The following is a 57,671-nucleotide window of genomic DNA, read 5'->3' as shown; positions in this document are numbered from 1 at the left end:
AAAGCCAATGCTTACTAATGGATTATTTGAGCAAGGTCATTTAGCTAAATTAATAGCAGATTATAAACTTCCTGATATTAAACTCCCCGATGAAAATATTTGGCTAATAGAAGACGATAAAGGCCAACCTATTAATGATGCTAAATCTGAAATAGAACAAACTTACATGGCCGACTTTATTACCCGTAAAGTGTTTGAACTTACCAATAAAAACGATATTAGTATTCATGCATCTATTGCTGGTGGACGTAAAACAATGGCGTTTTATTTAGGCTATGCCATGTCATTATTAGGCCGTGAGCAAGATTCGCTCAGTCATGTATTTGTGAATAACGAATTTGAATTTGTCAGAGACTTTTACTACCCAACACCTTATGACCATATTATTGATGGTAAAAACGGCACGCAGGTCAATTGTATTAATGCAAAGGTAACCCTTGCCGAAATACCCTTTGTACGAATGCGCCAATCTATAGACGAAACTCTAATTGCTTCAATGCAAAGTGCATCGTTTAGCCAAACAGTAGCAAGCTTAAACTCAGCTCATAAAAAAGATTTAACCCTTGAAGTAAACGCAAAAGCAAAAACGCTCACCTTTGCAGGTATCGAAATTAAACTTACCGCAAAAGAAACCGCCTTTTATTTATGGTTAAACCAATACAGCCAAAGTGAACATAAAAAGCTAGTTGTGGGTCGTGATTTTGAAGAGTCTTTGCGTTACAGCAAAGAATATCTCATGCTTTTACAGCAAAATAGTAGTGATTTACGTATATTCCGCGATACGTTTGGCATAGAGCCCGAAGATTTCAGAGATGGTTTATACAATGATTTGAAAGTAATGGAAAAAACCTTTGTGCAACAAACGCGCAGCCGCATAAACAATAAAATAAATAAGGTGTTACCAAACGAGCTTGCTAAAAAAGTAGCGATTGACTCTAATAACCAAAGCTTTGAAACAAGCTATTGGTTAAGTGCAGCAACAAGTAACATAAAAATAAATATAACAGCTTAATATTCTCAAGCTTGCAAACGCATAAAAATAATAACGCATGGTAAATTAGTTGATAAGGAAGTAATCAGGAATGAAGCAGTCAATGAACTTTGAACATATTCAATCTAAGTGGCCAGAGCTACACCAGTTAGCCGCTTTTGCAGAAGACTATGCGATTACCGATCCGCAAAGCTCATTGGTTAAGCTGCGTTGCTTTGCCGAAAAAGTAGTAGGCTACTTATACAAAGAGCTTAGCTTACCTGTTTTACCAACGTCTAACATTTTCGATAAACTCACCGCCGACGACTTTACCAGTGCCGTGCCGCGTTTAATAACCGATAAGCTCCATGCCATACGTAAAAGCGGCAACCAAGCCGCGCATGAAGGCAAAGTAGATCAACAACAAGCTATTTGGATATTAAAAGAAAGCTACTTTGTAGCCTCTTATTTGTTTATGGCTTATGCCAATGGCACGCAACAAGAATGCCCAGAGTTTAAAGCGCCTGAGCAAACACAACCTAGCAATCAAAGCGATGCCCAGTTTGCTAAAAAGAACAAGCAACTCACTCAACAATTAGCCGAAAATCAAGCCCGTTTAAAACGCGCGCTTGACGAACTAGAAGCCGCAGAGCTTGCACAAAAACAAGCCCAGCAGCAAACAGCAAAACTAAAACAAACTATTGATGCAGAAAAGCTTAACCAGGTTAAAACCCGCAATGAGCAAATTGTTAACTCAAGTTTTAACTTTAACGAAGATGAAACCCGTAAACGCATTATCGACTTAGACCTGCGTAATGCAGGTTGGAATGTAGCACTTGACGACAAATCAACAGAAGACGTTGGCAAAGAAGTAAAAGTAACAGATCAACCTACAACAACAGGTATAGGCTATGTTGATTACGTATTATGGGATGACGACGGAAAGCCACTTGCTGTAATAGAAGCCAAACGCACCCGCGAAAATATCGAAAAAGGCCGCCAGCAAGCAACGCTTTATGCCAACGCGCTCGAAAAGCAATTTGGGCAACGGCCCGTTATTTTTTACTCGAACGGTTGGGATATAAAAATTCTAGACGACGCGCAAGGTTATAACAGCCGTGGTTTATACGGTTACTACTCAAAAGATTCCCTGCAGTACTTAATAAAGCAACGCACGCTTAAAAAAGAGCTAAACACCACGCCAATAGACACCGCAGTAGCAGGGCGTTTGTATCAAATGGAAACCATAACTCGTGTGTGTGAGCGTTTTAGTGATAAACACCGCAAAGCGCTTATTGTGCAAGCAACCGGCACAGGTAAAACACGCGTATCTATTGCCCTTGCAAAACGGCTGCTCGATGCAGGTTGGGCTAAGCGCGTATTATTTTTATGTGACCGAAAAGAGCTACGTAAACAAGCAGGTAATGCCTTTACCGAGCATACCAAAGAGCCAGTACACATTGTAGGCAAAAGCGCTAAAAACACCGCAGCGAGTGCGCGTGTATTTATAGCAACCTACCCAGGCATGCTGCGTATAATGAACAAGTACGACGTAGGTCACTTTGACCTAATAGTGGCTGATGAATCGCACCGTTCAATTTACAATATTTATGGCGATATTTTTAAATACTTTGACGCGCTAGAAGTGGGCTTAACCGCCACGCCGGTAGAAATGGTATCGCGCTCAACCTGTGATTTATTTAGCTGTGATTACAAAATGCCAACAGCCAATTACCCGCTTGAAGACGCCATAGAACAAGGCAACTTAGTCCCCTACAAAATTGTAAGTTACACCACACAGTTTTTGCGCGAAGGCATTAAAAAAGACAACCTAACCGATGAGCAAATAGCCCAATTAGAAGAGCAAGGCATTGATCCGAACGAGCTCGACTTTGATGCAAAACAAATAGACGAAGCCATTAAAAATAAAGACACCAACAGGCTAATACTACGTAACCTAATGGAAAAAGGCCTGCGCGATAAAGACGGCCAACTGCCAGGTAAAACAATAGTATTTGCCCGTAACATAGCCCACGCCGAATTAATGGCGCAGCTGTTTAGCGAGCTTTACCCGCAGCATGGTGCTAATTTTTGCCGCGTTATTCACTCAAAGTACGAACGCGCTGAAGAGCTAATAGACGACTTTAAATCAAGCGACGAAAACAGCGTACGCATAGCCGTATCGGTCGATATGCTCGACACCGGCATAGACGTACCAGAATGTGTAAACCTTGTATTTGCCAAACCCATAAAATCAAAAGTAAAATTTTGGCAAATGATTGGCCGTGGCACACGCTTATGCGAAAACCTATATGGCCCAGGTAAGCACAAAACTCACTTTTTAATATTCGACCACTGGGCAAATTTTGAATACTTTGATGAAAACCCAGAAGAAGAAGACGTAAAACAAGCTAAATCGTTACTGCAAAAGCTATTTGAAGCGCGGGTAACCCTTGCACAAACCGCCCTCAAAAAAGCCAATATGGATGTGTTTGATCAAACAATAAAATTAATTCACGACGATATTTGCTTACTGCCAATGGAATCAATATCGGTGCGCGACAACTGGCAAGTGGTCGAAACCTTTAAAGACCTAAAACGCCTTAATCAGTTTATCCCTGATGATGTACAAACGTTGCTAGAAGAAGTAGCGCCGCTTATGCAATGGCGTAACATTATGGGGCAAAGTGAAGCGTATAAATTTGATTCTGAGCTAACCACCATTCAAACGCTGTTAATTACCGATGAAAGCCAAATTGATTTAGCTAAACAAAATGTAATGAACAAAGTTGAATCGCTACAAATGCACTTAAACGAAGTACGTAGCAAAGCACCTGCAATAGCAGAAATACAAACCGAGCAATATTGGCAGTATTTAACCCATGCAGCGCTTGAGCAAAGCCGCATTAATTTACGCAGTATTATACACCTGCGTAATAAAGACATAACACCGCCAAAAAGTGACTTTGTGCTTGATATAAAAGAAGACGCAAACCAAATACACGAAGCTGATAGGCTTGCAAAAATAGTCTCTATTGATTATCAAATATACCGACAAGAGGTTGAAAAAACACTCACCCCGTTATTTGAAACAGACAGCGTTCTGCAAAAAATTCGCAATGGCGAACAAGTAACCGAAGCCGACTTAGCGCAATTAAGCTCGTTAGTGCATACGCAAAACCCAAGTGTTGATTTAAATACATTAAAAGAGTTTTTTCCCGAATCAACCGCTAGCTTAGACAAAATATTGCGTACCATAGTCGGTATGGACAAAAACGCCATAGAGCAGAGCTTTACAACCTTTGTGCAGCAAATACACACCCATGTTAATGCCAAGCAACAGCGCTTTATTGGTATGTTAAAAAACCACCTAATTCGCCACGGCTCTATTGAAATAGCCCAGCTTTACGACGCACCTTTTACACAAATACACGACATGGGGCTCGATGGCGTATTTAGCCAGCAACAAGCCGACGTAATAGAGCAATTTATTAAGCAGTTTGATGTACAATTGGGTGATAAAAACCAATCTGTTGAAAAAGAGGTGAGATTGTAAATGGCTAATCAAGGTGTTGTTATATACCAAACTCCGGATGGTTCGTTATCTTTTGATATTCAATTTAAAGATGAATCGCTTTGGATGTCTCAAGCGCAAATGGCTGATTTATTTGGAACGAAGCGACCCGCTATTACAAAGCACTTGTCTAATATTTTTAAGACTGGTGAACTGGAGCAAGAAGTGGTTAGTTCCATTTTGGAACAAACCACTGAACACGGTGCAATAGCTGGGAAAACACAAAAATCAAAAACTAAATTTTACAATCTTGATGCTATTATTTCCGTGGGCTACCGCGTTAACTCAACCCAAGCAACGCGCTTTCGCCAATGGGCGACTAAAACATTAAAGCAGCATTTATTAAAAGGCTACACTTTAAACCAAGAGCGATTAGCACAAAATGCAACAGAGCTAGATAACGCATTACAACTCGTTAAACGTATTGCTGTTTTGCCACAAAACAGTGAGTTTGGTGCAGGGCTTGTAGATATAATTGCCAGTTACACGCAAACCTTCTTATGGCTACAACAGTATGATGAAGGACTGCTTAATTCACCAAAAGGGGAGTTAGGCGGCGCAGTGACACCACTTAATGATGCAAAAATCGCGATTGATCAGCTTAAGCAAAACCTTATAAACAAAGGCGAAGCCACCAAGTTATTTGCACAAGAGCGTAACAACGGCCTAAATGCAATTTGGGGCGCGTTAGATCAAAGTGTATTTGGCGAGCCTGCCTACCCAAGCATAGAAAGTAAAGCGGCTCATTTATTATATTTTGTTGTAAAAAACCACCCATTTAGTGATGGCAATAAACGCACCGCAGCATTTTTATTTGTCGATTTTCTAAATCGTAATCAACGCCTGTTAAATGAAAATTACCAACCAGTAATAAACGACACAGGCTTAGCGGCTATTACTTTATTAGTGGCTGAGTCAAACCCTAAAGAAAAAGACACCATTATTCGCTTAATCGAAAATTTATTAAGCCAAAATTAAATAGCACAAAACGTAGGTCGGATAAGGCAAAGCGCCATCCGACGATGTTGGATAAGGCAAAGCGCCATCCGACTATGTTGGATAAGGCAAAGCGCCATCCGACGATGTTGAATAGCCAAAGCGCCATCCGACGATGTTGGATAAGCCAAAGCACCATCCGACACCATGATATAAAATTTAACCAATACAACGAGCGCAATAAACAGCTCACACTAGGAAAACTATGATAACCGGACCTTTAAAAAGTAAAATAGACAAACTATGGGAAGAATTTTGGACAGGCGGTATCACTAACCCGCTAACCGTAGTAGAGCAAATTACTTTTTTAATGTACGCCCGTATGCTCGACATGAACGAGCAAGCCGACGAAAAACGCAGCGCACGTACTAAGCAGCCGTTTAACCGCCGCTTTAGCGACGCCGAGCAACATATTCGCTGGCAAAACCTGCGCCATTTAGGCGCAGAAGAGTTATACAAATTAGTTAAAGATGAGTTATTTCCGTTTTTTTCAAAAACCTCAGACGACGTATCGCCAGAAGGCGCGGTATTTAATGAGTTTATGAAAGACGCGCAATTAATGATTCAAAAGCAAAGCTTATTGGTAAAAGCCGTTGAAATGGTAAACGACCTACCGCTTGAAAACTCAGACACCAAAGGCGATTTGTACGAATACTTGCTTAGCAAACTTACTACCGCAGGCATTAACGGCCAATTTAGAACCCCGCGCCATATTATACGCGCCATGGTCGAAATGATGGACCCAAGCACCACCAGCCAAATATGCGACCCATCAACCGGCACTGGTGGCTTTTTATCGGTAAGTTACGAATACCTATTACAAAAATACACATCAGCCGAGGGCATAGAGCGCGAGCCAGTGCTTGACGTAAATGGCAACGTACAATGTGATGACAGCGGTAAACCGCTTGAAAACTTACTCTATTCAGGCGATTTAATAACCCCAGAGCAGCGCAGCCACATTGATACAAACATGTTCAACGGCTTTGACTTTGACGCCACCATGCTACGCGTAGCCGCCATGAACCTAGTAATGCACGGCATTAAACAACCGGGCATTCATTATCAAGATACCCTAAGCCAAAACTTTAAAGAGCACTACCCGCAAAAAGCAAAAGAAGGCTTTGACATAATACTCGCCAACCCGCCATTCAAAGGCAGCCTAGACGAAGAAGACGTATGCCCCGAGTTATTACGTAAAGTAAAAACTAAAAAAACCGAGCTGCTATTTGTTGCCCTTATTGAGCGCATGTTAAAAGTAGGCGGGCAATCTGCGACTATCGTGCCCGACGGCGTATTATTTGGCTCATCAAAAGCGCACGTACAACTGCGCCAAATGCTGGTGGATAACAACCAGCTAGAAGCGGTAATTTCACTACCAAGTGGCGTGTTTAAACCCTACGCCGGTGTATCAACCGCTATATTAATTTTTACCAAAGGTGGCAGCACCGACCATGTATGGTTTTACGACGTACAAGCCGACGGTTTTAGCTTGGATGACAAGCGCACGCCAATAAAAGCAAACGATTTACCAAGCTTAATCAGCGAATTTAAAGCGCGCGATAAAGCCATAGCGACAAGTGATAAAAATGATAAAACCCAGAAAGCCTTTTGGGTAAGTAAAGATGACATAGCCAGCAATAAATACGACCTTTCAATCAACCGTTACAAAGAAGTGGTCTACGAAGAAGAAACATACGATCCGCCAAAAGAAATTTTAGGTAAATTAGTGAGCTTAGAAAACGAAATACTCGCTGATTTGAAAGAGCTGGAGAGGATGCTGTGAGTTGGCCTTTAGTGAAACTAGGTGAATTGGTCACGATAAAAGGTGGTGGGACACCAAGTAAAAAAATAGAGGAATATTGGAATGGTAATATTCCGTGGGCCTCTGTAAAAGACTTAAAAAGTAACGAAATATCTAAAACTGTAGATACTATTACTGAGTTGGGTGTAAATAACTCAGCTACCAATGTTATACCTGCAGGAACTATTCTCACAGCAACAAGAATGGCTTTGGGGAAATTTGCTATAAATACTATTGATATGGCGATAAACCAAGATCTGAAGGCATTATTTATTAATGATAACAAGATAGTTGATCGTGACTTTTTAATTCGCTTCTTAGAGTCAAAGACTCAATTTATTGATTCAGAAGGTAAAGGAGCAACTGTAAAAGGAATCACATTAGATTTTTTGAAAAGTTTAGAAATCCCATTACCACCACTGGATGAGCAAAAACGAATCGCCGCGATTTTAGATAAAGCCGACGCCATCCGCCGCAAACGCCAACAAGCCATCGAACTCGCCGACGACTTCCTTCGCAGCGTATTCCTAGACATGTTCGGCGATCCTGTAACCAACCCGAAAGGTTGGGAAGTTAAAAAGTTTGGTGAAGTTATTGACGTTTTAACTGATTATCACGCAAATGGTAGCTACAAAACACTAGTTAAAAACGTTACTTTATTTGATGAGCCTAATTTTGCATACATGGTTAGGACTACAGATTTAGAGAAGAAGAATTATACAGAATCAGTTAAATATATTGACCAGCATGCTTACGAGCATTTATCCAAATCTAAGGTGTTTGGCGGTGAAATAATAATGAATAAAATAGGGAGTGCAGGCGCGGTCTATCTAATGCCAAATTTAAATAAACCTGTTTCTCTAGCAATGAATCAATTTATGATCCGTTGTAATGAGTTAAGTACTAATGAATTTATGTATTATCAGTTAAAAACAGATGCAGGTGCTAGAGAAATAGCAAAAAGAGTACAAGGAGCCGTTACTAAAACGATTACGAAGGATGCAGTAAGAGATGTGTCAGTAATAGTTCCTCCTATTGAACTACAGAACAAATTTATTGAAATTGTAGGTAAAATAAAAAAATTAAAAATCGGTATAAATGACTCATATGAATTAACTAGAAGTGAGTTCAATTCACTAAGCCAAAAAGCTTTTGCAGGCGATCTATAACTCTATTTATAACAATAAGAACAAGGATGTTAAATGACAGAACGTGAATTAAAGAACAACTTAATCAACGCACAGTTTGCACAAAAAGCTGCTTACGTTGCGCTTAAGGATAACTAAAAAATGCAGGGACGAATAAACCGCATGAACGAAGTGGGTAATACCGTGTTTTTAACACCCACGCCATTACTCAGCTACGAGGAGTTGGTTTTAAAAAGCTTAGGCTCAAATACCTACCGTGGCTTTCATCGTAAAAATAATAATTGCTTAGGCGCATCACATACCTTTAGAGATGTGTTAACTAAAAAGAAAAATTATTTAATACACGCACTCAATAATCTAACCTCTGAAATAGAGTTAAACAAGCTTGCCAACGAGTTATGTAGTGAACTAAAAAGTGAGCTGAGTAAAAACATTAAACCTTTGCAGTTGATATCGTTTAATAAAGTACGAAAGCCCGTTGATATTGTATTTGAGCACTTTATAGCAATGGGGGAGGACTTTGCACCAGCAAGAAAAACCGCCACACCATGGTTATTTTTACCCCTTGATAGCCAAATATTTCAATCAGAATTTATATTCACCGCCCAAGAAGCGAAGGCTTTAGGTATCAAGCGCCGTTTTACATATAAAGACATTGAGACAGCCCAGCACTACGCAGATATACAAAACTTTTTAAAAGATAAAGCGACAAATATAGGCTTAAACCACCGTATTTATTTTGATTTGGTTTGGAATAAGCGCTTTGAAAGCAACGGCACCAACTTATTTTTAACCAACCCAAGCCGAAATCGCTAAAGAGCTAAGTGTTCATATATTAAAACTAATAGCTGATAGATATTTGTTTATTAATGACTTTAATTATTAAGTAAAAAATAAGCTATTAACCACTTATTAAGTAATTACTACCCGTAAACTAAGGGATTAGGAGTAAGGCATGTTTGAAGGATTGTTATTAAACGCTGATTTATTATGGCCAAATGCATGGTTAGGGCGTTCATTTATAATTATTATGGTACTACTTTTTGTATTTGCTGTTGGTTGGGTACTTTTACTAAAGCATAACAGTAAAAAAACAATTAAAAAGGTTGAAGAAATTGTAGCAAAACAAACTACAGAGTCTCTTTACGATAATATTGCTGATATTAGAGATAAAGCTAAATCATCAAACGATGACGTAGTTAAAAACCTTTGGCGTGAGTTTGATGAAAGCTTAGTACTCGATCACCGTGAAAAGGGTGTGTATAACACCTTAGATGCAGAGCACTTTTTTAACCCAAGAACACTTGCCTCGGGTATCACTTCAAATAGATTACTAGCAGCAGCTCCTTCATTTTTAACTGCAATTGGTGTACTCGGTACTTTTTTAGGCTTAACTATGGGCTTAAAAGGGCTACATATGGAAAGCAACGAAATAGAGGCGCTTAAGGGGGGTATTGCAAGCATGATTAACGGTGCCGCAATGGCATTTGTTACCTCTGTTTGGGGTGTGGGGCTTAGCTTATTACTTAATATTTATGAAAAAAACACAGAACGCCGAATAATTAAGAAAGTGGTTAAGATTCAACAGAAGATTGACTTTTTATTCCCTCGTTTACCTGCTGAAAAGTCACTTGTTGATATTTCTAAAAACACTAGTGAAAGTAGTGAAGCGCTGCAAGAATTACATGAGCGTATTGGCGACCGCCTGCAAGAAACTATTTCAGGCATGAACAAAGACATGCAAGAGGCCTTTACCAATGCACTTAACAATGTAATGGCACCTGCTATGCAGTCGTTAGTGAGTAATGCCAGCCAACAAACCAGCGGCGTGCTGGAGCATTTAATTAGTAACTTTACCGAAAGCATGCAAGCGGCAGGCAGAGGTCAAGGCGAGCTTATACAAAAGTCGACTGAGCAAATGCACGAGGCCGTAAGTAGTCTGAGCGGGCAAATGAGCGCAGTGCTTGAGCAAAGTAGTAATCAAGCTGAGCTAATGGCCCAGCAACAAGCGGGGGCATCATCGCAATTTAACCAGCAACTCGAAGCAATGCTGAGCAAAAGCGAAGAACGCCAACAGCTTATGGAGCAAAAGTTATTTACGGCTATTGAATCGCAACAGCAATCGCAAGCAACACGTGAAGCAAACCATGTAGATAATTTACAGTCGGTATTAGGTGGTTGGTTAACCGAGCAATCGCAAACACTTAATAAGCTTTCTGACTCTATGGCCGAAGTACAAAGCGCGATGGGCGAATCGAACCGTGGATTTGTTAATGAGCTTTCTAGCCAAAACGAAAAAACAACGGCGCAGCAACAGGCGTTTACCAGTGGCCTTGAAACAAGTTTACAAAGCTTTATGCAAAGCTCTGAGCAGCGCCAAAAGACGCTTGAAGAAACGTTTGGCTCATTGATTAACAGCCAACAGCTTGAAGCCTCTAAGCGTGACTCAGAGTATCGTGAGCAATTACAATCGCAGTTAGGTCAGTGGCTAGCACAACAAGACCAAATGCTTACCTCGATGACTGATGCTGTAAAACGTACGCAAACACATATGGATTCGGTTATTGCACAGCATAAAGACGTTATTGGAGAGCTTAAAACGGTTGCGGAGTCATCTGCTACAAGTAGCCAAAACCTAAGTAATAGCGCAAACCAAATTGGGGTGTTATCGGGCAATTTATTAAAAGCAACAGAGCTGTTTGATACGCGCTTAGCTGATATGACCGACACTATTAAAGGTATTTCAGCTCAAAATGATGGATTAGCGAATCACGTAATTGAACAAGCTAAAGTGCTAAGAGGGCTCGAAACCTCACTTGTTGCTACAACAGAGCAATTTGGTAATACAGCTAAATTAGCTCAAAGTGGCTTTAGCGAAATGAAAACACACCAAAGTGAGTTTATACGTGGTGTTGAGGCATCGTTTGAAGGGCTAAGTAATACTTTAGCTAAGCAAGTGTCTGATATTGAAAAGCAAACAAATGAGTGGCTACGCAGCTATTCATCAGAAGTAAATACGCAAGTTAAAGAGCGTATGGAAACCTGGAATACCACAACCCTTGAGTTTGGTGACCAGATGCGCCGTACAGTAAGTTCTATTTCTGATTTAGTGGATGAATTGGAGCGTAGCTAATGCGAGTATTTAAAAGCAACCAAGTAAGTGTTGATGAAGAAAACCCTTACTGGATGTCGTTTTCGGATATTTTGTCGGGCTTACTTATTTTATTTGTTTTAGCATCTGTTGTGTTAATGGTTGAGCTTATGGAGGCCAAAGAAGAGCTTGAAAATAAACAACAAGCATTTACCCAAGAGCTAGAAATGCTGCACATGGCTGAGGGTGTTCGCAAAACGATATTACATGAAGCTGCTGAGTTACTGCGTAAGCGAAACATACAAGTTACGGTTAGCGAAAATGAAACGGTATTAAGTATTCCTAACGATATTTTAGGGTTTGATAGCGCTGCATTTAATATAAGTCCGCAGTTTGAAGGCACTGCACTTGAAATTGGTGAGGTGCTAGCTGAGGTTATAAATAAAGATAACCGTGAGCAATTCCTCGATACTATTTTTATTGAAGGGCACACCGATAGTAAAAACTTTAACGGTATGCTGGGTAAAGGTAATTGGGGCTTATCGACCTTTAGGGCGATTTCGTTATGGGAGCTTTGGAGTAAGTTACTGCCAAGCCAACACGATTTAGCTAGTATTACTAACAAAGAAGGCAACCCACTTTTTTCGGTGAGTGGCTATGCGGCAACAAGGCGCATGGTTGTTGAAGAGCTAACAGAGAGTGATTTTAGATCAAACAGACGCATTGATATACGTTTTACAATTCGTAGACCCACCAGCGCTGAATACGAAACAGTAAGAAGCCGTTTGGAGATGCCTTAATTATGTTGCTTTTACCTCCTATTCCTCAGCTTTCAGAATTTAGCTGGGAGCGATTTTCACAGCAGTGGAATAGCCTGACTTCACAAACAAAGAAAATTGCCGACGGTGCAGGGCAAGGTGAAGAATATAAAGCCCTTGAGCAACAGATTAATCGCTACGTTATGTACGATCAAAAAGAAAAGCTTAAACAAATTTTAATTAAGCGAAAAGGTGTACGTGTTTTAACTCAGTTATGGATTGATAAAGAAGAAGTAAGAAAAAACTCATTAAACGAAGAAACAATAGATTACATTCAAGCTAAACATCCCAAACTTGGTATGTCGTCGTTAATGAATTTAATTTCGTTAGTTTATCGTTATTTTGATGCACTGGTTGATGGCAATATTTTTAATCGATTAACGCAGTGGCTTAAACAGCAAATAGAGCAACGCTTAAAAGATCGCAAAAATACAAGTGACACAATTTTGTCTGTGCTTAATCAGGCTAAATGGCTGCTTGATTTAACAGCTCCTAAGGCTTTGGTTAACCTTGCCAAACAAAACCACTTAGACTTAAACGAACAATTAAAAAAACTACGCTTAAACGAGCTGCCGCAAGGACGTTTTTTAGATATTTGCCACGCGCAATATTACCTGGACACACTGAAAGAAATTCCCGTTGGTGAGCAACATGATGTACTGCATGAGCTACTAAAACAAGATGTTGCCACAATGCCTTTTGAAGAAGGTAAACGAATAGGGCACATAGCGCTTGAAATTATTATTGACCGCTCTGCTGGTGCACCAAGTGAAATATGGCAAAACTTTGTACTGAATTTAGCTGGCGATCCGCGTATTGCTAATACAGCTACAAATTACCGCCAGTGGTGGAAGCCCATTGGTGAGAGTAGAGTAAAAGCAGTAACAAGCTGGCTTGCCAAAGAAGACTTGCGGTTATTTTTAGGCGCTATTGAAGAGTACGCAAATTACACCGGCGATGAAGCGTTAAATAGAATGTTCCCCGCACGTAAGCGTTTTTTAGAAGGGCTTTATGAACATGGATTTGTGCGTAATGCACGGCTAATGCTTGGAAACCAAGCAGAGCATACAGTTAAGCGAGTGCTAGGAAAGAGTTTAACAACCAGTTATATAAACCTTAGAGGAATGACTCAAACTTCCATTATTTATTTAGATTGCGGTGATTTTCATATCATTGAAGGATCGCATAACTTTAAGCTATGGATTTATATGGGTTTACCTAGTGAGAAGCTTAACGATTACTCTTTGAGTGAGTTAAACCATTCTTCTTTAACACACAGCTTTCCACAGGAATTTAAAAAGAACTATCCAAAAGGCGAGTTAATGCCAATTCAACACTCGCCGACTTCTTGGCAAAAAAATGCTATTGATTTTTTAACTCAAAATGGCATTGAACTCGATTTAGAAAAACTATTTTATAAAGACGAATACAGAAGATATATAAGTCGGTATGGATTACCTGTTTTAGGAAGTAAAGAAAAAGTAGAGATAGAAGTAGAAGCAAAAACGGAAGCCACTCAATCGCTGGAGTCTTTAATTTTGCATGTACTAGATGTACATCAACCTATAAATAGTAACTCAATTACTAATATCTTAGCGCAGGAGTTTGAGCTTCGCAAAAGTGTTCACCAGGTAAATTTTGCACTTTACTCTTTACGTACAAAAGGCAGGGTCACCTTAAACTCTGAAGAGTTATGGAGCCGTTCGCTGTAGCCCACTTCAGAGAAAAGCATGAACTTTAGGAATATTAAAAAGGGATTTAAAAATACATGTCACTTGTTAGTTTGATAAAAGGGCTTTTGCCTAATAATAAAAATAGTCATTTAGCGGACGATAAATACTCCTTAGTATATGACTCGTATGGCGTTAATTTTGCCACTAATGAAGCTACATTTCATTGCCTTAACAAAGGTGAGGGCGGAGGTAGCCAGCTTATTCAGCATGTTGTACTTAAAATGCTACAAGAGCGAGATATTGCACAGCCTATACCTAATGGCTTTAGATTAGACAGTGAGCAAGCATGTTTATTAGACCCCGAAGATGCAGACGTTTTAGGGCTACCGCCGTTTTTTAACAACGACTTTGACGTTGATATTCAAGGTAGAACAACTAAAAGTAGTTTTACGCTGCAGTTATTTGCAAAATTTGAGCAGCAAAAATATCCAGTAAAAAGAAAAGGACCGATACTTTTTTTTAGTGAGCAAACACAATATTTAATGACGCCTGAGCAGCTTAATGCTGTTTTAGCCGTAGAAAAACATTCGTCGCTTACGCCCGATGACCGGACTGAGCTAAATAATGTGTTGGCAGTTGCTAAGTTACAGCAAGCAGTTAAAGATGGGTTAAAACTAGATTTAAAACATTTTGATAAATTTGATTTAGTACAACCAGAACAAATTACAGTAACAGCAAATCAACAGGTTGATGGTAGCCTAGAGCTTAGCCCAAGCTTTGGTGATGGTTCATCACCTGAAGACTTACAAAATCGCTTAGCTCAGTTACAGGGCGACGGGCAAGTAATGCGAATAAAAGATCGCATTGTTTTACTTACTGACGATAAAAAACAAGCTGTTAAAGAAGTACTGCAAAATAGAACCATTCCTGCACACAAAGTCGCAGAATTTATTAAAACCCCTTCAGCTTTTTTAGATGCGTCTATTTTAAACCTCGATCTTGGATTTTCTCTGAGAGTTGCTGGTATTGGCAAAATGGTACACATTCCTTTTGGTCAAAACAGCGATGGCAGTAATGGCTGGTTTTCGACAAATACAGACAGTGAGCCACCAGAGCGCTTAGTTAAGTTGCTTGAATGCGAGGAAGATGTTGTATCGTTTGAGCAAAGTTACCAGCAAGCTAAAGGGCAAAATGCAGATAGTGTTGTTGTTGATGATGAGTTAATTGACATACGCGATGAGCAGCGAGTTAGTGAAACACTCGCAGAGGTAAGAGAAAATTTAGCAAACCCTTCTAATGACTCAGATACAGCAGAAGTTGAAGATACTTTGGTCCGTAAAGAGCAAGTTTCTTTGTTACTAAAAGATGCGGAAGAACATAATCAAGACATTGTAAATAAAGTTGCGCAGTTAGACCGATCTATTACTTTTGACAGAACTAATTTAGCGCGAACACCTTTCCCTCATCAAGAGTCTGGTATTAGCTGGATGATGTCGTTACTTAAGTCAGCGCAATTAGATAACCATGATGATATGTATAGAGTACAGGGGGCTTTACTAGCCGATGATATGGGGCTTGGTAAAACCTATATGACGTTAGTTATGCTGGCTGAGTACTTGGCAATGCAAAGGCAAAATAATAAATCCGAAAAGCCCATATTAATAGTCGCTCCACTTAGTTTATTGGAAAATTGGGAGCAAGAGGTTGAAGCTACATTTAAAAATTCCCCATTTAGAGATATTAAAGTCCTGCAGTCATCAAGGGATTTGAAAGAGTTCAAAGTTCAAGGGGCTGAACGAGAATCTATGCAGCTTGCGACGGTAATGAATGATTCGCATGCAGATCATGAATCTATTCGTTACGCTTTACACGTTGGGGCTGATGCAGCTACAAAACGCTTGGATATGGATAGACGTGTTGTTATTACTACCTACCAAACACTTCGAGACTATCAGTTTTCACTATGCGTAATTGATTGGGGGGTTGTGGTGTTTGATGAAGCTCAAAATATTAAAAACCCTAATACACAAGCAACCCGTGCAGCTAAAGGTTTAAAAGCTGATTTTAAGTTATTGGCAACAGGCACCCCTGTTGAAAATAGTTTAAGTGAGTTTTGGTGTTTAATGGATACAGCACAACCAGGGCTATTAGGCGATTGGAGCTATTTTAGAGAGCGCTGGATTAAGCCAATAAGTAGTGCTAATGAGGAAGAAAAAGCAGAGGTACGTTTAGACGTTGGTAACGAGTTACGTAATGCTGCAGGCCAGTTTATGTTACGCCGAACCAAGGAAGACGAGCTAACCGGAATGCCCACTAAAACAATAAAAACTGGTATTCACAAAGACTTGGCTGACAATATGGTATTTGCACCTGAACTCGCTCGCACTATGACAGGCGGACAATTGCTAGGTTACAACCAAATTGTTGAAGATTATAGAGCTGAAAAAGCAAAAGAGCAGGGCGGCGGCCATGCTTTAACAGTATTACAGCAATTAAGGGCTGTTAGTTTGCATCCAAGGCTTGATGAGGTTTTTAAACAGCCACCTAATAATGCCAAAGAGGCACAGCGTAATTTACAAGAGTCTGAAAAGTTACGCATGTTGTTAGATATATTGTCAGATATAAAAAACAAACAAGAGAAGGTAATTATTTTTGCGACAACTAAAAAGCTCCAGGCTGTTCTTAAAATATGCTTAGATAAAATTTATGAGCTAAACATTCATGTTATTAACGGAGACAGCAAAGCGATTGCTACAAAAAAAGATCAGCTGTCTCGTAAAGGGATGATCACTGACTTTGAAGCAGAAGAAGGCTTTAACGTTATAATTATGTCGCCTGTAGCGGCAGGCGTTGGCTTAACGGTTGTTGGTGCAAACCATGTAGTTCATTTAGAACGCCACTGGAACCCCGCAAAAGAGGCTCAAGCTACAGACCGCGTTTATCGTATTGGTCAAGAAAAACCTGTGTTTATTCACTTACCCTGCCTTTTACACCCAGAATATGATTCGTTTGATGTGAATCTAGACAAACTACTCGCAAAGAAAACCATGCTAAAAGATGCGGTAGTAACGCCTGAAGTGGTGAGTGAACATGAACTGATGTCGTCAATGGGGTTATGAGATTAAGTGGCATTAAGGATGAGCTTACTACTTTGCAAGCTTGTGAAATTAATTTCGAAAGATAAAAGCATAATATTTAGATGTGTATGAAATATTAAGCCTACAAGGTATTTAAATTATTTATACAGGTTTTAGCAGTAAAAGCAGAATAAGACTTATACATAAAAAATATAGGAAGAATAATGGATACAAAAAGAATTACGCAATGGATGCTATCTAATAAAGATGCGCAACAAATAGGTGTTGATGCTTCATTTGAAAAAATGGTTATGCATTTAGAAGAAACGATTCAAAAAGAAATTATTGCTTTTGTAAATAATGTAACCGTCACAAATGAAGGTGAGCCATTAGCTAATGCATTAAATAGTTGTTTTGCGGAAGTAGAAAATGAGTTTAATAGTGATCGTTGGATATCACTAAGCGATGAAATTTATTTTGATAAAAAAGCAAACGGTTGTTGGGTCATCAGAAAAAAAGACGAAAATAATCCTTATCAGCTTTTTGATAGAGGGACTCCTGCAGTTCAAGTTAATGATTATGTTAATAAAATATTGAGAGACCCAATTAATAAATGGGAGGTCCCAAGTAAAGAAACTCTGTTGAAAATGTTAAATTTAGATAGTAATACCCCATTTGAAATATATGGGGGATATGGTTGTATTAACTCTAGTTATATTGGTTCTTGGGACCAGCTTTATGTTATTGAAGGTAAAGTGTGTGCTAATCACATGCCCCATAAGAGTGATAGTCCACAATCATCTGGCGTTTGCGTTCCTTTTTTAGATTTTAAAGCTCCAATGCCTAATTTAAAAGTATTGTTTTTAGAGTTTTTAAACAAAGGTTTAACACCATTACCTTTAAAAAATAGCAAGTTATATAAGTTATTGTTATCGATTGTGCATCGTAAACAGCAAACACTATTTCCAGAATATAAACTGAAAGATAAGCAGATAGTAAATGAATTAATCACAAAAAAAATAACTAATAGCTTACTACTAGAAGACCACATTCGCGCCGATATAGCGCCGTACCACTTAAAAATGGTAGAAGATACCGAGCTCGGCCATTGGTCTTTATGGACTGATGAGCTAGAAAACACGGATGAACAAAGTATTAACTTACCTATTCCGCTGGTTGCGCGCGACCCAAAATCGAGTATTAACGATGGGGTGGTCGCAATTGATTTTGGTACAAAAAGCACCGTGGTGGTGTATCAAAAAGATAATGTGAATATTCATCCTATGCGAGTTGGTACTGGGGATTTACGTACAGATATACAAGCTCATCATTATGAAAACCCAACAATTATGGAATTTAGAGACCTTGACGCGTTTATTAGTGCTTATGGTGCAAAAGCCAATAAACCGTATACTCGCTGGCAAGATTTAACTATTTCCCATACGGCAAAAAATGCAATGGAAGGCACAGAGTCTAGCCAATTTAATACTTTTTTGGATGAAATAAAGCAATGGGCAGGCGATAAAAACAGAAAGCTAAAAGTAGTTGGACAAAAAGGCAGAGTGATTGACCTACCGCCATTTTTAGAACTTGGCACTGACGACTTTAACCCTATTGAAATTTATGCATATTATTTAGGTTTATATATTAATAACTTAAATAATGGCATTTTTATGGAGTATATACTGTCTTTTCCTGTGACTTACGAAATGCCTGTACGCGATAAAATAATAGAAAGCTTTGAAAAAGGGCTTAAAAAGTCACTTCCTACTGAATTAGGGGTTGATACTATTGAGCAATTAACCGTTATAAAAGGCGCGAGTGAGCCTGCTGCTTATGCCCTAACGGCCTTTAAATCTCATGACTTTGACCCAGAAGGTGACGAACGTATTTTTTATGGCGTTTTTGATTTTGGCGGCGGAACAACCGATTTTGATTTTGGTATTTTTAGAGAAGCAAAAAGTGGAAAAGAGCGCCGTTTTGACTATGTAATAGAGCACTTTGGTGCTGGTGGCGATCAATTTCTTGGTGGTGAAAACCTTTTAGAATTATTAGCGTTTGAAGTATTTAAGAAAAACAAAGTAGCACTTTTAAAAGCAGGAATACAATTTGAAAAACACCCTGAAAAAGATGTATTTGCAGGCAGCGAACAGTTACTTAGCCATTCACAAGAAGCAAGAAACAACACAAAAAAATTATGTATTGCTTTACGTCCATTTTGGGAAGAACACGAAGGTTTTGCGATAGATGCTTCTGGAGAGCTGAGTATAACGCTCACAGATATTAATGGTATTCAGCATTCTGCTTTTGCGCTTGATGTTGATGAGGATGAACTAACACAGTTACTATCTGATCGTATTGAGCGAGGCGTTGAAAACTTTTTTAATGCACTGCGTTTGGCTTTTAGCAATATTCAAGAATCATTAAACGATATTGATGATGTAAAAATATTTTTAGCAGGAAATTCAAGCCAGTCTAGCTTTGTTAACGCATTATTTGAAAAGCATATTAACTTACAAGATGAAGCTATTGGCAATATTAGTGGTAATAGCCATTTTAAATTATTTGCGCCACTGGGTGCCGATAAAGCTGACCTTGAAAAACCAACAGGTAAAACAGGCGTTGCTTTTGGCTTAATTGAGTCGCGAGAAGGCGGCAATATAATGGTGATTGATCGTAATGTTGGCGATGATGATATTCGTTTTAAATATTACCTAGGCGAAAGCCGTAAAGGTAAATTTAAACCAATAATAGACCGTGAAAGTAATTTTAATCAATGGTTTGAATTTATTGATGCGGGCTATCAAAAATTTGAATTGTTTTACACTGAACAACCAACGTCAAGCACTGGGAATGTATCTATTTCTGACAGCGGTATTAAAAAGAAAGCTATTAAGCTTGATATGACCGATGACGATGCGTTGGTTTATATCCGAATTGTGTCACCAACGAAAATTGAATACGTTATTGCAAATGAGAATGACATTAGTCACAACGTTTTTCTTAGTGATATTCAATGTTTAGATCTTTAATAGGTTAAGGAAAAGTTATGTTAGTACCAACCATTATTCCAGCAATTATTAGCGCTATTAGTAAAGTTGCTGTAGCAGTAGGTCCGATGATAGCTAGGTATACCCCAATTGCGATGAAAGTAATTGGTGAGAACTTACCAAAAGTGATAAAGATGGTTGAAGGGATAGGCACTGCCACTGATTTACTTAAGCCGAGTGAAAAAATTGATGAATTTGGTGCAAAAGCAATAAGTGCGAATAAAACACCAGAAGATTTTGAGCACATGAATGATTATATCGATTATTTAAGAAATAACGTAAAAGTAGACGAGTCTCAATTAAGTCACAATCCAATTGATGTTTCAGTTCGTCAATTAGTAGGTATTGCTATTGTGCTTAAAGGTTTAAATAAAGAGCTAGGGACAGAAATCTCATTACCACTTTTAAATAAAGTGAGTGAGCTTGGTGTGGAGTCGAAAGTAGTATTAGAGATTATTAAGGCATATTCAGGTAGCGAGCTTAATCCGGATGAGATAGAAGCATATATTGATGGTGAATTAACACTCGATAAAACAAAGCAACATAGCGATAATTTGTTAACTGCATACCAAACTACCTATCCGTCAATGACTGCGCAAGAAGCTGAGCAAGCTGTAATGAAGGATTTTTAAGATGCCAAAAACAAAAAAATCGTTGATTGAATTATTAAAGAGTAATGATGTTGATGCTGGTATTTCATTACCCGCGATAGAAAAGCCATTTTTACTAGCTGACCATGAGTTTTCACTTTATCACATTAAAGAAGTGACATTTGATGAGGAATTGCCAAGGAAAGAGGCGTTTGAGAACGTATTAAACGCATTGAATATTGATGGCATTATTTTTCTCTACTTACTAATCGGTGACGGGGAAAGCGTTAAATTTTTATTTGGCATCGCAAAAGACAAGCGTTATGAAGGGACTTTATCGCTTGATGTTGATGACATAGGTGAAAGTATTTTAAAGCCTTCTTTACAAGGTAACTTTAGAGGAAGCGTGGTTGAGAAGCTAACTAAAGCTGAACGAAAGAGGGTTAAGGAAGAAGTTGGTTGTTTTTCTAAAGTGTCTAAACTCGAAGGTGTACCGAGTGTTCATGAAGATAACGAACAGTTTCAAGGGGTTGATCGCTTAGTTGATATTATGAGTGGCGATCAGTTTTGCCTTGCTGTATTAGCTGATCCTCTTTCTTTATCTGAAGTGAATGAGCTTGAAGGTCAACTACATGATATTTACGATAAGTTACTTCCTTTGTCTAAAAAAAGCATTCAAAGTGGTGAAAATAATGCAAAAACGAAAGGGACATCAGAAGGGGCGAGCACAACAAAAACTACAGGTCTTAGTGATGGAACCAGTATTAGCACCAATACGGGTAAGTCAGTAAGTATTACTAATGGGACATCTGACTCGGGTAGTAGTAAACAGACTTCAAAAGGCTCTTCTGAGACAGATCATACGACCCACATTAGTGGTAATGAATCTAAAACAAAGGGCACGTCAGAATCTAAGTCGACAGCAAAAAACACAGGAACTAATTCGTCGGAACAAATAGGAACATCATCTAGTGAATCTCGTGAGTTTTCAGATAAAGCGGTACAAGATTGGGTAAACTATATTGATGATGTGTTATTAAAACGGATTCAAATAGGTAAAAATAAGGGGTTATACCTTTCTAATATTTACTTATTATCTAATTCTGAAGCCAGTGTCTTAAAGCTAGGTAATACAGCAAAGTCAATTTTTTCAGGTGAAGATGCGAATAAATCTCCATTAGTGATTAAAAAGTTAGCAGGAAATCATGAGATTACTACGTTAAAGAACTTTCAATTTCATGAAATTACTACGTTAAGGAACTTTCAATTACCAGCATTAAAAGCTGACAACAAAGGAGAAAATAAACAAGACAAGAACATACATCAATTTAATCTTTTGTTGTCTAGAAACCCGTTTAATAAATATTCGTGTAATTGGTTGTCGACTAATGAACTTAGTGTTGTGGCTGGCTTACCACAAAAAGAAGTGGTTGGGTTAACGCTTAAAGAAGAAGTTGAATTTGGTTTAAACATGACTAAAACGGTTACCGATGAGAATAAACTATTTTTAGGTAACTTGATAAAAAGTGGATTACAGCAGCAAACTGAGGTGAGCATTGATAAACGAGATCTTGATAAACATATATTTATTGCAGGTGTAACTGGCAGCGGCAAAACAACTACTTGTCATCGTTTATTAAACTCAGCAAAAATGCCTTTTTTGGTGATTGAACCAGCTAAAACAGAATATCGTGTACTTACTAAAAAACATAAAGACATTCTTATTTTTACGTTAGGTAACGATAATGTTGCACCATTTAGATTGAATCCGTTTGAATTTTTTCCTCATGAAAATATTACTTCAAGAGTGGATATGATTAAGGCGAGCATAGAGTCGGCTTTTGATATGGAAGCGGCTATTCCACAACTTATTGAAGCAGCTATTTATCGCTGTTATGAAGTAAAAGGTTGGAATATAGCTAACTCTAAAAATAGTTATTATGAAGACCCATTTGCTCCAGGTGTTTATGCCTTTCCTACATTGGGAGAGTTAATTGCAATGACTGAAGTAATTGTCAAAGAACAGGGCTTTGACGATAGATTAAAGCAAGATTATATAGGTTCAATTAAAGCACGTTTGCAAGGTTTGCTAATTGGTTCTAAAGGACAAATGCTAAATACGCCGCGCTCTATTAATTTTAAAGATTTAGCGCAGTGTAATGTTATTTTAGAGCTCGAAGAAATTCGTAATCCAAGTGAAAAATCCCTGATAATGGGGTTCGTTTTAGCTAATTTAAATGAAGCTGTGCGGGCAAATCATGAAGAGTATAGAAGTCGCGGTGAAAAATTTAGACATATTACATTAATTGAAGAAGCACACAGGTTGTTGTCTAAATTTGAAGCCGGGGATAGCTCAAATAAAAAACAAGGAGTGGAAACTTTTTCTGATATGTTGGCTGAAGTACGTAAATATGGTGAGTCGCTGATTATTGTTGATCAAATTCCGAATAAACTAACGCCAGAAGTATTAAAAAATACGAGTACTAAAATTATTCATAAACTTTTTGCACAAGATGATAAAGAGGCCGTTGGAAATACAATGGCACTATCTGATGAGCAAAAAGACTTTTTATCAAATCTTGAACCTGGTCGTGTCATTTTATCTACTTCGGGGACGACAAAACCTCTTCAAGTACAAATTAAAGAGTTTGTTAGTACAACACAAGAAGCTGATGTTGACCCTAAAAAAATTAGAGAAATAGCGCTTCAATACTATGCTGATAATTACAAGTTAGGTTTAATTCAGGGGTTAGAGCTTTTGGAAAATAAACCTTCAGTAGATGTTATTCAGGATATATTACAAGGGAGTCCAGTGCTTGCTTGGATTAAGACTGTAAAAAATTATAAATCAAACATTGAGTTACATAATTATATCAAAGTTTATGGTATTGATTTTATGCACCAATATATTCTTACCACTTGTTATAAAACGCTTGCAGAAACAGATGAGAATGAAAAACAGCTAAATAGTCGAAGCGACTGTTTAGGACTTTACCTATATGCAGTGCTCGAAAACTCTGAAGTTGCATTTACTATGGAACAAAGAAATGCTCTTTGTACTAATAAAAAATTAAATTTTAATTAAGGGGATAGCTATGGGTTTTTGGAGTGGTTTGTGTAGTGCTGTGAGCAGTGCATGTAGCGCTATAAGTAGTGCGGTATCAAGTATTGGTAGTAGCATTGCAAGTGCTGCTACAAGCATTGCCAGCTTAGGAATAAGCCTTGCGGCAAAAGTTTCTGATGCCATTAAGTCGGTTGGCATTTCTTTAGGCATTATTAGCCCAGAAGATACAATGGAAGAGCTAGGCGAGCGGGCTATGTTAAGTGATAAAAAGCCAGAAGATTTCGATTCAATTAATGATTATATTGATCACCTGAGAAATAACGTCGTCTTTGATAAAGAAAAATTTGATAGCCTTGATGAAAAAGATCTTTTAGCGCGTTCTTCTATTGGTGCCTCTATTACTTTAAAAGGAATTAATGAAAAATTAGATGCTACAGTAACACCTTCATTTATGGCGAAAGTGGCTTCTCAAGAGCTAGAAACTGATGAAATTATTGGGACTATAAAGGCCTATAAAGAGAAGGAATTAAAGCTAGATAACTACGAGCTTTACCTTAATGATGAGCTCTCTCTTGATGAAACAACGAAGCATAGTAATGCCTTAGTTGATGCTTACCAAAAACTAGAGCCTGAATTATCTATTGAACAGATTGAAAGCAAGGTTATGGGGTTAAGTAAGTAAATGGCTGATTTTTATATTCAAGTAAAAAATAACATGGCTAAAACGAGTCGCATTATAGATGGTGACTTAGAGATTATTCGCTTTGCCGGAGAAGAGTGGATTTCGGTTAATTTATACTGGCAACAATTTAAAAATAAAATTGAATATACTACGACTGAAAAGCTGGCCTTTGTTATTGATACAGATGATAGCTCTTTTAATATTGATACGAGTATTTCAATCGCTGACAAGTTTATTACTAGTGAACAAGATCTTCAGTGGGTTATTAATGGTATTGACATTGCTTGTTCTCAAGCTTTTCTTTATCCAAATATTTCAACAAGGCTTAATGTAAGCAGTGCGGTTAAAAATGATCAACTTGGTGTTGATAAAAAAACCGTTAAGCCAGCTGTTGAAGAAGTAGATGCTGGCAATAGTAATGTTTTACAGAGTTATTACCGAAAGGCGACAAGGAATTTTAAAAGAGGCAATCAATAATGGATGAACAGCTAATTGGTGATCAAACTTTAAAACAGAGTGTTTTATTACTTTTAGAAGATAGTGAGGTCCGAGAAAAAGTGCGTGAAATAATGTTTAAACCGGCAGTTAACACGACTTTAGAAACAACAGTTGTTGAGGACTCAGTTATCAGTGACGATACTTTAATTCAAAAATTACAAGAAGAGGACAATAATTTAGAGGTTGAGGTAATAAAATTAAGAAGTGAGAATGAAGAAATGAAAGAAATTATTATAAAACTTAAGTCATTACTCGGATTGAAAGACTCTGCTTTAAATAAAAGCAACGAAGCTGTTCTATCACTAAACCAAGATAAGTCTGGCTTAGAAGCTAACTTATCTACAGTAACTTCTAACCTTAATCAAAACAAACAGAGCTTGTCGGAGGTTTCTAGCAATTATAAATATTTAAAGACAGAATATGATTCTATTAAAGCGAAATATGAAGAACAAGAAAAAAAAATAGCATACTACCGCGATAACTTTGAAGAAGATCTTCGAATTAAAGAAATCTATGATGATCTTTCTAACCAAACCAAATTATCAACGGATAATATATTTACCGATCCTAGCGTAAAAGGGCTAGTTGCTTGTGGTATTCAAGAAAAATATATTTTTAACTTGTGGGATTATATTAAAGCGGAAGTGGTAAAAGGAAATAATCCAGACCAAGAGCGTCTTATCCGATTGTTTGAATTGTTGTTTAAGCGCTTTAAGCTTGCTTATCCGATGTTTGAGCTGCAACTAGTTAAAACAGGGGATAAATTTGATACCCAATCTCATATTAAACATAATAAAAGTGACAATATGAGTGGTGATATTCAAAGTGTTTTATTTCATGGTTGTATTAATACTAAAACAGGTAAAGTACTTAAGCCATCGATTGTTATTCTTTAATAGTTAAAAATAAATTTTGACTAAGCAGTTATTTAACTCGGCAAGCGGATGTCTGCTTAACTTTATTGTTATACAGATAATCTGCAAAGGCTCGAGGTCGAATTAGGTGCAAGGTCAAGGAGCTAAAAAAGTGGTTTGGGCGCTTGGGCACAAGTTTGGGCACAAATCGATAAAAACTGGAATTTTTAGGATGATCTTTTGAGGCTTGGCTCTCGTTATTTTAAAATTTTGAATACAAAATAATAAAAAACTAAGAATTTAATTTTTAGTTGAATAATTAAACGAATAGATTGAATAGGGTTTTTAACTGTTTGAAATATAGAGTTTAATTGGTACGACCGAGTGGATTCGAACCACCGACCTCTACCATGTCAAGGTAGCGCTCTAACCAGCTGAGCTACGGTCGTACAATTTTTTTAGGATTCTTAAATGTTGGTACGACTGAATGAATTGAATCACTGACTCTTGGACCGGGTGATCAAGAGTAGGTAGTGCTCTTTCCTTCAATTATACTTTTTCTTAAATGTTGGTACGACTGAGTGGATTCGAACCACCGACCCCTACCATGTCAAGGTAGTGCTCTAACCAACTGAGCTACAGTCGTATTACTTTAATTTAAGCTAAGTGCTAACTAGATAGCACGGGCGCTAATATATAGCGTGATGGGAGTTGGATCAAGCAGCTTTATAGTTTTTGCGTTTATTTGCCGTTTTTTTATTCATATTGGGCTGATTTCACACGTTTTATAAAAAATTTGCCACCAAAGTACATGGTTTTTAGCTGAGTATTTTAGTTGGTTCAATAAGTTACTGTTTGCATTGGGCTGGAGTAAATTATTAATTGGTTTGCTGGTGATTGCTGTTTTATACCAAAGTTGTTGATATAGCGGTTGCAGGGTTTCTAAGTAGCCGGCGAGCTGTGCTTGGTAAGGTTGCACTTGTCCTAAGTAATATTTTTTAAAGATATTATTTACAATTTGCGCTTGGTTATTATTTTTACCTGCTTGGCATAGCTGGCTAATATTTATGGTGTTTATAAATTGGGTAGCACTGTTATTTAGGGCTATTTGCGTTCTTGCTGATTGAATTAGCTGCTGGTTAAACTGGTATTTATTAAGCTGCTCTAGTGCGGCAAATAAATGCTCGGAGTTTATTTGTGCAAACTGCTGCTTGGTTATTTGTTGTTTAATATTTACCAGCTTTGTTACGGCATTTACTGTGTCGCTAAAGCCTGCTGGGGTTATTGAAAGCTCTCGCGAGCTCAGTTGCCAAATGCGATTAAGCTCGGACTCTTTATAGAGCATGCTATTAAAGTAGTGCATTAAGTTATTTTGTTTGTGTTCGGTTGCCGCCAAAATTTTTTTATAAATAGAAGAGTCTTTTTCAAGCGAAGTTAAGCACTGCTGCGCACTTTGTATAAATTTTATTTGATAGATTAATATGCCTGCCGCTGTGGCGGTTTTACCGAGCTGGTTATTATGCTCGCTAATGAGGACGTTAAGTTTGCAGTGGCTTAAACTGGCAAGTTGAATAATGCCCAAGGTGATGTTGCTATCACTTAATACAGTTAATGGTATTAAGCTTAGTGGCACTAGCGGTTTTGGTGTTACTGGCTGTAAATCAAGCGTGTTTGCTAGCCGCTGGATATAAGTATGGTTTGCATTACTGGGCTTATCGCTACAAGCGGTTAATGCAATAAAGCACACTACCAATAAACAGGTTATTGGCAGTGGCTTTACTAATAGCCGTTTAAGCTTGCAAAGACGGTTCATATTTAAAACGTCTATGTACTGTGTACATTAACAATACAGCAGCGAGTGTTAAGCCAACAATAATGCCCAACCAAAAACCATGTGGGCCCATTGCTGGGACAATTAAGTCGGTTCTGGCTAATACATAGCCTAGTGCAAAGCCAACTAACCAATACGATACAAATGTAATGTATGAAATAGGTGCGGTGTATTTTAATCCACGTAATATGCCATTTGCAGCAACTTGTAGTGCATCAGGTAGTTGATATATACAGGCTAAAATCATGATAGATGAAGCCAGTGCAAGTACTTCGGGACTGTCGCTATACAGTTGGCTTATTAAATCGCGGCCTAAAAAGGTAGTTACGGCAACAAACAGGGCAATGAGCGCTGCCAGTATATAGCTAGTTGAAACAGCAACTTTTAGCTGTTTTAAATGGTTTTGACCATATAAGTTGCCTATACGTATGCTTATAGCAATAGAAAGGCTGAGCGGCATCATAAACAATAAAGTGGTAACGCTGGCGGCAATTTGATGGCCAGATACGGCTACGGCGCCTAAATGGGCAATAAATAATGGAATACAGGCAAATAAGGTTACTTCAAAAAAAGTGGCTAATGAAATAGGAATACCCAATTTAGTGATAATGCCAATAGTGGTTAAATTAGGTTTTTCAAATGGAGTCATTAAGCCTTTAGCATCTATTTTTTTACTCATTTGGCAATAAATAACTTGGGCTATTGCCATTACAGTTAATACTAATGCAGTAGCAATACCACAGCCTGCGCCGCCATAAGCGGGTAGGCCAAATAAGCCATTAATAAAAATATAATTCACCGGAATATTAACCGCTAAACCTAACAGGCTGATATAAAAAGCGGGTTTGGTCATGCCCATACCTTCGGTCATATTTCTGTAAACGGTAAAAATTAAAAAGCCAAACACTCCCCATTTAACAAAGCGAATATAATCACTGGCAAGTGTTGCTATAGCAGGGCTGGTGTCGAGTTTTAAAATAATAATATCGGCAAATTGAGCAATACCAAACCCAGCAATACATAGCAGCGCAGTTAAATATAAAGCTTGTTGAAAATAATGGCTGATGCCTTTTTTATCGTTGGCCCCCGCAAACTGTGCAATAACACCGGTTAAAGCGAGTAAAATACCTTGCAGTGCAAGTAATAATGGGTTCCAAATACCAGTGGCAATAGATAAAGCAGCTAAATCAGTTGGGCTTACTTGGCCTGCCATAATCGTATCGACGACAGACATTAAAACAAGGGTAACCTGAGCTAAAAAAACGGGGATGGCAAGGGAAAGTAAGCGTTTAGCTTCCCAATTACTAAATGTCATAACAAACAGCTAAGAAATAATACAGGGCATAATTGTAATCTATTGCGGGGTGCCAATCCATTAAGATAATTATTAAGAGTGCATGATTTTATAACTTGATACGTTAAACTAGAGGCTATTAAGCAGCAAAGGCTTAACAGCCCCAATTTTGTAATAAACTTAAGAGATTATATGTTTACAGGAATTATACAAACCCAAGCGAGAGTCGTGTCGGCTAACCAAGTAAATGGCGTGATGCAATTAACCATAGCGGTTGAAAAGCAATATATACAGCAACTAAATTTAGGGGCGAGTATTGCTATTAATGGCTGTTGTTTAACGGTTGTTAAAGTATTAGCAAGTGATGATGATTTAATGGCGCAGGTATATTTTGATGTGATTGATGAAACACTCAAGTTAACTAACTTAGGTAAGCTTGAACTGGATAGTTTAGTTAATTATGAGCGTTCAGTAACCTTTGGTACAGAACTTGGCGGGCATATTGTGTCTGGCCATATTCACTGTACGGCTAAAGTGGTGCAAATAGTTAAACAGCAAAGTAATTATAAAATGCTATTGTGCATACCGCCGCAGTGGCAAAAGTATGTATTGTATAAAGGTTTTGTGGCTATAAATGGCGCAAGTTTAACTGTAGGTAATGTTGATGAGCAGGGCTTTTGGCTGCACCTTATTCCCGAAACCCTCGCTATTACCAACTTAGATGCAGCTAAGCTAGGTGATGAGTTTAATATTGAGGTAGATCAGCAAACCTATACCATAATAAATACGGTCGAGAACTACTTGCGTCAGCAGAGTTAAAATATTTGTTCGTCGCCGCTATCTACATGTAATTCTAGTTTATTACGAGCATGGTCAATGTGCATGTTTAAATGAATAGGGTTACAACAGGCGCTGCACTCTTCTATGTAGTCTTGATCTCCCATGCTGGCATCTAAATCTAAATGAATATGATGCCCGCAGTGCGGACATGAAATACGTTGCGATACAAAGTTTTTCATAATCACTCCATGTACATTATTAAGTAGGCTTTCAATAATATAATTACACTAATTAATCACTTACTTAATGCTATTGGTATAAGCTCAATATAGTCGGGATTAAATGTTTACTGCGTTTAATTTAGTTTATTAGGATTACTTTATTAACCTTTCTATGTGTTGTTTTGCTTGGGTAAGGTAATGCCCCGCAAAAATATTAGCGTGGTTTAAAATAGGGTAAAGCTGGTATATTAATTTACGTTGCTCAAAACTTGCTAGCAACGGATATTGTTGATTATAAGCGCTGTAAAAATCATCTGGCAGTGGTGCAAATAGCTCGCTCATGGCTATATCAACCTCTCGGTCACCGTAATAACAGGCAGGGTTAAATATACTCGGTACTGTATTTATAAACCCTACATTGCCACGCCAAAAATCGCCATGTAATAATGATGGCTCTACGGGGTGGCTGTGTAATTGCTCTTTTACTAAATTAATTAATCGCTCTGGCTCTATAAATATAATGCCTTTTTCTGCCAATAATTGTAATTGCCAGCCTATGCGCTCTTCGGCGTAAAATATACTCCACTTTTTATGCCAGCTATTAGGCTGTACTGTAGTGGCTAAATAATTATCTACATCAAAACCAAACATGGCTTGCTGATGCTTTTGATGCAACATTGCTAAGCCTTTTCCCATTGCGTTCCATGTGGGGTGTGGTTGTTTGTCAAATTCTAACCACTCTAAAACAATAAACGAGAACTCTATATTTGCACCTGTTGTAATGCAATCAGGCACTATAAACACCCCGTTTTCTGTGAGCAGCTTTAAACCAAGCGATTCGCTTTCTAGGCGCTCAAGCTCATTTTTTAACGCTACTTTTACTAAATAGTTGTGCGTACCATTGGTTATATGAAAAAGTTTGTCTGTGTTGGTGCTCTGAAGTTGCTGTTTATGAGTATGTTTAAAGTCATAATGTATGGCTTGGCTTATTTGCTCGTTTACTGTTTTCCACATAACAATTGCTCGCTTTTTAAACCGATACTTAAACTATGGCAAAAAGGTATTAATTTAACAAACTAATCGTTGTAAAATTAATGCCATAAATCACTGAAATGGAATAAAAATGAATAAAAGTTTAATAACCAATTTGCTAGCGGGTATATTTGTTGTTCTTGGCTTTATATTTGATCAGGCAATTGTGCTGTCGGTTGGTTTATTTGCACTCTCTGGAGCAGTGACTAATTTATTAGCTATTCATATGCTGTTCGAAAAAGTACCTTTTTTATATGGTTCGGGAGTAATCGCGTTAAAGTTTCAAAGCTTTAAAGTAGCAATAAGAAACTTAATTTTAACTGAGTTTTTTTCAGAGCAAAAAATTAATAGCTTACTCAGCAAAGCGCAACCTAATATCGACTTTGAACCAATAATAAATAATGTTGATTTAAACCCCGCATTCGACAGTTTACTAGAGGTAATTGAGCAATCTCAGTTTGGCAGCATGCTTGCTATGTTTGGTGGCAGTGCGGCGGTTGAGCCAATGCGTGAAAAATTCATTGAAAAAATGCAACTGTCGCTTGGAGAAATATCTCAAACTGATAACTTTAAAGCCTTAGTTAGTCAAACACTTTCGCAAAGTAATAGTGCTGAAAGCTTACACAATACAGTGCTTAAATTAGTTGATGAGCGTTTAGATGAACTAACCCCTAAAATGGTTAAAGAGATTATTCAAACCATGATCCGCGAGCACTTAGGTTGGTTAGTTGTATGGGGCGGCGTGTTTGGTGGATTGTTTGGTCTTATTGCCGCAATAATTTAACCACAAATTTAGCATTGAATAATTAAGCAGGTAATTATTACCTGCTTAATAAATATAACTGTAATTAATTATTTAGAGCCGGCCATAATAACCACCGAAGGCATTTTAGCCTTTGCTAAATCGGTAATTGAGGTGCGTGTATCCATATCTATATTTAAAAAACGTGCCGATTTATTAAGACTGTACAGCGAGACAAAATCGCCTACCGATAAATCATTACATAGCAGTTTTTTACTGATGACGGCTTTACTTATACGTAAACTTTTCATTGTGTTGTTAATGGTTAGCCTTTTGTTTGACGCTACCGCCATACATGCTTGCGTACCGGGAGTTGAATCCGCAGCAATAAACTGGGTTGCCATTACGGGTGATGCTATTGAGACTGCACTTAATAGCACACTAGAGTATAAAGTTGCTTTTAGAGTATTCATTATTTAAGCCTCATTATGTGAATGTGCAAGTTCAGTATTGCTCAATTTGAACAAAATACTGTTAACTCAATGATCCCAGTTGTAAGGGCATGTGTACGTAAATTGGCTTATCGTTTAGGTGTTTGAAAGCATACTTAAATTAAGTGTATTTTTTGACACACTTTTATTTTTCCTGCTGACATATTTTTTCAGACTGTTATTATCGCCCCCTAATTTTTAGTGTTTAATTAAAAGGAGCCACTGTGAGTAAAACGCTAGCCAGTTATTATCAGCAGGCGTATGCATGCGACCAACAGCACTTTAACCAATGTTTTTATTGTGGCTGTGAAGCGACAGAGCGCGACCATTGTCCGCCATTACACATGCTACAAAGCATTATTGACCTGGGTGAAGAAGCCGACTTTGTATCAATACCGGCATGTTATGAGTGCTATGCGCTACTACATAACGAAAGGTTAATGACGATAGATGAGCGCTTTACTAAAATGAAAAAAAAGCTTTCTAATAAATACGCTAAACCACTGCGTGTTTATAATATGTGGGAAGAGAGTGAACTGGGCGATATGAGTGACGAGTTTGCGCACAGCATTCAAGCAGGTATGAAACTAGGTAAAGAAGCCGCAGAGCGCTTAGCATTTACTGGCTTTAGTTACGCCACTGAAGAGGCTAAGGTCACAGTGCGGGAAAAAACCAAAGAATTTGACGTAGAAGGCATGTTATTTACTGATTTTAAAGAGGCACTAAGCTACTGCATTACCGACTTAAATGTTGATAAAAGTGATTTTTATAAAATATTGGTTGAAGACTATCAAGGTGATTTTAACAAAGCACTTAGCCAGTATCGTCATCGGCATGACAAAGTAACTGCCGCTAAAGATGGCAACACGTTAATTAAAGATTTTTCAAAGCTGCACAAACAAAACTCTGATTTTGTAACTCGCACTGTTAAGCACTTTATGGAAAAAGATCCAGTGTTAACAACCGAAGGCGCACTAGAGAAACTTTATAACAATTATATAAAAAAGTAATTACAGCAACTCATCTCAATTTATTGGTTTTTGGCCTGTTTTTTTAGCTTTATTAGTTAGCTTTAGCTAAAGTAGCAAAAAAACAGGAGAACCGAATAACATGCAAAAATTTGCTCCCTCATTGTTAGCTATTGGCTTAGCAACTGCACTTGTTGGTTGCCAAGAAAACGGCCCACAAGACGATAAAATAACAATAAACAAAAACCCTTACCCAAGTACTTATAAAGTGGTTGCTACATCAAGCACGCTGATCACTAATGCCACTGTATTAACTGGTACGGGCGAGCGCTTAGATGATACCGATGTATTACTTGTTGATGGTAAAGTACAACAAGTAGGCAAAGATTTAACTGCATCAGCAGATACCACAATTGATGCTCAAGGCAAGTGGGTAACACCGGGTATAATTGACGTTCACTCACATTTAGGTGCATATCCAAGCCCCTCAGTTGAGTCGCATCAAGACGGTAACGAAATGACCAGCCCAAATACAGCAGAAGTATGGGTAGAGCACTCTATTTGGCCACAAGATCCAGGCTTTAACCGTGCTCGCGAAGGCGGTATTACCTCACTACAAATATTACCTGGCTCTGCTAACTTGTTTGGTGGGCGCGGCGTAACACTTAAAAACGTACCAGCGCATACAATGCAAGCAATGAAATTTCCAGATGCGCCGTACGGCTTAAAAATGGCGTGTGGCGAAAACCCAAAACGCGTTTATGGTCGTAAAGGCACGTTACCGTCAACCCGTATGGGGAACATGGCCGGTTACAGAATGGCATGGGCCGAAACTGTAGAATACAAACGCGCGTGGGATAAATACGATAGCGATTATGCAGCGGGTAAAAACCCAGCAGCACCTACCCGCGATATTAAATACGATACATTGCGAGGAGTGTTAGAGGGCGAAGTGCGCATTCATAACCATTGCTATAAAGCAGAAGAAATGGCGATGATGATTGACCTTTCAAAAGAATTTAATTATCACGCGGGTACTTTTCATCATGGTATAGAAGCCTATAAAATTGCTGACATGCTAGCTGCAAACGGTTCATGTGCTGCGCTTTGGCCAGACTGGTGGGGCTTTAAAATGGAAGCCTACGACATGGTGCAAGAAAATGTGGCCATTGTTGATGCGGTTAAAAACTCGTGTGCGGTAGTTCATTCTGATTCAGATACGACTATTCAGCGCTTAAATCAAGAGGCTGCTAAGGTAATGTTCCGCGCTAATCAAAATGGTTTTGATATTTCGGAGCAACACGCAATTAAGTGGATCACTGCTAATGCGGCAAAATCACTAGGAATTGATGATAAAACAGGCTCACTCGAAGCGGGTAAACAGGGCGATGTGGTTATTTGGAACCAAAGCCCGTTTAGTGTTTACGCTAAAGCTGAGCAAGTGTTTGTTGATGGTGCAAAAGTTTACGATAGAAACGATAGCACGTATCAGGCAACAAGTGATTTTATGTTAGGTCAACAATAAGGAGCACCCAGAATGAAAAATTTATCACGTTCGTTTTCGCTTTCTCTGGTTGCTGCAGGGTTATTAGCAGCAGGCGCGGTTAATGCGCAGTCACTGGCAATTATTAACGCCACATTACACACCTCAACAGAGCAAGGTGTATTAGAGGGCGCGAGCATTGTAATGACTGATGGCAAAATTTCTGCCATTAATCCAAGCGCTGTAAAAGCCGACAAAATTATTGATGCTAAGGGCCAAATAGTAACGCCTGGCTTTATTGCCAGTATTAACCAATTAGGTTTAGTTGAAGTAGGTGCGGTTGCAGGCTCACGCGATGGCGGCGATGAAAAAGCCGGTATTGATTTTGATGCAAGTTTAGCTTTTAACGGCCACTCGGGGTTAATTCCTTACGCACGTAAAGGCGGAATTACACGCGATGTGATCACCCCACAGGGCGGCGAGAGTATTTTTGCAGGCCTTGCAAGTGTAGTTGATTTAAGTGGTAGCTTTGAAAGCGTACTGCAAAAACAAGTGGCACTAGTGGTTAATTTAGGTGAGCGCCGCAAAGGTTCGCGTGCGTTTACTTTGCAAACACTTATAAATAAGCTAGATGAACATCAAACTAAAGCCGATAAAAAAGCTAAAAAAGATGACAAAAAGCCAACCGCCGAAGATAAAATAATGGTTAAAGTACTTAGCGGTGAAATGCCATTAATCGTTAATGTATCTCGCGCTGCCGATATAGTTGAGCTTATTAAAGTAAAGCAGCAGTTTGGCATTAACTTAGTACTTAATGGTGCGCAAGATGCTGTTGTCGTTAAAGAGCGTTTAGCTAAAGCAGACATTCCAGTGATCATTAGTGCTATGGATAGTTTGCCAGGTAGTTTTGACTCATTAAATGCGAGTTTAAATAATGCAGGATTACTTGAAAAGGCCGGCGTAAAAGTACTGCTAACAGTGGGCGGTGATGCCAGTCATAATGTTTACCAGCTACGTTTTGATGCGGGTAATGCTGTATCGTATGGTATGAGCCAACAAGGTGCGTTAAAAGCAGTTACAGCAAACGTGGCTGATGTATTTGGCATTAATGCAGGCAGCCTAGCAGTAGGTAAAGCGGCCGATGTGGTTATGTGGAGCAATGATCCGTTTGAGCTTAGCAGCCACGTGAGCAAAATGTTTATTAATGGGGTTGAGGTATCTACACAATCTCGCCAAGATAAACTGCGTGACCGTTATACAACTGAGTCAAGTATGCCACGCGCATATACTAAGTAATCAGAAACTAAGCTAAACATCCTATATATTGGAGGTTAAAGCTACTACTAAAAAGGCCGCTATTTTATAAATAGCGGCCTTTTTATTTGTAAATTTTAGACATAAAAAAGCCGCTTACTTTTGCAAGTAAGCGGCTTTTAAATTCATTTCAATATTATACTAATTTAGCAAGAATATCGTTAAAGGTAGTGCTTGGACGCATCGCTTTAAAAGCAGCATCGTCGTTAGGCTGGAAGTAACCGCCTAAATCTACCGCTGGGCCTTGAGCGTTGTTTAGCTCACTAACAATTTGTTCTTTGTTAGTTTCAAGGTCGCTAGCAATTTGCGTAAACTGCGCTTTAAGTTCGCTGTCGTCATTTTGCTTAGCAAGTTCTTGTGCCCAAAATAAAGATAAGAAGAAATGAGAACCACGGTTATCAATTTCTTTTACTTTACGTGAAGGCGACTTGTTTTCTGCAAGGAAAGTACCAGTTGCTTTATCTAGGGTGTCAGCAAGTACTTGTGCCTTGTTGTTACCCGTCGTTACGCTTAGGTGCTCAAGCGATGCAGCAAGTGCTAAAAATTCACCTAAAGAATCCCAACGTAAGTGGTTTTCTTTTTCGAATTGTTGCACATGCTTCGGTGCAGAACCACCTGCGCCAGTTTCAAATAAGCCACCACCGTTCATAAGTGGAACAATTGACAGCATTTTAGCACTTGTACCCAACTCTAAAATTGGGAATAAATCTGTAAGGTAATCACGTAAAACGTTACCTGTTACAGAAATAGTGTCTTTACCTTCTTTAATACGCGCTAAAGAGAATAAAGTTGCTTCAAGCGGTGCTAAAATTTGAATATCTAGGCCAGCTGTATCGTGCTCTGGTAGGTATTTATTTACTTTTTTGATTAGCTGCGCATCATGTGCACGGTTTTCGTCTAACCAAAAAATAGCAGGAACGCCCGTTGCGCGTGCACGGTTTACTGCAAGCTTAACCCAATCTTGGATTGGTGCATCTTTAACCTGACACATGCGCCAAATATCGCCTTGCTCAACACTGTGCTCAAGTAAAGTAGTACCGTTTGCATCAACAACACGGATTGAACCGTCTGCTTTAGCTTCAAACGTTTTGTCGTGTGAACCGTATTCTTCTGCTTTTTGCGCCATAAGGCCAACGTTTGGAACGCTACCCATAGTTGTTGGATCAAACGCACCATTTTCTTTACAAAAATCAATAGTTGCTTGGTAAATACCTGAGTAACAACGATCTGGAATTACAAAGCTAGTGTCTTGTAATTTACCATCGTTATTCCACATTTGACCGCTTGAACGAATTGCAGCAGGCATAGATGCATCGATGATCACGTCACTTGGTACGTGTAAGTTTGTAATACCACGGTCAGAATCAACCATAGCAATAGCGGGGCGGTTAGCGTAAACAGCTTGAATGTCTGCTTCAATTTCTTCGCGCTTAGCGTCATCTAATGTTTGAATTTTAGAGTACACATCGCCTAAACCATTATTTACATCAACACCTAGCTCTTCAAAAAGTTTACCATGCTTGGTAAATACATCTTTGTAGAATACTTTTACAGCGTGACCAAAAATAATTGGGTCAGATACTTTCATCATTGTCGCTTTCATATGCAGCGAGAATAATACACCTTTTTCTTTAGCTGCATCAATTTCGGCAGCTAAGAAAGCTTGCAGTTTAGCAGCGCTAATGCTTGATGCATCAATAACTTCGCCAGCTAAAAGCGGTGTGCTTTGTTTAAGCACAGTAACGTCGCCGTTAGTTGCAACATGTTCAATACGCACATCAGTGGCTGTATCAACAGTTACTGATTGCTCAGAACCAAAAAAGTCGCCTTCGCTCATGCTAGCAACGTAAGATTCAGAATCTTTGCTCCACGCACCCATTGAATGCGGGTTGTTACGTGCATATTCTTTTACAGAACCAGGTGCACGACGATCTGAGTTACCTTCACGTAGTACTGGGTTTACTGCACTGCCTTTAATTTTGTCGTACGCAGCTTGAATTGCTTTTTCTTCATCGTTTTTAGGCTCAACAGGGTATTCTGGAAGTGCATAACCTTTAGCTTGAAGCTCTTTAATTACCGCGCGAAGCTGTGGTACAGAGGCGCTGATGTTTGGTAATTTAATAATGTTAGCTTCTGGTGTTTTAGCCAGTTCGCCAAGTTCAGCCAGTGCATCGTTAATACGTTGTTCTGGTGTTAAATAATCAGGGAAGCTTGCAATTACACGACCTGCTAATGAAATATCGCGAGTTTCAACTTCAACACCTGCCGCATTTGTATATGCTTGGATGATAGGTAGCAACGAATAAGTTGCGAGTGCCGGAGCTTCGTCCGTTTTTGTATAGATAATTTTTGATGTCATCATCATTCCTAGATAGTTGGCCATAACGACCATATTCAACAATGCAAAGAAATCATTGCCACCAGTATTGGTAATACATTAAAGCGTTAATAATGGAGCAACGAGCAGTCAGTTAGGTGTTTATTGCCCTATATTTATATAAAGCAAAATAGTCACACCTGACCAGCTAGTACCGTATTTATAACTAAACATTTAATAAAAATAAATTAGCCTTTAGGCTAGCGTTAATACGTTATTTTTAGGGTAAAGAGTGTAACAAGCTTGGTTTAAAAGGGCTAGTTTTTGCAAGCACCATCCAAGTAGTTATACCAATTGAATTAAAAACATTGATCGTTCTAACGGACTAAAGTTTCATAATGGCATTAAAATTTTCATATAGAATAACTATACATTTAAATTTATGCTTAATTATTAAGCTTTTTTACTTGTCGCTATAGTAAATGCCAATTTTATTAAAAATATGAGCATGCTTGCGTATTAAATGACTTATTGGTTACTTTTAAAATAACTAAGGTAAAACAATGGGATACATTGTTTAACCCTATTGTTAAGCCATTTGTTTTGCGTCGAAATTACTCATTAATTTAATGTTATTGGTATGCCCGTGTATTTAATACAAATTGATATTTAACATTCAATACAGAAAATATTGGGGTAGATAAAATAAATTCAAGGAAAAGGGTTGAATTTGCAGATAATGAGGCTATTAATACAGAAGAAGAGATGATAAAAAAGATGTTGAAGGAATTAAGCGAGGATCTAAGCAGGTCACTCGCTTTAGTAGAACAAAATAACAGTCACTCAATAATATCACCGTTAGGCGCTATATTTTTAGCATGTAAGCCTTTAGGGCCTTGTTCTAATTCGAATGTTACATCTTGACCAGCTTTAAGTGTTTTATAGCCGTCCATTACAATTGTTGAGTAATGAGCGAAAATATCATTCTCGCAGCCGTCTTCTACGATGAAACCGAAACCTTTGGCATTATTGAACCATTTGACTTTACCACAAGCCATACTTCTACATCCTTCTATAAGTTCACTAATTTAGTTAATCTAAACTGTATAATTTGCTAGACTGACTAAGGTTTAATCAATCTATGTTTGACTGTAGTTTATTTAGCCAGTCAGTCAAGTGTTTTGATCTATTTATTAACATTTTATTTATTTTTTTATTCAAGTTTGCTTGAGTTACAAAGACAAGACTATATTTAATTATGAGTGGTATGAAAGATTCAGGTGTTATAGACATCGTTCGCGACAAGGAAAAGCAAAAGCTGCAACCACCGCGAAAATATAAAGTTGTTTTAAATAACGACGATTACACGCCGATGGATTTTGTGATTGAGGTCCTGATGACGTTTTTTAATATGGATAGCGATAGAGCAACCGACGTGATGCTGCAAATTCATCAACAAGGGAAGGGGATCTGTGGCGTATTTAGCTCAGATGTAGCCCATACAAAAGCTGAACAAGTTAACCGGTATTCAAGGGATAACGAGCATCCACTGCTATGTAGTTGTGAGCAGGAATAAATACCAAGCGAATGATCTTTCGTTCGATTGTAATGGTATAAAATTATTATCTCTGTAAGGGGTTGCCAATGCTAAATAAAGATTTAGAACTTACTTTGAACAGCGCGTTTCGCGAAGCGCGTACACGTCGTCATGAGTTTATGACGGTAGAACACCTTTTACTTGCGCTTTTGGACAATCCATCTGCTGGGGAAGCGCTAAGTGCCTGTGCAGTAAATGTTGCAGAGTTAAAAACTGAACTACTTGAGTTTATTAACGAAACCACACCAGTTATTCCAGATTTAGAAGAAGAGCGTGAAACTCAGCCAACACTTGGTTTTCAACGTGTATTGCAACGTGCTGTTTTTCATGTGCAATCATCGGGTAAAAACGAAGTAACAGGCGTAAACGTGCTGGTGGCTATTTTTTCTGAGCAAGAAAGCCAAGCAGTCTATTTACTTAAAAAACACGATATATCACGTCTTGATATTGTTAATTTTATTTCGCATGGCATTGCCAAAAGCGATGATGAATTAGGCGATGACACCGACGATATTCACGAAGACGTACAAGAAGTGCAAAGCGAAGAAGCGAGCAAGCTCGACAGCTTTACCACTAATTTAAACGTACAAGCGCTCGAAGGCCACATTGACCCATTAATAGGGCGCGATAGTGAAGTAGAACGTACTGTGCAGGTGTTGTGTCGTCGTAAAAAGAACAACCCATTATTAGTAGGCGAAGCAGGTGTTGGTAAAACAGCAATTGCAGAAGGCCTAGCGTATCGTATTGTAAATAAGCAAGTACCCGAAGTAATTGCCGATGCAGTTGTTTACTCGCTTGATATGGGCGCATTATTGGCAGGTACTAAGTACCGTGGCGATTTTGAAAAACGCTTTAAAAGCTTACTAAAAGAGTTGCAAGCACAACCGGGTTCTATTTTATTTATTGATGAAATTCATACCATTATTGGTGCCGGCGCGGCATCGGGTGGAGTTATGGATGCATCAAACTTACTTAAGCCGCTACTCTCTAGTGGGCAATTACGCTGTATGGGTTCGACAACTTATAACGAGTACAAAAATATTTTTGAGAAAGACCGTGCTTTGGTACGTCGCTTTCAAAAAATTGATGTGCTTGAGCCGAGTGTTGCCGATACCACTAAAATATTAAATGGTTTAAAAGAGCGTTACGAAGCGCACCATGGCATTCGTTATACGCAAAAAGCGTTAAAAGCAGCGGCAGAGCTAAGTGCAAAATATATTAATGAACGCCATTTGCCCGACAAAGCAATTGACGTAATTGATGAGGCCGGTGCAAGCCAACGTTTATTGCCTAGCTCTAAACGTAAAAAAACCATTGGCGTTGCCGATATAGAAAACATTGTGGCTAAAATGGCGCGTATTCCACCGCAAAGTGTGTCATCTAGCGACAAAGAAACGCTAAAAAACTTAGACCGCAATTTAAAAATGTTGGTGTTTGGGCAAGATCAATCTATTGATGCGCTTACATCGGCTATTCGCTTATCGCGCTCTGGTTTAGCCAACGAAGAAAAACCGGTAGGGTCGTTCTTATTTGCAGGCCCAACAGGGGTAGGCAAAACCGAGGTAACTAAACAGCTAGCTAAATGTATGGGTGTTGAGTTTATTCGCTTTGATATGTCGGAGTACGTAGAGCGCCATGCAATAAGTCGACTAATTGGTGCGCCACCAGGTTATGTTGGTTTTGAGCAAGGTGGGTTACTCACTGAAGCGGTAATTAAAAACCCGCACGCGGTAGTACTGTTAGATGAAATTGAAAAAGCGCATTCAGATATTTACAACATATTGTTGCAAGTAATGGATCACGGTACATTAACTGATAATAACGGCCGCAAAGCCGATTTTAGAAATGTAGTCGTGGTAATGACCACCAATGCGGGCGTGCAAGAAACAACGCGTGCGTCAATTGGTTTTAGCGAGCAAGACCATACGCACGATGCAATGGGTGAAATTAATAAAGTATTTTCACCAGAATTTAGAAACCGTTTAGATAACATTATTTGGTTTAATCACCTTGATAAAGACGTTATTTTACTTGTGGTTGATAAGTTTATTGTAGAGCTTCAAGCGCAACTGGATAAAAAGTCAGTTAATCTTGAGCTAAGTGCTAAAGCACGGGAATGGTTGGCTGACAAAGGTTACGACAAAGCGATGGGGGCACGTCCTATGGCACGTATTATCCAAGAGCAGCTTAAAAAACCATTAGCCAACGAAATACTCTTTGGTGAACTTGTTGAAGGCGGTACGGTTAAAGTATCGGTTAAAGATAAAAAAATTCGCTTTGATTATCAAAGTGATTTAACACCAGCTTAGTTTAATATGCGCTAAATGAGTTAAATAAAAAGGCCTGCTTTTAAAAAGCAGGCCTTTTTTTGTAATGTTTTATAGACAACAAAAAACCCAGCAAAGCTGGGTTTTTTGTTTATTAAATGTAATTGCTAGTTAATATCCATCAATTACATTTAATAAACGCTTAAAGCTAGTGAAAAACTAGCCAAAAACTAAATCTCGTTTACGCACTTACTTAGCGAGCACGGAATACGATACGACCTTTCGATAAATCGTAAGGAGTCATTTCTACCGTTACTTTATCGCCGGTTAAAATACGGATATAGTTTTTGCGCATTTTGCCTGAAATATGAGCCACAACTACGTGACCATTTTCTAGCTCAACTCGGAACATTGTATTTGGTAAAGTATCAAGGACTGTCCCTTGCATTTCGATTACGTCTTCTTTCGCCATGTTTAGCGTAACACCTCTTTAATAGTTAAACGCTGCAGATTCTGCCCAAAATACGCCAATAAGTAAAGGCGCAGCGGCTATTTTTGCAAATTAAATAATCAACCACTGGTCTTTGACTTGTTTTTGCGCCGGTAAAAATTGCGTTTTGTAGTTCATTTTAGGACATTCGTCTATTTGGTAGCCCAAGTACACGTAGTGCTTATTTTGTGCTTTAGCAAATATTAGCTGCTGTAAAATCATCACAGTACCCAAACTATACTGCTCATAGTCGGGGTCAAAAAAAGTATAAATAGCTGAAATAGCCTTGTCCATACAATCAGTTACGGCAACTGCAACTAAATTGTCTTGATCCCAAAGTTCTATAAAAGTGATGTTTAACCAACTGCATAATAAAAAACTCTGAAACTGTGTTTTATCAGGAGGATACATACTACCGTCTTGATGGCGCAAACTAATATATTTACTGTACAGCGCGTAGTATTGCGGGCGCTCTTGGTTAGAATATTTAACTTCAAAGCGTGTTTTTGCTTTGTTTAGTTTACGTTTGTGCGATTTTGTCTCAATAAACTCTTGTGCTAATACACGTACAGAGCTACATGCGCTGCAAGTTGGACAGTGCGGGCGGTAAATTTGGTTACCGCTGCGACGAAAACCTAACGCCAGCAAAGACTCAAATTTATCGCTGCTGTAGCAACTTGGATCAAGAATGACCAATAACTGCTCTTGGCGGTTGGGTAAATAACTACAAGCAAACTCTTGGCTTAAACCAGCGCGTGCAGGAATATGTTCATTCATAAATAGCGTTAAGCTCCTGTGGTATCCACATAGCAGGGTCTACTTTATAATTTTGCGCTGCGTGTAGTTTAGCTAAAAATGCAGGGCGTGGGATCACTGTCGCCCCTAATGACATTAAATAGGGGTTTTCGAGCTGACAATCAATAAAATGCGCGTTATGGCGCTTAAGCCAATTAACCAACGCCCACACAGCCAGCTTAGAGCAGTTTGTTTGATGATGAAACATCGACTCGCCACAAAAAACACCATTTTGCATAATGCCATATAAGCCACCTGCAAGCTCTCCCTCGCGCCACACTTCTACACTATGAGCAATGCCTGCGTTATGGGCGTTAATGTACGCAGTGAGCATGTCAGAGGTTATCCACGTACCATCGGTATCAATGCGTTGCTCGCAGCATGCTTCAATCACTTCAATAAAGGCATTATTTATAGTAACGGTGACCGGGTGCTTTTTTAAATGCTTGCGCAGGCTTTTACTAATATGAAAATTATCAAGCTCTACAATGCCGCGCTCACTGGGCGACCACCACATTATTGGCTCGTCTTCGCTAAACCACGGAAATATACCATTATTATAAGCGTTACTTAGCCGCGCTAAACTTAAATCGCCACCAATAGCGAGTAAACCGTCGGGGGAGTCGAGAGCGCACTCTATAGGTGGAAATGCTATATCGGTATTACTTAGCTGGTACAGCTGCTTTTTCATACAATACTTCAATAAAAACGAATAACAAAAGTGTAACTATAATTTAGACATAAAAAAGGCTGATTTATCAGCCTTTTTCACTAAACACTTAACAGCTTATAGATTATCTAAAAAGCGCTCAGCATCTAATGCTGCCATACAACCTGTTCCGGCTGAAGTAATTGCTTGGCGGTAAATATGATCCGACACATCACCAGCGGCAAATACGCCTGGTACGCTAGTTTGTGTAGCGTTGCCATTAAGGCCCGACTCAACAATTATATAGCCGTCTTTCATCTCTAGTTGGCCAACAAACATATCGGTATTTGGCTTATGGCCAATAGCAATAAATACGCCCGCTAGGTCTAACTCTTCGGTTGCATCAGAGTTTGCATCTTTAATACGCACACCGGTAACGCCCATTTGGTCACCTAATACTTCGTCAAGCGTACGGTTGTAATGCATTACCACATTACCGTTTGCTGCTTTTTCAGCAAGGCGGTCGGCTAGTATTTTTTCACTACGAAAACTATCACGACGGTGAATTACATGCACTTCATCGGCAATGTTAGATAAGTAAAGCGCTTCTTCAACAGCTGTGTTACCGCCGCCAACAACCGCTACTTTTTGTCCTTTATAGAAAAAACCATCACAGGTCGCACACGCAGATACGCCACGGCCTTGAAAATTTGTTTCTGACTCTAAGCCTAGGTACTTAGCAGACGCGCCTGTTGCAATGATAAGTGCGTCACAGGTGTAAGTGCCTTGGTCGCCAGTTAAAGTGAAAGGGCGTTTAGACACGTCTACTTTATTTATGTGATCAAATATAATTTCAGTTTCAAAGCGCTCAGCATGCTCTTTCATACGATCCATTAACGCAGGACCAGTTAAGCCATGCGCATCGCCAGGCCAGTTTTCTACTTCGGTAGTGGTGGTTAATTGGCCACCTTGTTGCATACCAGTAATTAATACTGGGTTTAAATTTGCGCGGGCTGCGTAAACTGCGGCAGTGTAACCAGCGGGGCCTGAGCCTAAAATAAGTAACTTACAATGTTTTGCTTCAGTCATGGTTTTTTCCTAAACGTTTAATTCACTCTGTAATGCGCTCGATTCTAAGAAAAACAAGCAGGAAGTAAACAAAATCCGTGATTAATTTTTTTAACAAATTTTAAAGCTGTGCAATATTGTGTACTTAAAATGGAGTAATTTATGTCTAATAAGTAAAATTAGTTCAATAAATAGACTAATACGCAACAAAACTGCGTTAATTCATGACCGGTTTGATTTTTTTTGATATGTTTTACCTAATTTTGATTTGTCACTGAAAGATTATGTGACCTAAGTGAATAGGCAACTATGTTATTTTGGCAGGAAAAACCCGCATTTGGGTTGACTTCAAAAGACCTTAACGTCTTAACCAATGCGCAAGAGTACCGTACGCAATTGCTACGTTTAATTGCCAACGCAAAAAAACGAATTTATATAACCACGCTTTATTTACAAGATGATGAAGCCGGACGTGAAGTTTTAGAGGCACTGCACCAGGTGTCATTAGCTAACCCAGCGCTTGAAATAAAAGTGCTGGTAGATTTTCATCGCGCGCAACGTGGCCTTATTGGTGCCGAAAAATCTGAGGGGAATGCCAGTTTATATTGTGATTACCTCGAAAAGTTTCAATCGAACGTGCAGGTATACGGCGTACCAGTAAAAGCGAAAGAGTTATTTGGCGTATTGCATTTAAAAGGTTTTGTGATTGACGACACCTTGCTTTATAGCGGCGCGAGTATAAATAATGTGTATTTAGAGTATAACGACCGTTATCGCCTCGATCGTTACTTTTTAGTTACGCAAAACGCATTGTGCGATGCTGTAATAGACTTTATTGAAACAACATTACTTAGCTCAAATGCAGTGCCGCGTATTGATAGCCGCCCGCTGCCAAAGCTTAATGATTTTAGATTAGATCAAAAGCAATTAATGCGTGATTTAAAAACAGCAAGGTATAACAGCGCCGAGCTGCATAATACTCAGTCCTTAGGTATTCGTTTGTTTTTAGGATTAGGGCGACGCAATAACGAACTTAATCGTTTAATTAAAACCATGTTTGACGCCACCGAGCAAGAGCTGGTGTTGTATACGCCTTACTTTAATTTTCCGGCGCCGTTAATGCGCTCATTACGCCGGCTATTAAAACAAGGTAAGCAAGTCACTATTGTAGTAGGCGATAAAACGGCTAACGACTTTTATGTACCGCCTAGCGAGCCATTTAGTAAAATAGGCGCGTTGCCGTATTTATACGAAACTATTTTGCATAAATTTGTTAAAACACAAAAACGCCATATTGATAACGGTAATTTAAACGTTTATCTATGGAAGCACGACAGTAATTCGTTTCATTTAAAAGGCATTTGTTCAGACAGAAAAGTACATTTACTCAGTGGTCATAACCTTAACCCGCGGGCGTGGGGACTAGATGTTGAAAATGGTATTTTAATTGAAGATCCACAGCAAACAATAATGCAAGATATTGACAACGAAAAGCAAGAAATTCTGCAGCACTGTCGCCGTTTAACTGGCCCAGATGATTTAGAAACCATGGACGATTATCCGCAAGCGGTTAAAAAGTTACTTGGCCAAGCAAAACGTGTAAAAGTAGATTTTATAATTAAACGTTTTATATAAGTAACCTTATAAAATTTAAAATCTATACAACAAAAAAGCAGCTAATAGCTGCTTTTTTGTTTGCACTAATGTTTACTCTAAAGTTTAAAGCACTCAAGTAAATTAATGCTTGAGTGCTTTACGCTAAATTAAACGTTTTCTAGCGCAGTACGAGGATCAACATATTCCATGTTAAACGCCTCAGCTACTTCTTTGTAAGTTACTTGGCCTTTTATTACGTTTAAGCCTTTTAAGAAGTGAGCGTCGTCAAGCAATGCCTTTTTATAACCTTTGTTTGCAAGGTTAATAATAAACGGCAAGGTTGCATTGTTAAGTGCAAACGTAGAAGTACGTGGCACAGCGCCCGGCATATTAGCAACACAATAGTGAACAACGTCATCAACAATGAACGTAGGATCAGCATGGGTAGTTGCTTTAGAGGTAGCAATACAGCCACCTTGGTCAATGGCAACGTCAACAATTGCAGAGCCTGGTTTCATGGCTTTAATGTGCGCAGCAGTTACTAGTTTAGGTGCAGCTGCACCTGGAATAAGTACACCACCAATTACTAAATCTGCCTCTAGTACGTGTTTTTCAAGTGCGTCGGCAGTTGAGTAAATAGCGCGTACTTTGTTGCCAAACTGTGCGTCTAGTGCGCGTAATACGTCAATGTTACGATCAAGTATTACTACGTTTGCACCTAAACCAACCGCCATAAGTGCAGCGCTACGGCCAACCATACCGCCGCCAATAATAACTACTTTAGCTGGCTCAACGCCCGGTACGCCACCAAGTAACATACCACTGCCTTTATTTATTTTTTCAAGCGCTTGTGCGCCTGCTTGAATAGACATACGACCTGCTACTTCACTCATAGGTGCTAAAAGAGGAAGGCCACCGCGAGAGTCTGTGACTGTTTCGTATGCAATACAAATTGCTTTGCTTTTAACTAGGTCTTCAGTTTGTGGTAAGTCAGGGGCAAGGTGTAAGTAAGTGAAAAGAATTTGATCTTCGCGCAGCATGGCACGCTCAATCGCTTGTGGCTCTTTTACTTTAATTATCATCTCGGCTTTTGCGAATACATCAGCAGGTGTTGCTAAAATTTCAGCACCGGCTTGTACGTAATCGTCGTTAGTAAAGCCAATGCCCATACCCGCATCCGTTTCCACTAATACTTGGTGGCCGTGATTAACGAGCTCACGAACACTAGCAGGAACCATACCTACGCGGTATTCATGGTTTTTAATTTCTTTAGGTACACCTATAATCATAATTTTGCCTTGTTAGAACGGGATAAGTTTTTCACTATTATATTCATGAGTTGCTAGTGTGTCTTACCTTTTTTTTAACATATTATAGTGATAATATCTGTTTTTGGCTTTTAAACAGAATAATAAACTAGGTGAGTATGCATACACTATTAGATAGAATAGATCGAAAAATATTAGTGGAATTACAACAGGATGGGCGGTTATCTAATGTGGAACTGGCCCGACGAGTTGGCTTAAGTGCGACACCTTGTTTAGAGCGTGTAAAAAAGTTGGAGCGAGAAGGTTATATACTTGGTTACAAGGCTGTGGTTGATCCGGCTAAGCTTGGCCAAGGTTTATCGGTATACGTTGAGGTAACTATTACTAAAACATCGGCAGATGTATTTGACGAATTTAGTGCTGCAGTTAAAAAGCATAACGAAATAATAGAGTGCCATTTAGTATCGGGTAATTTTGACTTTTTACTTAAAACGCGGGTAAACGACATGTCAGAATATCGAGGAGTACTGGGCGATATACTCTTAAAGTTACCCAATGTTAGCGAAAGTCGTACTTATGTAGTAATGGAAGAAGTAAAAGGCGAGGAAGGCGTAATTATTCGCCCCTATGTTGCTTAAGCTGATTTACAATATGTGTGTTATTTATAGGCTAATATAGTAATTTATAATTAGTTTCGCATAATATAAGTTTAAATTATAAAAACTTGTTCATAATCAGGCCATCAAGGTTAAGATAAAGTGCAACAAAATACATTTCCTGCTAAGGTATTCCACTGCTAAGTGAGTGTAAAAATAATAAAGAGGAATAGGGAATTATGCGCCTAAACGGTGTGCAAAGGCTATTAGAAACAGGGCTGATAATCAGCACTTTTACAGCAATATTTATTTTATGTGCCTTAATCAGCTTTGATCCGGCGGATGCTGCATGGTCGCAAACTAGCTTTAGCGAAGTAAAAAACATTACTGGCGCTGCGGGTGCATGGATTGCTGACATATTATTACTCACTTTTGGCTGGTTGGCTTATTTAGTACCGGCCGCAATTCAGATATTTGGTTATTTATTATTTAAACAACCGCACCGAATTTTACAACTCGACTACACCACCTTAGCATTGCGTGTTATTGGTTTTGCTTTATTTATTACCTCAGCTACCGCTATTAGCAGCATTAATTTTGATGATATTTATAACTTTTCATCAGGCGGGGTAGTGGGCGATGTGATTGAATCGGCAATGATGCCAGCATTTAACTTTACCGGTACTTCAATACTATTATTGTGCTTCTTTTTTGCCGGTTTAACATTATTAACGGGCGTATCGTGGGTTGATTTTGTTGATTATTTAGGTGATTTAATCGTACGTTTTTATCGTTACATAAGCAATTATGTAAAAGGCTGGCTAAACCGAGAGCGTTTAGCTGGTAATGATAATCAGCAAATAGACGCACAATTTGAACCAGACGCCAACGAGCAAGCCGATGAAACAAATACCAAAAAAGTAAATAAACAAAAATCAATTAACAAACCGCAAACGCCATTTAATGAGCCGCAAATTAGCGACGAATTTATGCCATTTGACGAGCTAGATGATATTCTCGATCAAGAAATTGGCTTTAGCGCCATAGATGACGATCCAATGGATACAGAAGCTGCACTTAATGCACTTAATGCACTTGATCAGAGCCCAGTAGTAGAGCCAGAAAAGCCTGTAACTACAGTAGTATCGCCAGCAAGGCCAATGAACAAGCCAAAAGCTGCGTATCAGCCGCCGCCAACAGCCAAAGAAAAATTTGAACAATTACTTAATCAAGAGCCGCCACTAGGGCCATTACCATCGCTTGATTTACTCGACAGACCCGACAAAGCTAAAAACCCTATTTCGCAAGAAGAGCTCGATACAGTATCGCGGCTAGTAGAGACAAAACTGCTCGACTTTAACGTACAAGCAAAGGTTGTAGCAGTATACCCAGGGCCAGTTGTAACGCGCTTTGAGCTAGATTTGGCACCCGGTATAAAGGTGTCTAAAATTACCGGTTTAGCAAAAGATTTAGCCCGTTCGCTTTCGGCAATTAGTGTACGTGTTGTTGAGGTTATTCCGGGTAAAACCTATGTAGGCATAGAGCTGCCTAACAAGTATCGCGAAATAGTGCGTTTATCAGAAGTAATAAACGCCCCTAAATTTGAGCAAAACCCATCGCCACTCACCATGGTCTTAGGTAAAGATATTGCCGGGGAGCCGGTATGTGCCGACCTTGGCAAAATGCCGCATTTACTGGTAGCCGGTACTACAGGCTCGGGTAAATCAGTGGGCGTTAATGTGATGATAGTAAGCTTACTGTACAAATCGGGGCCTGATGATGTACGAATGATCATGATTGACCCTAAAATGCTTGAACTTTCGGTATACGAAGGTATTCCGCATTTATTGTGTGAAGTAGTTACCGACATGAAAGAAGCCGCTAATGCACTGCGTTGGTGTGTAGGCGAAATGGAGCGTCGTTATAAGCTAATGTCGGCTTTGGGTGTACGTAACTTAAAAGGTTACAACCAAAAAGTGCTTGAAGCCAAAGAAGCGGGCTATCCAATAATGGACCCATTATTTAAAGACACCGATGGCATGAAAGATGGCCCAGATGAGCTTGGAAAACTACCTAGTATAGTGGTAGTAATTGACGAATTTGCCGACATGATGATGATTGTAGGTAAAAAGGTAGAAGAGCTAATTGCCCGTATTGCGCAAAAAGCACGTGCCGCAGGTATTCATTTAATACTGGCAACACAGCGCCCATCGGTAGACGTAATTACCGGTTTAATTAAAGCAAATATACCAACGCGTATGGCGTTTCAGGTATCGAGTAAAATAGATTCGCGCACTATACTTGACCAACAAGGTGCCGAAAATTTACTAGGTATGGGTGATATGTTGTATTTACCGCCAGGTACAAGTGTTCCTGAGCGTGTGCATGGCGCGTTTGTAGACGACCACGAAGTACACGCAGTAGTAAACGACTGGAAAGCCCGTGCTAAACCAAATTACATAGACGAAATACTTAATGGCGACGCGAACGAGGATATTTTATTACCGGGTGAAGCCAGCGAAAACGCAGATGAAGAAAACGATCCGCTATACGACGAAGCCGTGTCGTTTGTAATTGAAACCGGTAAAGTATCGGTGTCGTCTGTGCAACGTAAATTACGTGTTGGCTATAACCGCGCAGCACGCTTAGTAGAACAAATGGAAACATCGGGTATCGTGAGTTCAGCTGGCCACAATGGCGCTCGCGATGTATTAGTACCTAATGGAGCAAATTAATGAAAAAACTTAACACCTTGTTATTAGTACTTGGCAGCTTAGTTGCTACGCCAAGCTTTGCAGACGACAGCCAAGCATTACAAGATCAACTCGCAACGCTAAAAAGCTTTAAAGCGCAGTTCTCGCAAAAAGTAACAGACAAACAAGGCCAAGCAGTAATGCAAGGCGAGGGCACAATTGCCCTGCAACAACCTATGATGATCCGCTGGCAGCAAACCAATCCAGACGATACATTATTTGTATCAAATGGGGATAAAACATATTACTTCGACAGTTTTGCCGAGCAAGTAACTATTATGCAAACTAGCAGCCTTATAGATTCAACGCCGTTTGTGTTACTTACCTCAAAAGACCCAGCGCAGTGGGAAAAATACAGCGTACTGGCTACAAATAGCGGCTTTAGCGTAACGCCAAACAAAGGCGTAGAAAGCCAAGTAGAGCAGCTAGATATAACCTTTGCTGGTAACGAGCAAGGTTTGGCTAAATTAGTGGTAACCGATAATTCAGGGCAGTTATCGTCGTTTACTTTTAATGATGCACAAGTTAATACGCCGCTTGATAAAAGCACCTTTGAATTTACGCCTCCTGAAGGTGTTGAAATAGACGATCAGAGTAACGGTGAGTAACTTAGGATTTAACTTTGGGCCCGATGCGCGCCCACTCGCAGCGCGTATGCGCCCAACAACGCTTGATGAATACATTGGCCAGCAGCACTTACTCAGCGCTGATAAACCACTGCATCAGGCAATTGTTGCAGGGCGCTGCCATAGTTTAATATTGTGGGGCCCGCCGGGCGTAGGTAAAACAACGCTCGCGCAAATAATAGCTAATCATGCCGATGCTGCGCTTATTCAAATGTCGGCAGTTACTGCAGGCGTTAAAGACATTCGCGACAGCGTTACGCAGGCGCGCGAAAACCTACAAAGCCGTGGCCAACGCACCTTAATGTTTGTTGACGAAGTACACCGTTTTAATAAATCTCAGCAAGATGCATTTTTACCGCATATAGAAGACGGTACGTTTATATTTGTAGGTGCAACCACCGAAAACCCATCATTTGCACTTAACAACGCTATTTTGTCGCGGGCGCGGGTGTATGTTTTAAAATCGCTTGCCGATACCGACCTATACACAGTAATAGATCGTGCACTCAAACAAGACGAACAATTAAACCAAAAACACATAATAATTGCCGACAACGCAAAAAAAGCACTGTGCCAAGCAAGTGGTGGCGACGCGCGCAAAGTACTTAACTTACTTGAGCAAGCGGTTGATTTAACCACAGAGCAAAACGGCCAATACAAGGTAGACGAGCACGTACTTAGCCAAGTGCTGCCCACACATTTAGCTAAATACGACAAAGGCGGCGATGAATTTTACGATTTAATCTCAGCCTTTCATAAATCAGTACGTGGCAGCTCTCCCGATGGCGCGCTGTATTGGTATTGTCGTATTTTAGCCGGTGGTGGCGACCCTTTATATGTAGCTAGGCGCTTACTTGCCATTGCCACAGAAGACATAGGCAACGCTGATCCGCGCGCTATGGAAGTGGCGCTAAACGCATGGGATATTTTTCAGCGAGTTGGCCCAAGCGAGGGCGAACGCGCAATTGCCCAAGCCACACTTTATTTAGCCAGCGCACCTAAAAGTAATGCGGTGTATATGGCGTTTAATCAAGCCAAGGCCGATGCCCAAAACGAGCCAAGTTACCCCGTGCCCGAGCATTTACGTAATGCCCCAACCAACTTAATGAAAGACTTAGGGTATGGCGCTGAGTATCGTTATGCGCACAACGAAGAAGGCGCTTTTGCTGCCGGAGAGAAGTATTTACCACCAGAAATGCAAGGTAGGGAGTATTACTCACCGAGCGATCGTGGCCTTGAGCAAAAAATTAAGCAAAAGCTCGATTACCTAAAAGAGCGCGACGCGCAAAGCCCACTTAAACGATACGAAAATGATTAAACTTTATATGATGATCGCCCTTGGCGGAGCCTCAGGAGCGTGTTTACGGTTTTTTATTAGCGAAAGCATGCTAAAACTCCTCGGTAGGGGATTCCCTTTTGGCACGTTGGCGGTTAATATTCTGGGTTCATTGTTGATGGGCATTTTGTACGGTTTACTAGATAAAGATATAATCGCCGAAAGCCCTGCTAAAGCCCTGATCGGGGTTGGCTTTTTAGGTGCGTTAACCACCTTTTCAACATTTTCAATGGATTCGCTGTTGTTGTTACAACAAGGTCACTTTATTAAAATGGCCCTCAATATCATCTTAAACGTGATGGTGTGTATTTTTATGGCTTGGCTGGGCCTTCAGCTAGTAATGCAAAAAGGTTAAAAACTAACATGTTAGATTCTAAATTTTTACGTCAAGATATCGAACAAACGGCAGCACGCTTAGCGGCTCGCGGTTACGAACTCGATGTAGCGACGGTCACGGCACTTGAAGAAAAACGCAAAACATTACAAGTAAAAACGCAAGAACTTCAAAGTCAGCGTAATGCAAGCGCAAAAGCAATTGGCCAAGCTAAAGCCAAAGGCGAAGACGCTCAACCGCTACTAGATGCAGTTGCTAACTTAGGTAGCGAGCTAGACGCAGCAAAAGCGCAGCAAGATGTAGTATTAGCCGCAATTAACGACATTGCCTTAGCAATTCCAAACTTGCCAGACGAATCAGTACCTGCAGGTAAAGACGAAGACGACAACGTTGAAATACTAACGTGGGGCACACCTAAAAAGTTTGATTTTGACGTGAAAGATCACGTTGATGTAGGCCAAGACTTAAACGGCTTAGACTTTGAAATGGGCGTTAAAATTAGTGGCGCACGCTTTACTGTAATGCGCGGCCAAGTAGCGCGTATGCATCGTGCATTAACGCAATACATGCTAGACACCCACACAGACAAAAACGGTTACACAGAAATGTACGTACCGTACCTAGTAAATAGCGCAAGTCTATACGGCACTAGCCAATTACCTAAGTTTGCGGGCGATTTATTCCACACGCTAGGCCTTGTAAACGACGATGGCGAACAGCAATCAGGCTTTAGCTTAATCCCTACAGCAGAAGTACCACTTACTAACAGCGCCCGCGATGAAATTTACGACGAAAGCGATTTGCCAATTCGTTTAACTGCGCACACGCCATGTTTTAGAAGTGAAGCCGGCAGCTATGGTCGCGACACTCGCGGCTTAATTCGCCAGCACCAGTTTGATAAAGTAGAACTGGTACAGCTGGTAAAACCAGAAGACTCAATGGCAACGCTTGAAGAGTTAACAGGTCATGCGGAGCAAATACTACAAGAGCTTGAACTACCGTACCGTAAAGTAATTTTATGTATGGGTGATATGGGCTTTGGCTCAGCTAAAACCTACGACTTAGAAGTATGGTTACCAGCGCAAAACACCTACCGCGAAATTTCATCATGTTCAAATATGGTAGATTTTCAGGCACGTCGTATGCAAGCACGTTTTCGCCGCGAAGGGGCTAAAAAGCCAGAGTTACTACATACACTAAATGGCTCAGGTTTAGCCGTTGGCCGTACACTAGTAGCCATACTAGAAAACTACCAACAAGCCGATGGCTCAGTAGTAGTACCAGAAGTATTACGCCCATACATGGGTGGCCTTGAAGTGATTGGCAAGCAATAAAACGTAAACTTTAAGTCAGGTTTTAGGCTTGTGAGCTTAAAAAGAAAGCCGCTGTTTGTAATAAACAGCGGCTTTTTTATTGTAGGTTAAAAGCAAAAAGGTTCAGCTAATATGTAGGGCGTGCTTTAGCGCGTTACAGTTATTTGCCAAAAAATATGTGCCTGTCCTTTTTACTTGTTTTATTTGTTACGACTTTTTATCTGTTACGGGGTCAAGTGAATGAGCAATGGCAACAGTATTGCCTTGTTCATAATATAGAAAAGCTGCAAAACACGATGCATTAAGAAGAGTAAGCTCTTTTAACCTAAAATAAAGCCACTTAAACACCCGTAATACCTTCCAAAATGCCAATTAAAACAACATCAAACTCCCACTTTATATTCTGCATAAAATAAGTAATCGATTGAACCAAAATAGGAACTCAGTTATGATTTCTTTATCAATAAAAAATAAAAAATAAAAAATAAAAAATAAAAAATAAAAAATAAAAAAATAAAAAAATAAAAAACGAGTTAATCTACAGCCTCGTTATAACTCTTTAAGGCATCGATGTTAAAGTCAGTAGATAAATTAGTAATTGCAGATCAGATGCTAGAAGCATCTATTGATGAGTTTCTTGACAACAAGAGATTTTTTCATCAATAAATCTAGCCGGTATCGCTGAAGAGATTTATGGCAAGTATGTTAGAACAACTGGTGAGCAAGATGTGCAACATGATTTAGTTGGAGATGCTATTAATATGTCTGTTGCACAAGGCGGCCTTAAATTTGAATTTAAGGAAATGAAGAAAGTAGCTAATCACGATAAAAATGCAATTAAGCATTTTGATTCTTCTAATGACCGTTACATTGAGATTGATGAAGAAAATGAAGCACGGTTAGCTATATCAACAGCAATTGAGAATCACACAAGAGCAGGTAGGCCAAACCTTACCGTTATAGATAGGTTTCGCGAGTTTGCTACTGAATATGTTGCCCAGAAAATAGCGTCAAGCGAGTTATAACAACACGGCCTGAGGTGGACAGCAAGCACTAAAGCTCACTTTCCACCGCAAATTTTAACAGCGGTGCTCCCTTACTTTTCTTTGCGATTAAGTAAGTTGATTCATCGTAGGGCGTATGTGTTTTCCAGCACCTACATAGTATTCTTATCCACTTAAATGCTAATGATCTGATAATGGTATTATGGGGTTTTCCTTTGGCTTCTTGCTGCCGATAATATGTTTTTGCCCAAAATGAATAACGCACAGATAATCCTGCCCATTCAACAAGTCTTTACCTTAAAAATTTAGTGCACGAGTATCGCGAGAAGAAAGAAGTAAAATAGGACAGGCATGAATTTTATATGCAAGAACAAATAATAGTTGGTAAAGCATTATTTTTATAGTTGAACAATAGCCAGCAATAATTGATTAAATAAAGGGTATTAAAATGGATAAAATGTCAGTTAACATAACATCTAAACCTTTAGAAACTTACCCGAAAAAACAAATTTTAAAGGTGGTGGCTGATGACGTTTCTGAAAAAGAGACAGTGCAAAAGGGAGTGGCTCAAGGCGTCCAAGTAGACATATCTGAAGAGGGGGCGGAAAAAAGTCTGGAAGATAAAAATCAAGCGGCGTTTCGCAAGTTATTAGGTAATGAAGATGTAGATCAAGCATCACAATCTGAAGGTGACCCCCTTGATGAACTAATTGCTGAAATACAAGAAAAGCTTGAAAAACTACTGCAAGAAACTGCATTGTTACGCAGTAAAGATGATGAAGAGTCGCAGGCTAAAGTGAAGGTGCTAGAAGGTGAAATTACCGGGCTTAACATTCAACTTATTGAATTATTAAAACAGAAATTAGAATCGGGTAAAAACTAGGTGTAAAGTTTCTGTAATTACCTTTAATACACTTTTCGGTTACTGCATAACGCGGTAAGTCGGGTTGCTTCTAGTAAACTCATCACTTTTGTCGGATGGCGTGGCTTCGCCACTTATCCGACTTACGTCAAAAGGTAGGTTGGTTAAGCCGAAGGCGCCACCCAATAGAGTTATTAAACCCATTAAAGCGGCTTACTAAAAGGCGCTATCCCCTCTAAAAGCGAAGTCTCTCTAACCCTCTTGTGAACTAATTTGATTTAACTAACATTAGCTTTGCATCTTCCCCATCGGTTAATATTGCTACATTACCTTCAGTGGTTACAAACACATCTCTTAATCGGCCTGTGGCCTCTGGGAATATATGAGACTGGGTAAATTCACCATTAGCTAAATTTACAGCGTAGAGCTTTTTATCAACCAAAGTCGTAATTAACACATGTTTTTGTAGTGAAGGGAAAGCCGCGTGCTTAGAGCCGTAATACGCCATGCCAGATGGGGCTATTGATGGCGTCCAATTAACACTTGGTTTTTGCATGCCTGGGTATTGAGTAAAAGGTGAAATACGCGCTTGCGAATAATCCCTACCGTAAGTAATTACTGGCCAGCCATAATTGGTGCCTGCGGTTAAGTAGTTTAGCTCGTCGCCGCCTGCGGGGCCACGGCTAGCGCATTTTAATCCCAGACTCTAGCAGGGTTGAGCGGTAATCATCGTCTAGCCCTGCCATTTTCTTTTT

General features: G+C 39.2%; 44 protein-coding genes, 2 tRNA genes and 1 pseudogene (1 of these 47 running past the window's edge). 32 read left to right on the top strand and 15 right to left on the bottom strand.

From position 1 onward, the window contains the following. The 16 genes from csm6 to HC000_RS07650 form a co-directional block, all read left to right on the top strand. Window positions 1-1,012: the 3' portion of a CRISPR-associated ring nuclease Csm6 gene (gene csm6, locus HC000_RS07725; RefSeq protein WP_179807364.1), read on the top strand. It extends 125 nt beyond the left edge of the window; only the last 1,012 of its 1,137 coding nucleotides appear in the window; its start codon lies beyond the left edge, outside the window; the stop codon is at window positions 1,010-1,012. Window positions 1,013-1,082: 70 nt separating this feature from the next. Beyond that, the gene (locus HC000_RS07720; protein ID WP_179807363.1) at window positions 1,083-4,526 is read left to right on the top strand and encodes a DEAD/DEAH box helicase family protein; all 3,444 of its coding nucleotides are present in this window, start codon (window positions 1,083-1,085) and stop codon (window positions 4,524-4,526) included. Beyond that, window positions 4,527-5,522, top strand: a complete 996-nt coding sequence (locus HC000_RS07715) for a virulence protein RhuM/Fic/DOC family protein (protein WP_179807362.1) — start codon at window positions 4,527-4,529, stop codon at window positions 5,520-5,522. Window positions 5,523-5,745: 223 nt separating this feature from the next. Then, window positions 5,746-7,326 (top strand): class I SAM-dependent DNA methyltransferase, encoded by a 1,581-nt coding sequence (locus tag HC000_RS07710; RefSeq protein WP_179807361.1) that lies wholly within the window; start codon window positions 5,746-5,748, stop codon window positions 7,324-7,326. After that, on the top strand, window positions 7,323-8,513 hold the full coding sequence (locus HC000_RS18665; protein WP_179807360.1) for a restriction endonuclease subunit S: 1,191 nt from the start codon (window positions 7,323-7,325) through the stop codon (window positions 8,511-8,513). The genes HC000_RS07710 and HC000_RS18665 overlap by 4 nt, the downstream gene beginning before the upstream one ends. 120 nt (window positions 8,514-8,633) lie before the next feature. Further along, the gene (locus tag HC000_RS07700; RefSeq protein WP_179807359.1) at window positions 8,634-9,308 is read left to right on the top strand and encodes a hypothetical protein; all 675 of its coding nucleotides are present in this window, start codon (window positions 8,634-8,636) and stop codon (window positions 9,306-9,308) included. Window positions 9,309-9,447: 139 nt separating this feature from the next. Continuing rightward, on the top strand, window positions 9,448-11,625 hold the full coding sequence (gene zorA, locus HC000_RS07695) for an anti-phage ZorAB system protein ZorA (protein WP_179807358.1): 2,178 nt from the start codon (window positions 9,448-9,450) through the stop codon (window positions 11,623-11,625). Continuing rightward, complete coding sequence (locus HC000_RS07690) at window positions 11,625-12,383, top strand: OmpA family protein (RefSeq protein WP_179807357.1); 759 nt, start codon at window positions 11,625-11,627, stop codon at window positions 12,381-12,383. Before zorA ends, HC000_RS07690 begins: the two co-directional genes overlap by 1 nt. A gap of 2 nt (window positions 12,384-12,385) precedes the next feature. Then, window positions 12,386-14,113: an EH signature domain-containing protein gene (locus HC000_RS07685; RefSeq protein ID WP_179807356.1), complete on the top strand. Its 1,728-nt coding sequence runs from the start codon at window positions 12,386-12,388 to the stop codon at window positions 14,111-14,113. Between the two features lie 56 nt (window positions 14,114-14,169). Further along, a complete protein-coding gene (locus HC000_RS07680) occupies window positions 14,170-17,193 on the top strand; it encodes a DEAD/DEAH box helicase (protein ID WP_179807355.1) in 3,024 nt (1,007 codons plus the stop codon). A gap of 182 nt (window positions 17,194-17,375) precedes the next feature. Continuing rightward, window positions 17,376-20,183, top strand: a complete 2,808-nt coding sequence (locus HC000_RS07675; RefSeq protein WP_179807354.1) for a molecular chaperone DnaK — start codon at window positions 17,376-17,378, stop codon at window positions 20,181-20,183. Between the two features lie 17 nt (window positions 20,184-20,200). Then, window positions 20,201-20,833, top strand: a complete 633-nt coding sequence (locus HC000_RS07670) for a hypothetical protein (protein ID WP_218910964.1) — start codon at window positions 20,201-20,203, stop codon at window positions 20,831-20,833. A 1-nt stretch (window position 20,834) separates the two neighbouring features. Beyond that, on the top strand, window positions 20,835-23,876 hold the full coding sequence (locus HC000_RS07665) for a DUF87 domain-containing protein (protein WP_179807353.1): 3,042 nt from the start codon (window positions 20,835-20,837) through the stop codon (window positions 23,874-23,876). A 10-nt stretch (window positions 23,877-23,886) separates the two neighbouring features. Continuing rightward, entirely contained in the window at window positions 23,887-24,537 is a 651-nt protein-coding gene (locus HC000_RS07660) for a hypothetical protein (protein ID WP_218910963.1), read from the top strand. Further along, a complete protein-coding gene (locus HC000_RS07655) occupies window positions 24,538-25,014 on the top strand; it encodes a hypothetical protein (RefSeq protein WP_179807352.1) in 477 nt (158 codons plus the stop codon). It begins immediately after the preceding gene. After that, window positions 25,014-25,931: a hypothetical protein gene (locus HC000_RS07650; RefSeq protein ID WP_179807351.1), complete on the top strand. Its 918-nt coding sequence runs from the start codon at window positions 25,014-25,016 to the stop codon at window positions 25,929-25,931. The genes HC000_RS07655 and HC000_RS07650 overlap by 1 nt, the downstream gene beginning before the upstream one ends. A 330-nt stretch (window positions 25,932-26,261) precedes the next feature. Here the strand turns inward: HC000_RS07650 and HC000_RS07645 are convergent. From HC000_RS07645 to HC000_RS07630, 4 genes are all read right to left on the bottom strand, one after another. Continuing rightward, a tRNA-Val gene (locus HC000_RS07645) sits at window positions 26,262-26,338 on the bottom strand. 120 nt (window positions 26,339-26,458) lie between these two features. Continuing rightward, a tRNA-Val gene (locus HC000_RS07640) sits at window positions 26,459-26,535 on the bottom strand. A 114-nt stretch (window positions 26,536-26,649) separates the two neighbouring features. Continuing rightward, window positions 26,650-27,702, bottom strand: a complete 1,053-nt coding sequence (locus tag HC000_RS07635) for a DUF3080 domain-containing protein (RefSeq protein ID WP_179807350.1) — start codon at window positions 27,700-27,702, stop codon at window positions 26,650-26,652. Further along, window positions 27,680-29,035 (bottom strand): MATE family efflux transporter, encoded by a 1,356-nt coding sequence (locus tag HC000_RS07630; protein ID WP_011328411.1) that lies wholly within the window; start codon window positions 29,033-29,035, stop codon window positions 27,680-27,682. Before HC000_RS07630 ends, HC000_RS07635 begins: the two co-directional genes overlap by 23 nt. A 171-nt stretch (window positions 29,036-29,206) precedes the next feature. On the opposite strand from HC000_RS07630, the gene HC000_RS07625 reads away from it, so the two are divergent. Beyond that, on the top strand, window positions 29,207-29,833 hold the full coding sequence (locus tag HC000_RS07625) for a riboflavin synthase subunit alpha (RefSeq protein WP_179807349.1): 627 nt from the start codon (window positions 29,207-29,209) through the stop codon (window positions 29,831-29,833). Here the strand turns inward: HC000_RS07625 and HC000_RS07620 are convergent. After that, on the bottom strand, window positions 29,830-30,033 hold the full coding sequence (locus HC000_RS07620) for a CPXCG motif-containing cysteine-rich protein (RefSeq protein WP_011328409.1): 204 nt from the start codon (window positions 30,031-30,033) through the stop codon (window positions 29,830-29,832). The genes HC000_RS07625 and HC000_RS07620 overlap by 4 nt on opposite strands. A gap of 135 nt (window positions 30,034-30,168) precedes the next feature. Further along, a complete protein-coding gene (locus HC000_RS07615) occupies window positions 30,169-31,029 on the bottom strand; it encodes a fructosamine kinase family protein (protein ID WP_179807348.1) in 861 nt (286 codons plus the stop codon). Window positions 31,030-31,138: 109 nt separating this feature from the next. Between HC000_RS07615 and HC000_RS07610 the strand changes: the two genes are divergently transcribed. Beyond that, on the top strand, window positions 31,139-31,831 hold the full coding sequence (locus HC000_RS07610; protein WP_179807347.1) for a DUF445 domain-containing protein: 693 nt from the start codon (window positions 31,139-31,141) through the stop codon (window positions 31,829-31,831). A 68-nt stretch (window positions 31,832-31,899) separates the two neighbouring features. Here HC000_RS07610 and HC000_RS07605 read toward each other — a convergent pair whose 3' ends face one another. Beyond that, window positions 31,900-32,262 carry a DUF3718 domain-containing protein gene (locus tag HC000_RS07605; RefSeq protein WP_089368374.1) on the bottom strand — a complete coding sequence of 121 codons (363 nt, stop codon included), beginning with the start codon at window positions 32,260-32,262 and terminating at the stop codon, window positions 31,900-31,902. 242 nt (window positions 32,263-32,504) lie between these two features. Here HC000_RS07605 and HC000_RS07600 point away from each other — a divergent pair, with 242 nt between their 5' ends. From HC000_RS07600 to HC000_RS07590, 3 genes are all read left to right on the top strand, one after another. Next, window positions 32,505-33,290, top strand: coding sequence for a hypothetical protein (locus HC000_RS07600; protein ID WP_011328406.1), 786 nt, complete (start codon window positions 32,505-32,507; stop codon window positions 33,288-33,290). Window positions 33,291-33,390: 100 nt separating this feature from the next. Then, complete coding sequence (locus HC000_RS07595; protein ID WP_011328405.1) at window positions 33,391-34,773, top strand: amidohydrolase; 1,383 nt, start codon at window positions 33,391-33,393, stop codon at window positions 34,771-34,773. Window positions 34,774-34,785: 12 nt separating this feature from the next. Next, window positions 34,786-36,027 carry an amidohydrolase family protein gene (locus HC000_RS07590; RefSeq protein WP_089368373.1) on the top strand — a complete coding sequence of 414 codons (1,242 nt, stop codon included), beginning with the start codon at window positions 34,786-34,788 and terminating at the stop codon, window positions 36,025-36,027. Between the two features lie 154 nt (window positions 36,028-36,181). On the opposite strand, the gene HC000_RS07585 is transcribed toward HC000_RS07590, so the two are convergent. Both HC000_RS07585 and cspD read right to left on the bottom strand, forming a co-directional pair. Next, complete coding sequence (locus HC000_RS07585) at window positions 36,182-38,404, bottom strand: NADP-dependent isocitrate dehydrogenase (RefSeq protein ID WP_011328403.1); 2,223 nt, start codon at window positions 38,402-38,404, stop codon at window positions 36,182-36,184. Window positions 38,405-39,201: 797 nt separating this feature from the next. Then, window positions 39,202-39,420 (bottom strand): cold shock domain-containing protein CspD, encoded by a 219-nt coding sequence (cspD, locus tag HC000_RS07580; protein WP_011328402.1) that lies wholly within the window; start codon window positions 39,418-39,420, stop codon window positions 39,202-39,204. A 209-nt stretch (window positions 39,421-39,629) separates the two neighbouring features. Between cspD and clpS the strand changes: the two genes are divergently transcribed. Both clpS and clpA read left to right on the top strand, forming a co-directional pair. Beyond that, window positions 39,630-39,938 (top strand): ATP-dependent Clp protease adapter ClpS, encoded by a 309-nt coding sequence (clpS, locus tag HC000_RS07575; protein ID WP_011328401.1) that lies wholly within the window; start codon window positions 39,630-39,632, stop codon window positions 39,936-39,938. Between the two features lie 68 nt (window positions 39,939-40,006). After that, complete coding sequence (gene clpA, locus HC000_RS07570) at window positions 40,007-42,268, top strand: ATP-dependent Clp protease ATP-binding subunit ClpA (RefSeq protein WP_179807346.1); 2,262 nt, start codon at window positions 40,007-40,009, stop codon at window positions 42,266-42,268. A 211-nt stretch (window positions 42,269-42,479) separates the two neighbouring features. Here clpA and infA read toward each other — a convergent pair whose 3' ends face one another. The 4 genes from infA to trxB all read right to left on the bottom strand — a co-directional run bounded on the left by infA (window position 42,480) and on the right by trxB (window position 45,249). After that, a complete protein-coding gene (gene infA / locus HC000_RS07565; protein ID WP_002962494.1) occupies window positions 42,480-42,698 on the bottom strand; it encodes a translation initiation factor IF-1 in 219 nt (72 codons plus the stop codon). 90 nt (window positions 42,699-42,788) lie between these two features. Further along, window positions 42,789-43,493 carry an arginyltransferase gene (locus tag HC000_RS07560; protein WP_179807345.1) on the bottom strand — a complete coding sequence of 235 codons (705 nt, stop codon included), beginning with the start codon at window positions 43,491-43,493 and terminating at the stop codon, window positions 42,789-42,791. Further along, window positions 43,486-44,202, bottom strand: a complete 717-nt coding sequence (gene aat, locus HC000_RS07555; protein WP_179807344.1) for a leucyl/phenylalanyl-tRNA--protein transferase — start codon at window positions 44,200-44,202, stop codon at window positions 43,486-43,488. Before aat ends, HC000_RS07560 begins: the two co-directional genes overlap by 8 nt. A 96-nt stretch (window positions 44,203-44,298) precedes the next feature. After that, window positions 44,299-45,249, bottom strand: a complete 951-nt coding sequence (gene trxB / locus HC000_RS07550; protein ID WP_011328397.1) for a thioredoxin-disulfide reductase — start codon at window positions 45,247-45,249, stop codon at window positions 44,299-44,301. Between the two features lie 288 nt (window positions 45,250-45,537). Here trxB and pssA point away from each other — a divergent pair, with 288 nt between their 5' ends. Beyond that, window positions 45,538-46,863: a CDP-diacylglycerol--serine O-phosphatidyltransferase gene (pssA, locus tag HC000_RS07545; protein WP_011328396.1), complete on the top strand. Its 1,326-nt coding sequence runs from the start codon at window positions 45,538-45,540 to the stop codon at window positions 46,861-46,863. A 128-nt stretch (window positions 46,864-46,991) separates the two neighbouring features. On the opposite strand, the gene ald is transcribed toward pssA, so the two are convergent. Further along, complete coding sequence (gene ald / locus HC000_RS07540; RefSeq protein WP_179807343.1) at window positions 46,992-48,113, bottom strand: alanine dehydrogenase; 1,122 nt, start codon at window positions 48,111-48,113, stop codon at window positions 46,992-46,994. A 137-nt stretch (window positions 48,114-48,250) separates the two neighbouring features. Here ald and lrp point away from each other — a divergent pair, with 137 nt between their 5' ends. The 8 genes from lrp to HC000_RS07500 all read left to right on the top strand — a co-directional run bounded on the left by lrp (window position 48,251) and on the right by HC000_RS07500 (window position 56,937). Further along, the gene (gene lrp, locus HC000_RS07535) at window positions 48,251-48,730 is read left to right on the top strand and encodes a leucine-responsive transcriptional regulator Lrp (protein WP_011328394.1); all 480 of its coding nucleotides are present in this window, start codon (window positions 48,251-48,253) and stop codon (window positions 48,728-48,730) included. 197 nt (window positions 48,731-48,927) lie between these two features. After that, on the top strand, window positions 48,928-51,423 hold the full coding sequence (locus tag HC000_RS07530; RefSeq protein ID WP_179807342.1) for a DNA translocase FtsK 4TM domain-containing protein: 2,496 nt from the start codon (window positions 48,928-48,930) through the stop codon (window positions 51,421-51,423). Beyond that, window positions 51,423-52,049, top strand: a complete 627-nt coding sequence (lolA, locus tag HC000_RS07525) for an outer membrane lipoprotein chaperone LolA (protein WP_089368369.1) — start codon at window positions 51,423-51,425, stop codon at window positions 52,047-52,049. The genes HC000_RS07530 and lolA overlap by 1 nt, the downstream gene beginning before the upstream one ends. Further along, window positions 52,042-53,385, top strand: coding sequence for a replication-associated recombination protein A (locus HC000_RS07520; protein ID WP_179807341.1), 1,344 nt, complete (start codon window positions 52,042-52,044; stop codon window positions 53,383-53,385). The genes lolA and HC000_RS07520 overlap by 8 nt, the downstream gene beginning before the upstream one ends. After that, a complete protein-coding gene (gene crcB / locus HC000_RS07515) occupies window positions 53,378-53,758 on the top strand; it encodes a fluoride efflux transporter CrcB (RefSeq protein ID WP_041454454.1) in 381 nt (126 codons plus the stop codon). The genes HC000_RS07520 and crcB overlap by 8 nt, the downstream gene beginning before the upstream one ends. A gap of 8 nt (window positions 53,759-53,766) precedes the next feature. After that, a complete protein-coding gene (gene serS / locus HC000_RS07510) occupies window positions 53,767-55,071 on the top strand; it encodes a serine--tRNA ligase (RefSeq protein ID WP_058373536.1) in 1,305 nt (434 codons plus the stop codon). 707 nt (window positions 55,072-55,778) lie between these two features. Beyond that, on the top strand, window positions 55,779-56,075 hold the full coding sequence (locus HC000_RS07505; RefSeq protein WP_179807340.1) for a hypothetical protein: 297 nt from the start codon (window positions 55,779-55,781) through the stop codon (window positions 56,073-56,075). A gap of 427 nt (window positions 56,076-56,502) precedes the next feature. Next, window positions 56,503-56,937 (top strand): hypothetical protein, encoded by a 435-nt coding sequence (locus tag HC000_RS07500; protein WP_179807339.1) that lies wholly within the window; start codon window positions 56,503-56,505, stop codon window positions 56,935-56,937. Window positions 56,938-57,184: 247 nt separating this feature from the next. Here the strand turns inward: HC000_RS07500 and HC000_RS07495 are convergent. Next, window positions 57,185-57,595: pseudogene (locus HC000_RS07495) on the bottom strand (PQQ-dependent sugar dehydrogenase); the annotation flags it as partial. Window positions 57,596-57,671: the final 76 nt, after the last annotated feature.

Origin of the sequence: Pseudoalteromonas sp. MIP2626 (genome assembly GCF_013414205.1) — a bacterium.
In the GTDB taxonomy this organism is placed as follows: domain Bacteria; phylum Pseudomonadota; class Gammaproteobacteria; order Enterobacterales; family Alteromonadaceae; genus Pseudoalteromonas; species Pseudoalteromonas nigrifaciens.
This window is presented reverse-complemented; position numbering and strand designations above follow the sequence as displayed.

Bases quoted from the DNA above. Each gene is read 5' to 3' on its own strand.
- HC000_RS07700 (WP_179807359.1), top strand. From the start codon at position 8,634: ATGCAGGGACGAATAAACCGCATGAACGAAGTGGGTAATACCGTGTTT.
- HC000_RS07665 (WP_179807353.1), top strand. From the start codon at position 20,835: ATGCCAAAAACAAAAAAATCGTTGATTGAATTATTAAAGAGTAATGAT.
- HC000_RS07585 (WP_011328403.1), bottom strand. From the start codon at position 38,404: ATGACATCAAAAATTATCTATACAAAAACGGACGAAGCTCCGGCACTC.
- cspD (WP_011328402.1), bottom strand. From the start codon at position 39,420: ATGGCTTGTGGTAAAGTCAAATGGTTCAATAATGCCAAAGGTTTCGGT.
- HC000_RS07615 (WP_179807348.1), bottom strand. From the start codon at position 31,029: ATGTGGAAAACAGTAAACGAGCAAATAAGCCAAGCCATACATTATGAC.
- infA (WP_002962494.1), bottom strand. From the start codon at position 42,698: ATGGCGAAAGAAGACGTAATCGAAATGCAAGGGACAGTCCTTGATACT.
- HC000_RS07685 (WP_179807356.1), top strand. From the start codon at position 12,386: ATGTTGCTTTTACCTCCTATTCCTCAGCTTTCAGAATTTAGCTGGGAG.
- HC000_RS07690 (WP_179807357.1), top strand. From the start codon at position 11,625: ATGCGAGTATTTAAAAGCAACCAAGTAAGTGTTGATGAAGAAAACCCT.
- serS (WP_058373536.1), top strand. From the start codon at position 53,767: ATGTTAGATTCTAAATTTTTACGTCAAGATATCGAACAAACGGCAGCA.
- zorA (WP_179807358.1), top strand. From the start codon at position 9,448: ATGTTTGAAGGATTGTTATTAAACGCTGATTTATTATGGCCAAATGCA.
- HC000_RS07625 (WP_179807349.1), top strand. From the start codon at position 29,207: ATGTTTACAGGAATTATACAAACCCAAGCGAGAGTCGTGTCGGCTAAC.
- HC000_RS07650 (WP_179807351.1), top strand. From the start codon at position 25,014: ATGGATGAACAGCTAATTGGTGATCAAACTTTAAAACAGAGTGTTTTA.
- HC000_RS07620 (WP_011328409.1), bottom strand. From the start codon at position 30,033: ATGAAAAACTTTGTATCGCAACGTATTTCATGTCCGCACTGCGGGCAT.
- HC000_RS07670 (WP_218910964.1), top strand. From the start codon at position 20,201: ATGTTAGTACCAACCATTATTCCAGCAATTATTAGCGCTATTAGTAAA.
- crcB (WP_041454454.1), top strand. From the start codon at position 53,378: ATGATTAAACTTTATATGATGATCGCCCTTGGCGGAGCCTCAGGAGCG.
- HC000_RS07680 (WP_179807355.1), top strand. From the start codon at position 14,170: ATGTCACTTGTTAGTTTGATAAAAGGGCTTTTGCCTAATAATAAAAAT.
- HC000_RS07590 (WP_089368373.1), top strand. From the start codon at position 34,786: ATGAAAAATTTATCACGTTCGTTTTCGCTTTCTCTGGTTGCTGCAGGG.
- HC000_RS07675 (WP_179807354.1), top strand. From the start codon at position 17,376: ATGGATACAAAAAGAATTACGCAATGGATGCTATCTAATAAAGATGCG.
- lolA (WP_089368369.1), top strand. From the start codon at position 51,423: ATGAAAAAACTTAACACCTTGTTATTAGTACTTGGCAGCTTAGTTGCT.
- HC000_RS07710 (WP_179807361.1), top strand. From the start codon at position 5,746: ATGATAACCGGACCTTTAAAAAGTAAAATAGACAAACTATGGGAAGAA.
- HC000_RS07605 (WP_089368374.1), bottom strand. From the start codon at position 32,262: ATGAATACTCTAAAAGCAACTTTATACTCTAGTGTGCTATTAAGTGCA.
- HC000_RS07560 (WP_179807345.1), bottom strand. From the start codon at position 43,493: ATGAATGAACATATTCCTGCACGCGCTGGTTTAAGCCAAGAGTTTGCT.
- HC000_RS07715 (WP_179807362.1), top strand. From the start codon at position 4,527: ATGGCTAATCAAGGTGTTGTTATATACCAAACTCCGGATGGTTCGTTA.
- clpS (WP_011328401.1), top strand. From the start codon at position 39,630: ATGAAAGATTCAGGTGTTATAGACATCGTTCGCGACAAGGAAAAGCAA.
- HC000_RS07630 (WP_011328411.1), bottom strand. From the start codon at position 29,035: ATGACATTTAGTAATTGGGAAGCTAAACGCTTACTTTCCCTTGCCATC.
- HC000_RS07595 (WP_011328405.1), top strand. From the start codon at position 33,391: ATGCAAAAATTTGCTCCCTCATTGTTAGCTATTGGCTTAGCAACTGCA.
- ald (WP_179807343.1), bottom strand. From the start codon at position 48,113: ATGATTATAGGTGTACCTAAAGAAATTAAAAACCATGAATACCGCGTA.
- HC000_RS07500 (WP_179807339.1), top strand. From the start codon at position 56,503: ATGGATAAAATGTCAGTTAACATAACATCTAAACCTTTAGAAACTTAC.
- clpA (WP_179807346.1), top strand. From the start codon at position 40,007: ATGCTAAATAAAGATTTAGAACTTACTTTGAACAGCGCGTTTCGCGAA.
- HC000_RS07655 (WP_179807352.1), top strand. From the start codon at position 24,538: ATGGCTGATTTTTATATTCAAGTAAAAAATAACATGGCTAAAACGAGT.
- lrp (WP_011328394.1), top strand. From the start codon at position 48,251: ATGCATACACTATTAGATAGAATAGATCGAAAAATATTAGTGGAATTA.
- HC000_RS07720 (WP_179807363.1), top strand. From the start codon at position 1,083: ATGAAGCAGTCAATGAACTTTGAACATATTCAATCTAAGTGGCCAGAG.
- trxB (WP_011328397.1), bottom strand. From the start codon at position 45,249: ATGACTGAAGCAAAACATTGTAAGTTACTTATTTTAGGCTCAGGCCCC.
- HC000_RS07635 (WP_179807350.1), bottom strand. From the start codon at position 27,702: ATGAACCGTCTTTGCAAGCTTAAACGGCTATTAGTAAAGCCACTGCCA.
- HC000_RS07660 (WP_218910963.1), top strand. From the start codon at position 23,887: ATGGGTTTTTGGAGTGGTTTGTGTAGTGCTGTGAGCAGTGCATGTAGC.
- HC000_RS07530 (WP_179807342.1), top strand. From the start codon at position 48,928: ATGCGCCTAAACGGTGTGCAAAGGCTATTAGAAACAGGGCTGATAATC.
- HC000_RS07610 (WP_179807347.1), top strand. From the start codon at position 31,139: ATGAATAAAAGTTTAATAACCAATTTGCTAGCGGGTATATTTGTTGTT.
- aat (WP_179807344.1), bottom strand. From the start codon at position 44,202: ATGAAAAAGCAGCTGTACCAGCTAAGTAATACCGATATAGCATTTCCA.
- pssA (WP_011328396.1), top strand. From the start codon at position 45,538: ATGTTATTTTGGCAGGAAAAACCCGCATTTGGGTTGACTTCAAAAGAC.